The 55,431-nt window shown below is 69.2% G+C and carries 52 protein-coding genes (1 of these 52 cut by a window edge); 28 read left to right on the plus strand and 24 right to left on the minus strand.

The window, feature by feature from the left end:
* Positions 1-89: 89 nt before the first annotated feature.
* The 3 genes from rbfA to EJ105_RS20100 all read left to right on the plus strand — a co-directional run bounded on the left by rbfA (position 90) and on the right by EJ105_RS20100 (position 3,330).
* A complete protein-coding gene (gene rbfA / locus EJ105_RS20090) occupies positions 90-545 on the plus strand; it encodes a 30S ribosome-binding factor RbfA (RefSeq protein ID WP_024281313.1) in 456 nt (151 codons plus the stop codon).
* Positions 542-1,645, plus strand: coding sequence for a tRNA pseudouridine(55) synthase TruB (truB, locus tag EJ105_RS20095; RefSeq protein WP_250167739.1), 1,104 nt, complete (start codon positions 542-544; stop codon positions 1,643-1,645). Before rbfA ends, truB begins: the two co-directional genes overlap by 4 nt.
* Positions 1,646-1,722: 77 nt before the next feature.
* Entirely contained in the window at positions 1,723-3,330 is a 1,608-nt protein-coding gene (locus EJ105_RS20100) for an ABC transporter substrate-binding protein (RefSeq protein WP_250167740.1), read from the plus strand.
* Positions 3,331-3,408: 78 nt separating this feature from the next.
* Here the strand turns inward: EJ105_RS20100 and EJ105_RS20105 are convergent, their stop codons facing one another.
* Entirely contained in the window at positions 3,409-4,011 is a 603-nt protein-coding gene (locus EJ105_RS20105; protein ID WP_250167741.1) for a malonic semialdehyde reductase, read from the minus strand.
* A 274-nt stretch (positions 4,012-4,285) separates the two neighbouring features.
* Between EJ105_RS20105 and EJ105_RS20110 the strand changes: the two genes are divergently transcribed.
* The 3 genes from EJ105_RS20110 (at position 4,286) to EJ105_RS20120 (ending at position 7,101) form a co-directional block, all read left to right on the plus strand.
* Entirely contained in the window at positions 4,286-5,521 is a 1,236-nt protein-coding gene (locus tag EJ105_RS20110) for a pyridoxal phosphate-dependent aminotransferase (RefSeq protein ID WP_250167742.1), read from the plus strand.
* A gap of 17 nt (positions 5,522-5,538) precedes the next feature.
* Complete coding sequence (locus EJ105_RS20115) at positions 5,539-6,591, plus strand: AbrB family transcriptional regulator (protein ID WP_024281308.1); 1,053 nt, start codon at positions 5,539-5,541, stop codon at positions 6,589-6,591.
* Positions 6,592-6,690: 99 nt separating this feature from the next.
* A complete protein-coding gene (locus EJ105_RS20120) occupies positions 6,691-7,101 on the plus strand; it encodes a DoxX family protein (RefSeq protein WP_250167743.1) in 411 nt (136 codons plus the stop codon).
* A gap of 14 nt (positions 7,102-7,115) precedes the next feature.
* On the opposite strand, the gene EJ105_RS20125 is transcribed toward EJ105_RS20120, so the two are convergent.
* Both EJ105_RS20125 and EJ105_RS20130 read right to left on the minus strand, forming a co-directional pair.
* The gene (locus EJ105_RS20125) at positions 7,116-7,886 is read right to left on the minus strand and encodes a M48 family metallopeptidase (protein WP_029556435.1); all 771 of its coding nucleotides are present in this window, start codon (positions 7,884-7,886) and stop codon (positions 7,116-7,118) included.
* 61 nt (positions 7,887-7,947) lie between these two features.
* Positions 7,948-9,372, minus strand: a complete 1,425-nt coding sequence (locus EJ105_RS20130; protein WP_029556436.1) for a polyhydroxyalkanoate depolymerase — start codon at positions 9,370-9,372, stop codon at positions 7,948-7,950.
* A gap of 188 nt (positions 9,373-9,560) precedes the next feature.
* Between EJ105_RS20130 and EJ105_RS20135 the strand changes: the two genes are divergently transcribed.
* Both EJ105_RS20135 and EJ105_RS20140 read left to right on the plus strand, forming a co-directional pair.
* The gene (locus EJ105_RS20135) at positions 9,561-10,901 is read left to right on the plus strand and encodes an ActS/PrrB/RegB family redox-sensitive histidine kinase (protein WP_029556437.1); all 1,341 of its coding nucleotides are present in this window, start codon (positions 9,561-9,563) and stop codon (positions 10,899-10,901) included.
* A gap of 80 nt (positions 10,902-10,981) precedes the next feature.
* Positions 10,982-11,530, plus strand: coding sequence for an ActR/PrrA/RegA family redox response regulator transcription factor (locus tag EJ105_RS20140; protein WP_024281303.1), 549 nt, complete (start codon positions 10,982-10,984; stop codon positions 11,528-11,530).
* Positions 11,531-11,563: 33 nt separating this feature from the next.
* Here EJ105_RS20140 and EJ105_RS20145 read toward each other — a convergent pair whose 3' ends face one another.
* Positions 11,564-12,457 (minus strand): DMT family transporter, encoded by an 894-nt coding sequence (locus EJ105_RS20145; RefSeq protein WP_250167744.1) that lies wholly within the window; start codon positions 12,455-12,457, stop codon positions 11,564-11,566.
* Positions 12,458-12,589: 132 nt separating this feature from the next.
* On the opposite strand from EJ105_RS20145, the gene EJ105_RS20150 reads away from it, so the two are divergent.
* Complete coding sequence (locus EJ105_RS20150; protein ID WP_029556438.1) at positions 12,590-13,300, plus strand: ArsR/SmtB family transcription factor; 711 nt, start codon at positions 12,590-12,592, stop codon at positions 13,298-13,300.
* 25 nt (positions 13,301-13,325) lie between these two features.
* Here the strand turns inward: EJ105_RS20150 and EJ105_RS20155 are convergent, their stop codons facing one another.
* Together EJ105_RS20155 and EJ105_RS20160 are read right to left on the minus strand one after the other, a co-directional pair.
* On the minus strand, positions 13,326-13,802 hold the full coding sequence (locus EJ105_RS20155; RefSeq protein WP_029556439.1) for an MmcB family DNA repair protein: 477 nt from the start codon (positions 13,800-13,802) through the stop codon (positions 13,326-13,328).
* Positions 13,803-13,809: 7 nt separating this feature from the next.
* Complete coding sequence (locus EJ105_RS20160) at positions 13,810-14,682, minus strand: YihY/virulence factor BrkB family protein (protein ID WP_029556440.1); 873 nt, start codon at positions 14,680-14,682, stop codon at positions 13,810-13,812.
* A gap of 157 nt (positions 14,683-14,839) precedes the next feature.
* Between EJ105_RS20160 and EJ105_RS20165 the strand changes: the two genes are divergently transcribed.
* The 3 genes from EJ105_RS20165 to EJ105_RS20175 all read left to right on the plus strand — a co-directional run bounded on the left by EJ105_RS20165 (position 14,840) and on the right by EJ105_RS20175 (position 18,395).
* Positions 14,840-16,042, plus strand: a complete 1,203-nt coding sequence (locus EJ105_RS20165; protein ID WP_250167745.1) for an FUSC family protein — start codon at positions 14,840-14,842, stop codon at positions 16,040-16,042.
* A 204-nt stretch (positions 16,043-16,246) separates the two neighbouring features.
* A complete protein-coding gene (locus tag EJ105_RS20170) occupies positions 16,247-17,938 on the plus strand; it encodes an acyl-CoA dehydrogenase family protein (protein ID WP_250167746.1) in 1,692 nt (563 codons plus the stop codon).
* Between the two features lie 22 nt (positions 17,939-17,960).
* Complete coding sequence (locus EJ105_RS20175; RefSeq protein ID WP_284145563.1) at positions 17,961-18,395, plus strand: GNAT family N-acetyltransferase; 435 nt, start codon at positions 17,961-17,963, stop codon at positions 18,393-18,395.
* A gap of 6 nt (positions 18,396-18,401) precedes the next feature.
* Here the strand turns inward: EJ105_RS20175 and EJ105_RS20180 are convergent, their stop codons facing one another.
* The gene (locus EJ105_RS20180; protein ID WP_250167748.1) at positions 18,402-19,238 is read right to left on the minus strand and encodes an SDR family oxidoreductase; all 837 of its coding nucleotides are present in this window, start codon (positions 19,236-19,238) and stop codon (positions 18,402-18,404) included.
* Positions 19,239-19,468: 230 nt separating this feature from the next.
* Between EJ105_RS20180 and EJ105_RS20185 the strand changes: the two genes are divergently transcribed.
* Positions 19,469-19,801 carry a winged helix-turn-helix transcriptional regulator gene (locus EJ105_RS20185; RefSeq protein WP_250167790.1) on the plus strand — a complete coding sequence of 111 codons (333 nt, stop codon included), beginning with the start codon at positions 19,469-19,471 and terminating at the stop codon, positions 19,799-19,801.
* A gap of 16 nt (positions 19,802-19,817) precedes the next feature.
* Here EJ105_RS20185 and EJ105_RS20190 read toward each other — a convergent pair whose 3' ends face one another.
* Both EJ105_RS20190 and EJ105_RS20195 read right to left on the minus strand, forming a co-directional pair.
* Positions 19,818-20,051 (minus strand): helix-turn-helix domain-containing protein, encoded by a 234-nt coding sequence (locus tag EJ105_RS20190; RefSeq protein WP_250167749.1) that lies wholly within the window; start codon positions 20,049-20,051, stop codon positions 19,818-19,820.
* Positions 20,052-20,073: 22 nt separating this feature from the next.
* Positions 20,074-20,628, minus strand: coding sequence for a DUF2975 domain-containing protein (locus EJ105_RS20195; RefSeq protein ID WP_250167750.1), 555 nt, complete (start codon positions 20,626-20,628; stop codon positions 20,074-20,076).
* Between the two features lie 72 nt (positions 20,629-20,700).
* Between EJ105_RS20195 and EJ105_RS20200 the strand changes: the two genes are divergently transcribed.
* On the plus strand, positions 20,701-21,327 hold the full coding sequence (locus EJ105_RS20200) for a hypothetical protein (protein ID WP_250167751.1): 627 nt from the start codon (positions 20,701-20,703) through the stop codon (positions 21,325-21,327).
* Between the two features lie 42 nt (positions 21,328-21,369).
* Here EJ105_RS20200 and EJ105_RS20205 read toward each other — a convergent pair whose 3' ends face one another.
* From EJ105_RS20205 to EJ105_RS20215, 3 genes are all read right to left on the minus strand, one after another.
* Entirely contained in the window at positions 21,370-21,879 is a 510-nt protein-coding gene (locus EJ105_RS20205) for a prolyl-tRNA synthetase associated domain-containing protein (RefSeq protein WP_250167752.1), read from the minus strand.
* Positions 21,880-22,019: 140 nt separating this feature from the next.
* Positions 22,020-22,292, minus strand: coding sequence for a hypothetical protein (locus tag EJ105_RS20210; protein WP_024281289.1), 273 nt, complete (start codon positions 22,290-22,292; stop codon positions 22,020-22,022).
* A 37-nt stretch (positions 22,293-22,329) separates the two neighbouring features.
* Positions 22,330-22,692 (minus strand): hypothetical protein, encoded by a 363-nt coding sequence (locus EJ105_RS20215; protein WP_250167753.1) that lies wholly within the window; start codon positions 22,690-22,692, stop codon positions 22,330-22,332.
* Between the two features lie 101 nt (positions 22,693-22,793).
* On the opposite strand from EJ105_RS20215, the gene EJ105_RS20220 reads away from it, so the two are divergent.
* The 3 genes from EJ105_RS20220 (at position 22,794) to otnK (ending at position 28,160) form a co-directional block, all read left to right on the plus strand.
* Positions 22,794-23,744, plus strand: coding sequence for a hypothetical protein (locus EJ105_RS20220; RefSeq protein WP_250167754.1), 951 nt, complete (start codon positions 22,794-22,796; stop codon positions 23,742-23,744).
* Positions 23,745-23,848: 104 nt separating this feature from the next.
* Entirely contained in the window at positions 23,849-26,629 is a 2,781-nt protein-coding gene (gene ppc, locus EJ105_RS20225; RefSeq protein WP_250167755.1) for a phosphoenolpyruvate carboxylase, read from the plus strand.
* A gap of 238 nt (positions 26,630-26,867) precedes the next feature.
* Positions 26,868-28,160 carry a 3-oxo-tetronate kinase gene (otnK, locus tag EJ105_RS20230; protein WP_250167756.1) on the plus strand — a complete coding sequence of 431 codons (1,293 nt, stop codon included), beginning with the start codon at positions 26,868-26,870 and terminating at the stop codon, positions 28,158-28,160.
* 60 nt (positions 28,161-28,220) lie between these two features.
* Here otnK and EJ105_RS20235 read toward each other — a convergent pair whose 3' ends face one another.
* The 3 genes from EJ105_RS20235 to EJ105_RS20245 form a co-directional block, all read right to left on the minus strand.
* On the minus strand, positions 28,221-31,430 hold the full coding sequence (locus tag EJ105_RS20235; protein ID WP_250167757.1) for an efflux RND transporter permease subunit: 3,210 nt from the start codon (positions 31,428-31,430) through the stop codon (positions 28,221-28,223).
* A 233-nt stretch (positions 31,431-31,663) separates the two neighbouring features.
* Positions 31,664-32,953 carry an efflux RND transporter periplasmic adaptor subunit gene (locus EJ105_RS20240; protein WP_250167758.1) on the minus strand — a complete coding sequence of 430 codons (1,290 nt, stop codon included), beginning with the start codon at positions 32,951-32,953 and terminating at the stop codon, positions 31,664-31,666.
* 26 nt (positions 32,954-32,979) lie between these two features.
* Entirely contained in the window at positions 32,980-33,822 is an 843-nt protein-coding gene (locus tag EJ105_RS20245; RefSeq protein ID WP_250167759.1) for an alpha/beta hydrolase fold domain-containing protein, read from the minus strand.
* A gap of 151 nt (positions 33,823-33,973) precedes the next feature.
* On the opposite strand from EJ105_RS20245, the gene EJ105_RS20250 reads away from it, so the two are divergent.
* Positions 33,974-34,894 (plus strand): LysR family transcriptional regulator, encoded by a 921-nt coding sequence (locus EJ105_RS20250; RefSeq protein ID WP_250167760.1) that lies wholly within the window; start codon positions 33,974-33,976, stop codon positions 34,892-34,894.
* 184 nt (positions 34,895-35,078) lie between these two features.
* On the opposite strand, the gene EJ105_RS20255 is transcribed toward EJ105_RS20250, so the two are convergent.
* On the minus strand, positions 35,079-35,741 hold the full coding sequence (locus EJ105_RS20255) for a sulfite oxidase-like oxidoreductase (protein WP_250167761.1): 663 nt from the start codon (positions 35,739-35,741) through the stop codon (positions 35,079-35,081).
* Between the two features lie 120 nt (positions 35,742-35,861).
* Here EJ105_RS20255 and murB point away from each other — a divergent pair, with 120 nt between their 5' ends.
* The 8 genes from murB to recN all read left to right on the plus strand — a co-directional run bounded on the left by murB (position 35,862) and on the right by recN (position 46,517).
* Positions 35,862-36,821 carry a UDP-N-acetylmuramate dehydrogenase gene (gene murB, locus EJ105_RS20260; RefSeq protein WP_250167762.1) on the plus strand — a complete coding sequence of 320 codons (960 nt, stop codon included), beginning with the start codon at positions 35,862-35,864 and terminating at the stop codon, positions 36,819-36,821.
* Positions 36,822-36,927: 106 nt separating this feature from the next.
* Positions 36,928-37,848 carry a D-alanine--D-alanine ligase gene (locus EJ105_RS20265; RefSeq protein ID WP_024281278.1) on the plus strand — a complete coding sequence of 307 codons (921 nt, stop codon included), beginning with the start codon at positions 36,928-36,930 and terminating at the stop codon, positions 37,846-37,848.
* Positions 37,849-38,024: 176 nt separating this feature from the next.
* Positions 38,025-38,843, plus strand: coding sequence for a cell division protein FtsQ/DivIB (locus tag EJ105_RS20270; protein ID WP_156026279.1), 819 nt, complete (start codon positions 38,025-38,027; stop codon positions 38,841-38,843).
* Positions 38,840-40,165, plus strand: a complete 1,326-nt coding sequence (gene ftsA / locus EJ105_RS20275; protein ID WP_024281276.1) for a cell division protein FtsA — start codon at positions 38,840-38,842, stop codon at positions 40,163-40,165. The genes EJ105_RS20270 and ftsA overlap by 4 nt, the downstream gene beginning before the upstream one ends.
* Positions 40,166-40,250: 85 nt before the next feature.
* Positions 40,251-42,035: a cell division protein FtsZ gene (ftsZ, locus tag EJ105_RS20280; RefSeq protein ID WP_250167763.1), complete on the plus strand. Its 1,785-nt coding sequence runs from the start codon at positions 40,251-40,253 to the stop codon at positions 42,033-42,035.
* Between the two features lie 491 nt (positions 42,036-42,526).
* Complete coding sequence (lpxC, locus tag EJ105_RS20285) at positions 42,527-43,462, plus strand: UDP-3-O-acyl-N-acetylglucosamine deacetylase (RefSeq protein WP_024281274.1); 936 nt, start codon at positions 42,527-42,529, stop codon at positions 43,460-43,462.
* Positions 43,463-43,943: 481 nt separating this feature from the next.
* Complete coding sequence (locus EJ105_RS20290; protein ID WP_029556465.1) at positions 43,944-44,828, plus strand: outer membrane protein assembly factor BamD; 885 nt, start codon at positions 43,944-43,946, stop codon at positions 44,826-44,828.
* 6 nt (positions 44,829-44,834) lie between these two features.
* The gene (recN, locus tag EJ105_RS20295; RefSeq protein WP_029556466.1) at positions 44,835-46,517 is read left to right on the plus strand and encodes a DNA repair protein RecN; all 1,683 of its coding nucleotides are present in this window, start codon (positions 44,835-44,837) and stop codon (positions 46,515-46,517) included.
* 19 nt (positions 46,518-46,536) lie between these two features.
* Here the strand turns inward: recN and arfB are convergent, their stop codons facing one another.
* Together arfB and olsB are read right to left on the minus strand one after the other, a co-directional pair.
* The gene (gene arfB / locus EJ105_RS20300) at positions 46,537-46,959 is read right to left on the minus strand and encodes an alternative ribosome rescue aminoacyl-tRNA hydrolase ArfB (RefSeq protein ID WP_024281271.1); all 423 of its coding nucleotides are present in this window, start codon (positions 46,957-46,959) and stop codon (positions 46,537-46,539) included.
* Between the two features lie 55 nt (positions 46,960-47,014).
* The gene (gene olsB, locus EJ105_RS20305; RefSeq protein WP_250167764.1) at positions 47,015-48,133 is read right to left on the minus strand and encodes a l-ornithine N(alpha)-acyltransferase; all 1,119 of its coding nucleotides are present in this window, start codon (positions 48,131-48,133) and stop codon (positions 47,015-47,017) included.
* A 327-nt stretch (positions 48,134-48,460) separates the two neighbouring features.
* Here olsB and EJ105_RS20310 point away from each other — a divergent pair, with 327 nt between their 5' ends.
* Entirely contained in the window at positions 48,461-49,069 is a 609-nt protein-coding gene (locus tag EJ105_RS20310) for a hypothetical protein (protein ID WP_250167765.1), read from the plus strand.
* Positions 49,070-49,149: 80 nt separating this feature from the next.
* On the opposite strand, the gene EJ105_RS20315 is transcribed toward EJ105_RS20310, so the two are convergent.
* A complete protein-coding gene (locus EJ105_RS20315) occupies positions 49,150-50,682 on the minus strand; it encodes a YifB family Mg chelatase-like AAA ATPase (protein WP_024281268.1) in 1,533 nt (510 codons plus the stop codon).
* Between the two features lie 144 nt (positions 50,683-50,826).
* Between EJ105_RS20315 and EJ105_RS20320 the strand changes: the two genes are divergently transcribed.
* On the plus strand, positions 50,827-51,609 hold the full coding sequence (locus EJ105_RS20320) for a class I SAM-dependent methyltransferase (protein ID WP_250167766.1): 783 nt from the start codon (positions 50,827-50,829) through the stop codon (positions 51,607-51,609).
* 6 nt (positions 51,610-51,615) lie between these two features.
* Here EJ105_RS20320 and EJ105_RS20325 read toward each other — a convergent pair whose 3' ends face one another.
* The 5 genes from EJ105_RS20325 to hypF form a co-directional block, all read right to left on the minus strand.
* Entirely contained in the window at positions 51,616-51,927 is a 312-nt protein-coding gene (locus tag EJ105_RS20325) for a polyhydroxyalkanoic acid system family protein (RefSeq protein ID WP_024281266.1), read from the minus strand.
* 114 nt (positions 51,928-52,041) lie between these two features.
* The gene (gene gshB / locus EJ105_RS20330) at positions 52,042-52,986 is read right to left on the minus strand and encodes a glutathione synthase (RefSeq protein ID WP_029556470.1); all 945 of its coding nucleotides are present in this window, start codon (positions 52,984-52,986) and stop codon (positions 52,042-52,044) included.
* Positions 52,987-53,064: 78 nt separating this feature from the next.
* On the minus strand, positions 53,065-53,466 hold the full coding sequence (locus tag EJ105_RS20335; RefSeq protein WP_250167767.1) for a YraN family protein: 402 nt from the start codon (positions 53,464-53,466) through the stop codon (positions 53,065-53,067).
* Entirely contained in the window at positions 53,459-54,430 is a 972-nt protein-coding gene (gene rsmI, locus EJ105_RS20340; RefSeq protein ID WP_250167768.1) for a 16S rRNA (cytidine(1402)-2'-O)-methyltransferase, read from the minus strand. The genes EJ105_RS20335 and rsmI overlap by 8 nt, the downstream gene beginning before the upstream one ends.
* A 54-nt stretch (positions 54,431-54,484) precedes the next feature.
* On the minus strand, positions 54,485-55,431 hold the end of the coding sequence (gene hypF / locus EJ105_RS20345) for a carbamoyltransferase HypF (RefSeq protein ID WP_250167769.1). It continues 1,354 nt past the right edge of the window; 947 of the gene's 2,301 nt are visible here — the last part of the coding sequence; its start codon lies beyond the right edge, outside the window — the gene reads right to left on this strand; the stop codon is at positions 54,485-54,487.

The following is a 55,431-nucleotide window of genomic DNA, read 5'->3' on the forward strand; positions in this document are numbered from 1 at the left end:
ACCGGAACGGTACGGTCCAAGCCCGTCCGCTCCACAATCGAGGAGAAGGCGCCACGGCTTTGCCGGCGCCGAACGAAGCAGAAGCAAAAATGAAACCCGATACCCGCACGGGAGGCGGCCCCTCCCAGCGCATGCTGCGCGTGGGCGAGCTTGTCCGCCATGCCCTGGCCGACGTGCTGTCCCGCGGCGACCATATCGATCCGGTGCTTGCCGGGCACATCATCACCGTGCCCGAGGTGCGCATGTCGCCGGACCTCAAGATCGCCACCTGCTACGTCATGCCCCTCGGCGGCAAGGACATCACGCCCGTCATCAAGGCGCTGGCCGACAATGCCCGCCGCCTGCGCACCGAGGTGGCGCGGCGCGTGGAGCTGAAGAGCGTGCCCGAGCTGCGCTTTCGCAAGGATACGTCCTTCGACGAGGGCGCGCGCATGGACGCCCTCCTGCGCTCGCCACAGGTGCAGCGCGACCTCGATGCCCTTGAGAGCCATTCCGAGGACGCGCCCGACCAGACTCCGACCGACAAAGAGACCGACGCCGAATGACCGTCCGAGCCACTGCCGAAGCCGCGGCTGAAGCCGCCGCCGAGCCCATCGTTGAATCCGTTGTCGAGACCACCCTCGCTCCTGAAGCGGCCGAAGCGCCCGCCGGCGATGCCCCCCGCGCCAGCCGCGAGCAGGACAACCGCCCCCGCGCGCCCAAGCGCGACCTCGATGGCTGGGTGCTGCTCGACAAGCCCACCGGCATGACCTCCACCCAGGCGGTGGCGGTGGTGAAGCGCATCTTCGGGGCCAAGAAGGCCGGACATGCGGGCACCCTCGACCCGCTGGCCTCCGGCTGCCTGCCCATCGCCTTCGGCGAGGCCACCAAGACCGTTCCCTATGTGATGGACGGCCGCAAGACCTACCGTTTCACCGTGCGCTTCGGCACCGAGACGGACACGGACGATTCCGAGGGCAAGGCGGTGGAAACCTCCGACCTGCGCCCCTCGGACGACGAGATCATCGCAGCGCTGCCCACCTTCCGCGGCGAGATCATGCAGGTGCCGCCGGCCTATTCGGCGCTCAAGATCGGCGGCGAGCGCGCCTATGACCTCGCCCGTGAAGGTGAGGAGGTGAAGCTGGAGGCGCGCCCCGTCACCATCTTCCGCATCGAGCTGATGGACCGTCCGGACGCCGACCATGCGGTGCTGGAGGCCGAGTGCGGCAAGGGCACCTATGTGCGCGCCATCGCCCGCGACCTCGGCCGCATGCTGGGTTCGCGGGGACATATCTGCCAGCTGCGCCGCGCCTGCGTCGGGCCGTTTCTGGAGGAGCGTCTCGTGCCCCTCGATGAGCTGCGCGACCGCGCCGAGGCCAGCGAAGAGGCGCTGATGGATGCGCTCGATCCGGTGGCCGTGGCGCTGGAGGAAATCCCCCAGCTCAACGTGACGCCGCAGGAGGCCCATCGCCTGCGCTGCGGCCAGAGCATCATCCTGCGCGGCCGCGACGCCCCCATCGTCGAGGGCCATGTGGCAGTGTCCTGCCAGGGTGCGCTCATCGCCATCGGCGACGGCGAGAACGGCGAGGTGTTTCCGCACCGCGTGTTCAACTGGGGCAAGTCCTCGGGCAAGTCCTCGAACCGGCCGCCCCGCCGCAACCGCTGACGTCCGTTTCGCAAAGCGAAGCATACGGCATATCTCTTGCCTTCCTTCCGTGGGGCTTACTCACGGAAGGACGATAGATGCTGCGTTTCCGGACGCTTCGAACCTCTCTTGCCGCCGCGCTTTTCCTCGGTCTTGCCGGGGCGGCGCCGGCGGGCGCGGAGAGCGTGGTCCGCTATGGCATCTCCATGGCGGACATTCCGCAGACCACCGGTCAGCCTGATCGTGGGGCAGGTGCCTATCAATTCACCGGCTACACCCTGTACGACCCGCTGGTCGCCTGGGAGATGAACGTGGCCGACCGGCCCGGCAAGCTGGTGCCCGGCCTTGCCACCGAGTGGAAGGTGGACCCGGCCGACCCCAAGAAGTGGCTGTTTACCCTGCGCAAGGGCGTGAAGTTCCACGACGGCTCGGACTTCAATGCCGATGCCGTGGTGTGGAACCTCGACAAGGTGCTGGACGAGAAGGCACCCCAGTTTGACAAGCGCCAGTCCGCCCAGGTGAAGACCCGCCTGCCGTCCATCGCCTCCTGGCGCAAGGTGGACGACATGACGGTGGAGATCACCACCAAGGACGTGGATTCGTTCTTCCCCTACCAGATGCTCTGGTTCCTGGTGTCGAGCCCGGCCCAGTACGAGAAGCTCGGCAAGGACTGGGACAAGTTCGCCCAGAACCCCTCGGGCACCGGTCCCTTCAAGCAGGACAAGCTGGTGCCGCGCGAGCGGCTGGAGCTGGTCAAGAACCCCGACTACTGGGACAAGTCCCGCCTGCCCAAGACCGACCGGATGATCCTCATCCCCATGCCGGAGGCGCTGACCCGCACCAACGCGCTGCTCGCCGGGCAGGTGGACCTCATCGAGACCCCCGCGCCCGACGCCGTGCCCCAGCTCAAGGCTGCCGGCATGAAGCTCGTGACCAACGTCACCCCGCACGTGTGGAACTACCACCTCTCCATGCTGCCCGGCTCGCCCTGGACCGACATCCGCCTGCGCAAGGCGCTGAACCTCGCGGTGGATCGGGAGGGCGTGGTGGAGCTGATGAACGGCCTCGCCCAGCCCGCCAAGGGGCAGGTGGACAAGACCAGCCCGTGGTTCGGCAAGCCCACCTTCGACCTCAAGTATGATCCCGAGGCCGCCAAGAAGCTGGTGCAGGAGGCGGGCTATTCCAAGGAAAAGCCGCTCAAGACCACCTTCATCATCGCCGCCGGCGGCACCGGACAGATGCTGTCCCTGCCCATGAACGAGTTCCTGCAGGCGAGCTTCAAGGAGATCGGCATCGACGTGGAGTTCAAGGTGGTGGAGCTGGAGGCGCTCTACACCGCCTGGCGCAAGGGGGCGAAGGACCCGATGAACGAGGGCATCACCTCGAACAACATCGCCTATGTCACCTCCGACCCGCTCTATGCCCTCATCCGCTTCTTCGATTCGCGGCAGGTGGCGCCGGTGGGCGTGAACTGGGGCTATTACTCGAACCCCAAGGTGGACGCCCTCATCGACGAGGCGAAGCGCACATTCGACACCAAGAAGCAGGACGAATTGCTCGCCCAGGTGCACCAGCAGGTGGTGGACGACGCCGTTCTGGTCTGGGTGGTGCACGACGTGAACCCGCACGCCCTCTCCCCCAAGGTGAAGAGCTTCGTGCAGGCCCAGCACTGGTTCCAGGACCTCACCACCATCGGCCTTAACTGAGGCCTTCTCAGCTGAGGCCTTGGGCCCAAACGCAAAGGGCGCCCCGCGGGGCGCCCTTTTTTCGTTCTGGAGCTGAGATCAGAGGATCTGCGCGGCGTCCTCGAAGGCGAGGCGCGGCAGGCGGGGCATCACCTTGGAGGCATCGCCATGGCCGATGGCTGCGATGAAATTGGTCTTGGTGGTGCCACCGGGGAAGAACTCCGCATCCACCTTCGCCGCGTCGAAGCCGGAGACGGGGCCGACATCGAGGCCGAGCGCGCGGGCGGCGAGGATGAGATAGGCGCCCTGCAGCGAGGAATTGCGGAAGGCGTGGGGCTCGATCATCCCGGGATTGTTGATGAACAGGTCGCGGAACTGCGGGTAGTGCGGAAACAGCTCGGGGATCTTGTCGTGGAAGTCGAGGGCGTAGCCGATGATGGCCACCACGGGCGCGGCCAGGATCTTGTGGTTGCTCTCCGGCAGGGCAGGGCGCAGGCGCTCCTTGGCTTCCGGGGTGGTGAGGAACACGTAGCGGGCCGGCTGGGTGTTGGCGGAGGTCGGGCCGTACTTCGCCAGATCATAGAGGGCGCGCACTTCCGCCTCGCTGACCGGGGCATCGGTCCAGCCATTCTGGGTGCGGGCGGAAAGGAACAGGCGGTCGATGGCGGCGGCATCGATGGCCGGGGTGACGGTCTGCGACATGGGGGGCATCCTGATTGAACCGGCGAGGGCGCGGAGGTGCGCGGGTGGTGATCAGCACGTAGGACCGCACCCCCGCGCCGGCAACGGCCCCGCTCCGCAAGAGGCCATTGCATCCGTGCAATGCCGTAACGGGAGGCGCGATTCATCACCGGGACTGATCGGATCGCCACTTCATTTGATGGCGCACGGGCGCGCCGAGGCTCTATAAGTCGCGCCGGCGCACCCGCCGATTTCCCTCCGCGCCGCCACCCCGCTTCGTGCCCGCGAGCAAGCCATGATGTCCCCTGCTGCGCCCGTTTCCGCCTTGCCCGTGGAAGATCCCTATCTGGAGCGCGTGCGCGAGCATGTCCGCGCGCTGCCCGAAAGCGGGATCGTCGAGGTGATGAACTACGGCCGCGACCGGCCCGGCATGATCCCGCTGTGGGCCGGCGAGGGCGATGTGCCCACCCCGCCTTTCATCTGTGAGGCGGCGGCGGCCGCCCTCCACGCCGGCGAAACCTTCTACACCTGGCAGCGCGGCCTGCCGGAGCTGCGGGCCGCCATCGCCCGCTACATGAGCGCCCTCTATGGCGTGCCGGAAACGCCGGAGCGCTATTTCGTCACCGGCTCGGGGATGCAGGCGATCCATGTGGCCGTGGCCCTGGTGGCCGGGGCGGGGGACGAGGTGCTCATTCCCTCCCCCACCTGGCCCAACGCCGCGGCTGCGGCGCAGAAGGCGGGCGCGCGCCCCGTCTACGTGCCCTTCAATTACGGGCCGGAGGGCTTCACCCTCGATCACGACCGGCTCGCCGCGGCGGTGACGCCCGCGACCCGCGCCATCTTCCTCAACACGCCGGCCAACCCCACCGGCTTCGTGGCGACGCGGGACGACCTGAAGGCGGTGCTTTCGCTGGCCCGCCGCCACGGCCTGTGGATCATCGCCGACGAGATCTACGGCCGCTTCTATTATGGCGAGGAGGGGCGGGCGCCGTCCTTCCACGACATCATGGATGAGGAGGACCACATCCTCTTCGTCCAGACCTTCTCGAAGAACTGGGCCATGACCGGCTGGCGCATCGGCTGGCTGGAGGCGCACCCGCGCCTCGGCCAGATCATCGAGAACCTCATCCAGTATTCCACCTCCGGCGTTGCCGCCTTCATGCAGCGCGGCGCCATCGCGGCGCTGGAACAGGGCGAGCCGTTCGTCGCCGAGCAGATCGCCCGCGCCCGCCGCGGCCGTGACCTCGTGGGCGATGCGCTGCTCGCCACCGGTCGCGTGGATCTCGTGAAGCCGCCCGGCGCCTTCTATCTGTTCTTCGGCATCGAGGGGCGGCGCGACGTGCGCAGCCTGGGCCTCACTTTGGTGGACGAGGCCAATGTGGGCCTCGCCCCCGGCACCGCCTTCGGCCTTGGCGGCGACGGCTTCATGCGCCTGTGCTTCGCGCGGGGCGACGCGCAGCTCGCCGAGGCGAGCCGGCGCCTTGTGGCGTGGTTGGAGCGGACCCGGCCTGCGGGATCGGACGCCGCGTGAGGGGATTGCCTTTCAGGATGCGCTCGGCCGCCTCGGCGGCGGTGACGCTGGGGGCCGGCGCCCTCGGCGGCGGGATCTTCGCGCTTCTGGGCCTGCCGGCGGCGTGGATCTCGGGCTCGCTGGTCGCCTGCATCGGCCTCGCGCTGGCGGGCGTGCGCATCGACGTCCCGGAATGGCTGCGCTTCCTCGCCTTCGTGGTGCTCGGCACCTCCATGGGCACCATGCTGACGCCGGAGACCTTCGCCCGCGCCGCCACCTGGCCGGTGAGCATGGCCTGCCTCGGCGCCAGCGTGCTCGGCACCATGGCGGGCGGCACCCTCTTCCTCACCCGCGTGGCCGGCTGGAGCCGGGAAAGCGCCTTCTGGGCCTCCGCGCCCGGCGCCTTCGGCACCGTGGTCGCCATGGCAGCGGACACCAGCGCGGACCTGCGGCAGGTCGCCTTCGCCCAGACGCTGCGGCTGTTCCTGCTGGTGGCGGCTTTGCCCAACGTGCTGGCGGCGCTGGGCATGACGGCGGGCGGCGTGCCGCCACCGCCCCATGTCTCGACCCTTGGCGAGATTGTCGTCCTCTTCGTCGTCTGCACCGGCGCGGCCCTGCTCGCGGCGCGGCTGAAGCTGCCGGGCGGCTTGATCCTCGGCGCGCTCGCCGGCAGCGCCGTGCTTCACGCCACCCGCCTGTCCACCGCCGTGCTGCCGGCGGAACTGCTCATCCCGGCCTTCGTGGTGCTGGGGGGCAGCGTGGGCGTGCGCTTCATCGGCACCTCGCTCGCCACCATCCGGGCCTATGTGCTCGCCTCGCTTGGGGCCTTTCTGGTGGCGGTGGCGATCTCCACCCTGTTCGCCTTGCTGGCCGCATGGCTGACGGGCGACGATCTCGGCAAGCTGGTCACGGCCTTCGCGCCGGGGGCGCTCGAGGCCATGACGGCCCTTGGCTTCGCCATGGGCTACGACCCGGCCTTCATGAGCGCGCACCATCTTTTCCGCTTTGCCGGACTGTCGGTTGCGCTCCCCGTGGCGGCCCGGCTGATGTTCGCCGCCGCCGAGGAGGCGGGGCGGGACCACACGCAATAGTGTCCTGAAACCTCCCTGTCCGATGTTGCAGTGCAGCGTCGGCGGTATCACACACTCGCCGAGCTTCCGCATGGGGAAGTGTGTGTTGGAGATGACGCCTTGCGTACCCTTGATGACCTCGCCCTGCTTGTGGGACGGATCTTCCTTGCGGCCCTGTTCCTGCCCTCGGGCATCAGCAAGCTCAGCAATCTCTCCGGCTTCACCGGTTTTCTGGCCGGCAAGGGGGTTCTCCTGCCGCAGGTGCTGGCGCCGATCGCCACCGCGACCGAAGTCGTCGGGCCGCTGCTGCTCATCGTCGGTCTGTTTCCGCGGGCGACCGCCATCTGGATGGCGGGCTTCACGGTTGTCGCGACGATGATTTCACACATGTTCTGGACCTTCCCCGATGCCGCAGCCCAGGCGGCGCAGCAGACCCAGTTCCTCAAGAACGTGGGCATCATCGGCGGATTGCTGATCTATTTCGCCGCCGGCCCCGGCGCGATCAGCCTTGGCCGGAAGAAGGTCGCCTGAGAAGGCCGCGAGGCTCAGCCTTCGCCATAGCGGTGGAGTTCGGAGCCGTGGCGCCTCAGCCACGCCTCCGCCTCCTTGCGGTTGGGGCAGACCTGCTCCACCAGCCGCCAGAAGCGCACCCCGTGGTTCATCTCCAGGCGGTGCGCCACCTCGTGGGCCGCGAGATAATCCAGCACGAAGGCCGGCGCGAAGATCAGCCGCCAGGAGAAGGAGAGGTCGCCCCGCGCCGAGCAGGAGCCCCAGCGGCTCGCCGTGTCGCGCAGCGTGAGCCGGCCGACCTCGACGCCGAGCGCCTGCGTATAATGCTTGACCGCGGCGGCAAGGTCGCGCCGGGCTTCCTTCTTCAGGAAGTCCAGCACGCGGCGCCCCATGTGCGGCGCCTCGCCGGCGACGCAGAGGGTGGGCATGCCGCGCACGGCCGGCTCGATCCACACCGTTCCGCGCGCATCGGGGCGATGGACGATGCGGTGCGGCTCGCCGCGCAGGGGAATGACGGCGCCATCCTCGAACGGCACCGCCTCCGGCAGGCGCACGAGGCGCACGCGCACCCATTCGCGATGCCGTTCCACGAAGGCGCGGGCGAAGGAAAGCGCCACATGGGGCGGGGCTGTGAGGGTCACGTCCCGGGAGGTCGCCCGCACCCTGAGCGTGAGCCGGCGCGCCTGCGGATGGCGGCGAACCGCGACCCGCAGCGTCTCGTCGTCAAGCAACAGCTCGATCGTCTCGACGCCGGGCGTCAGCGACGATTTGCGGTCCTCATTGCGAGTCTGGCGGCGAAACAGCATTGGGCAGCCGGGGCGAAGTTACCTCCGGTATCTTCCCAAGAATTTCGCCGCGCCGCCAGTACTAAGTCGGCGCAATCCGGGGATAAAGCGCGGTCACATTCTTGTTGAGGGCGAACACGTCCGGCTCTTCCTCGCCCGCGGCCTCCGGCGCCGGGCGGTCCGGCATGGGCCGGGCCCGTCCATCTTTGCGGAATTCCTGGGAGAGGATGAAGTCGGAAATGCGCGGCGCGATCTCCGAGCGGAAGCGCGAGCCGTTGAAAACGCCGTAATGGCCGACGCCCGGCTGCTCCCAATGGGCGCGCATGTCCTCGGGGATCAGCGGGCACAGCTTGTGCGCGGCCTTGGTCTGGCCGATGCCGGAGATGTCGTCCTTCTCCCCTTCCACCGTCATCAGCGCGACGCGGCGGATGAGGTCCGGCTTCACCACCTGCGAATGATGCATGATTTCGCCCTTCGGCAGGGCATGGGTGATGAAGACATTCTCCACGGTTTCCAGGTAGAAATCCGCGGTCAAGTCCATGACGGCGAGATACTCGTCGTAGAAATCGCGGTGCTTTTCGGCCGAGTCGCCGTCGCCCTGCACCAGGTGCCGGAACAGGTCCCAATGGGCCTGCAGGTGCCGGTCGAGGTTCATGGACATGAAGCCGTTGAGCTGCAGGAAGCCCGGATAGACCTCGCGCAGCGCGCCGGGATGCGGCCACGGCACGGTGGTGATGACGTTGCGGCGGAACCATTCGATGCCGCGGTCCTGGGCCAGCGTGTTCACCGCGGTGGGGGCCTCGCGGGTGTCGATGGGGCCGCCCATGAGCACCATGGACTTGGGCACGAAGGGATCTTCCTCCGCTTCCATGCGGGCGATGGCCATCATCACCGGCACCGCCGGCTGGCAGACCGCCATGACGTGGCAGTTGCCGCCCATGCGGTGGAAGATGGAGATGAGGTAGTCCACATAGTCGGACAGGCTGAAGCGGCCTTCCGACATGGGCACCAGCTTCGCGTCGATCCAGTCGGTCACGTAGACGTCGTGGGTGGGCAGCATGGCCTCGACCGTGCCGCGCAGCAGCGTGGCGTGATGGCCGGACACCGGGGCCACGATGAGCAGGCGCGGCTGCGGACGGCGCGGCGGATATTCGAACGCGCGCTCGAAATGCAGCAGCCGGCAGAACGGCCGTTCCCACACCGTGTTCACGTGCACCGGCACCGTCTGGCCGGCCGCCGAGGTGTGGGTGATGCCCCAGTCCGGCTTGCCGTAGCGGCGGGTGGTGCGCTCGAACAACTCGCACGCAGCCGCCATGGACTTGCCGATGGTGGTATGCGAGACCGGGTTGATCGGATTTTTCAGGAACAGCCGGCTGGCGTCCGCCATGGCGCGGGATGGGTTGAGCGCAGCATAGCCCATCTCGTACATCCAATAGAGCGGAGTCGAGAGCCCAACGTCGCCTTGACGCGGCAGCCGGGTAGCACTTGCGAACTCGCCGATTGCCATGAGTGGTCCTCACCGTTACTGGCTGCCTAGAAAGGCGGCACGTTGACGCAAGCGTGAGCCGACTTCCAAGGTTGGTCAATGCCGACAAAAGACATAGGCCGCTATTGTTCCGCTGCTATGGCAGTAGGGTCACTATTCCCTTTCGTGAGGCTCGCTTCCACACATCGGGACACCGGAATCGCTACTCCATGACCACCGCCTTTGTAACGCCGCCCCATGGCAGATCGTTCGGCCTGCGCCTCGACACCCTGATTCGCCTGCGCTGGCTGGCGATTTCCGGCCAAATTGCGGCGCTGGTCGTGGTCAATCTCGGCCTCGGCTTCCCCTTGCCGCTGACGTCCTGCCTCGCGGTGGTCGGCCTCTCGGCGCTGGTGAACGTGCTCCTGCGGGTCAAGTATCCCGTCGCCCGCCGGCTTGGCGACGCTGCGGCAGGTCCGCTGCTCGCCTATGACGTGCTCCAGCTTACGGCGTTGCTGTACCTCACCGGCGGGCTGAAGAACCCATTCGTGCTGCTTTATCTCGCTCCGGTGATGATCTCCGCCACCGCGCTCGCCTGGAGCACGACGGTGATGCTCGGCATTCTCGCGGTGGCCTGCGCCGGCTCCGTGGGCCTGTGGACCCGGCCGCTGCCGTGGGCCGGTCCTGATGTGCCGGTGCTGCCGGATCTCTATCTCGCTGGTATCTGGGTGTCCCTGTCGGTGGCAGTGGGGTTCATCGGCATGCATGCGTGGCGGGTGGCGGAGGAGGCGCGGGAGCTGGCCGATGCGTTGGCTGCCACAGAGCTGGTCTTGGCCCGCGAGCAGCACCTCACGGCCATCGATGGTCTGGCCGCCGCGGCTGCCCACGAATTGGGCACGCCACTCTCCACCATCGCCCTGGTGGTGAAGGAGATGCACCGCTCCATCGGCGACAACAGCCCCTACAGCGAGGACGTGGCGCTGCTGCGCGATCAGGTGGCGCGCTGTCGCGACATCCTGCAGACGCTGACCTCGCTCAGGTCGGGCGACGCGCCGTTCGACCGCATGCCGCTGGCTCTGCTGCTGGAGGAAGTGGTGGAGCCGCACCGCAATTTTGGCATCACCATCGCGGTCTCGGTGAAGGATGATCCCGACGCCCCGGTCATCGCCCGCAATCCGGGCCTGCTCTACGGCCTCGGCAATCTCGTGGAGAATGCGGTCGACTTCGCCGCGACACGCGTGGACATCAGCGCCCAATGGACCCCGTCGGGCCTCGACATCGTTGTCGCCGACGACGGGCCGGGCTTCTCGCCGGAGATTTCCGGGCGCATCGGCCAGCCTTACGTCACCTCCCGCGCCCGCGAGCGGCAGGATGCGGACCTCGAGGCGGAAAGCGGTCTGGGTCTCGGCTTCTTCATCGCCAAGACGCTGCTGGAGCGCACCGGGGCCAACCTGACGTTTGAAAACCGCATCCCGCCGGCCACCGGCGCGGTCATCGGCATCCACTGGCCGCGCAAGGCGCTGGCGATCGAGGTGGATGGGGACGCGACAAAGGGACGCGCATTGGATTAATCTACGGGCGTATCGGCGTAAAAGCCCCGGAGCTCGTGCTTGTTTGCCGGCATTGCCGATGAGGGATTGAGGAAGACGCGATGAACGAGATGCCTGAGGTGGGGGACGACCGGTCGGTTCTGATCGTCGACGATGATCGGTCCTTCCTCCAGCGCCTCGCGCGGGCCATGGAGGCCCGCGGCTTCGAGGTGGCCACCGCCGAGACGGTGGCGGACGGCCTCGCCCGCGTCGAAACCTCGGCCCCCGCTTATGCGGTGGTGGACATGCGGCTCGGCGACGGCACCGGTCTCGACGTCATCTCCGCACTCAAGAAGCACCGCCCCGGTGCCCGCGCCATCGTCCTCACCGGCTACGGCAACATCGCCACAGCCGTTACGGCCGTGAAGCTCGGTGCCGTGGACTATCTCGCCAAGCCCGCCGATGCGGACGATGTGGTGGCGGCGCTGCTCGCCAATGCCGATCACAAGCCGACCCCGCCCGAGAACCCCATGTCGGCGGACCGGGTGCGCTGGGAACACATCCAGCGGGTGTATGAATTGTGCGGCCGCAACGTCTCCGAGACCGCCCGCCGCCTCTCCATGCACCGCCGCACCCTGCAGCGAATTCTGGCCAAAAGGGCGCCGCGCTAGCGGAGCCCGCTCGGCAAGAGCGGGTCTTTGCCGTCACGCCGTCTTGCGCGTCGGCCACGTCATGGCGACGACACCCGCAACGACGCAGGCGAGGCCGATCCAGGCGTCCGGTGCCAGCGTCTCGCCAAGGCACAGGACGCCGATCGCCACGCCGATGGGCACCCTGAGATAGGCCTGCGCCGTGGTGCCGATGGAGCCGAGCGTCCGCACCAGCCGGAAATAGATGACGAACGCGAGCGCGGTCGAGAAGACCGACAGCAGCCCCAGCGCGACGAGGGAGCCGGCGCTCGGTGCCAGCGTCCAGGGCCGGTCCACCGCGATGCTGACCGGCAGGAGCACCGCCGCGCCGCAGAGCAGGGAGCCCGCCGCCGGCATCATCGGGTCGAGCCCCTTGAACGCCCTGCCGAAGATGGCGGCGCCGGCATAGCAGACCGTCGCCGCGACGATGGCGAGCTGGGCCCACACTTGCTGGCCAAATCCCTCCAGAGCCCCGAAGCCGACGATGAAGCCCGTCCCCGCAAGACCTGCCGCAACGCCGAGGAGCTTGCGGGCGGTCACGGCTTCATGCCGGGTCACGAGGGCCGTCAGCAGGAAGGCGAAGATGGGGGAGGTGGCGTTGAGGATGGTGGCGACGCCCGCGTCCACGGTCTGCTCGGCCCAGGCGATCAGGGTGAACGGCACGACGCTGTTCAGCCCGGCCTGGAACAGGAAGCGCGCCCAGGTGGCCCGATCCTGCGGCAGCCGCATGCCGCGCAGCCGAAGAATGACCGCGAGGAGGGCTCCGGCGATCAGGGTCCGGGCAGCGATGAAGGTCAGCGGCGGGATGGTTTCCACCCCGACCTTGATGAAGGTGTAGGACGCACCCCAGAGCGTCGAGAGCACCAGAAGCAAAAGCAACTCGATACCGAAGCGTGTCCTGCCGGCCATTGTGATCGCGTCCCTCACTCAACATTCCACGGCCTCTCTAGCGGGGGAAAGCGCGGGCATGCTTCGGCCGGGGCCGAAGCATCCGGCGGTGACGCGGGCGGCGCGGGCGGCTAGCTTTCCGGCATGTCGAACATGGTTTCGGGAAATACCGTTGCCGAGGTCGCCCGCCTGATCGGCGACGTGGCGCGCGCCAACATCCTCTCGGCATTGATGGGCGGGCAGGCGCTGACGGCGGGCGAACTGGCGCATCACGCCGGAGTAACGCCGCAGACCACGAGCGGCCATCTGGCGCGCCTCGCCGAAGCGGAATTGGTCAAGGTGGAGAAGCAGGGGCGCCACCGCTACTACCGCCTCGCCTCGGCGGATGTGGCGCAGGCGCTCCACGCTTTGATGACCGTCGCGGCGGGTGGGCCGAAGCGCCATCGTCCCATCGGTCCCAGAGATGCCGCGCTGCGGCTTGCCCGCACCTGCTACGACCACATGGCCGGCCGCCTTGCCGTGGCCCTCGCCGACGGCCTCCGCGCCAACGGCCACGTGATCCTCACCGACGGTGCCGGACTGGTAACGGATACGGGCCGCCGCCTCCTCTGTGATTTCGGCGTCGCGCTCGACGACGGGGCCAAGGGCCGGCGGCCGCTCTGCCGCACCTGCCTCGACTGGAGCGAGCGCCGGCCCCATCTCGCCGGCCGTCTGGGCGCGGCGCTGCTGGATCGGGCGCTGGATCTTGGATGGGTGCACCGCGCGACGGACAGCCGCGCGCTGCGCCTGTCTCCGGCTGGGGAACGCGGCTTCTCCAGCGCCTTCGGCCTCCCGCCCGGCTGGCGCGACGCACCAGCGGCGTGACCCATCGGTGGCGTGACTGCAATCCCTACATGTCCGCGCGCAGCAGGTCCGGGTCGTAGAGCACAGCGAGCCGCGTCGCGGCGGCGCGGGCGAAACGCAGGGTCAGCGCCTTGCGTGTCGCGGCCGGCAAAGGATGGAGCGGCGCAGGCCTGAGGCATTCGGCGCCGAAGGCGTCGGCGACGAACAGGCCGGTTTCCTCGGGCAGAATCTCGACGGGGAAGTCCATCGGCACCGCGAACATCAGCCGGTCGCAGAAATCCCGGTATTCGTGCCATTTGGCATCGGTGCGGAAGTCGATCACCGACGACTTGATCTCGATGATGGTGATCTCGCCCTTCGGCCCCATGGCGAGGATGTCGGCCCGCCTTCCGCTCACCAGCGAGAATTCCGGCAGCCCGGCCATGCCGGCCAGCGCCAGATGGCGCAGCACCCCGCGCTGGACCGCCCTTGCGGTCTCCGACTGGCGGCCGTCCGGCCGCGGCTCGGGCAGGAGCGCGCGCATGGCGGCCTCAGGACAGCGCCTTCATCGCCTCGGGCTCCTCGATGGAGGAGGGGGGCGAGAAGGCGCGCTTGATGGCGGCGTTGAGTTCGCCGCCGAACACGAAGATGGAAGCGGTGAGGTAGAGGAAGACCAGCGCGATCATCACCGAGGCGAGGCCGGCATAGGTGGTGACATAGTTGGCCGGGAATTCCGCCAGATAGAAGCCGAAGGCGGTGGCGGCGACCAGCCACATGACGAGCGTCACCAGAATGCCGGGGGCGACCTCGGCGAGCTTGCGCCGTCCCGCCGGCAGCCACAGGTGCGCCACCAGCAGGGACACCACCAGAATGATGGAGGTGGCCCCGAAGCGCAGCAGGGTGATGACGCGGGAAAAGGGCGCCAGCGCAGGCACCTGCGCCACCGCCGTCTGCCACAGCAGCGGCCCCAGCACCACGAGGAAGGAGAGGGCCAGCATGGCGGCGGAGGCGATCAGCACGTAGCCGATGGATTCCAGCCGGAGCCAGTACCAGGCGCGCATCTCCTTCATGCCATAGGCGCGGTTGAGGCCGATGCGCAGGCTTTCGATGCCATTGGAGGAGAAATAGAGGGCGAGGACGACGCCATAGGTGAGCACATCGGTGCGCACCTGGTTCACCACGTTGTAGATTTCGCGGGAGATGGGCCCGGCCACCTGCTCCGGCCAGGTCTCCAGGATGAGCTGGATGGTCTCCTGCGCCAGCGGGCGCAGGTCTAGGAAGCCGGCCAGCGCGGTGACGAAGATGAGGAACGGGAACAGGGACATGAGCGCGGACAAGGCGATATGGCTGGCGATCGCCCAGCCGTCGTCGGCGGAGAACGTCCAGAACGCATCCAGAACGATATGGTAGATGCGCCGCAGCATGTGGTCTCCCGTTTCAAGTCAAATCGGGCTTTCCGGCCGGAATGGCAAGCGCCGGCCGTGCCCGTCCACCGTCCGGCTGGTGGCGGCCGGCCCCTTCGGCTAGACAGCGAGGACACGGCGCCATCTGATCCGGCGTCCGGACCCGCCGAGATTTCCCATGCCGCGCCAGCCCAATTCCCCGGCTGAACCGCCACCGGCTGAATCCCCGGCCGCCGGGCGTTCAGAGGTCGCGCCCGAGGATGCAACGCCGGAAGCCGCATCGGGCGTTCCCACGTTGCGGGATCGGCTGGGCAAGGTCATTGCCCTCGCCCACCTCAAGCTCGCGCTTCGGGCCACCATCGCCGGCATCGTCACCTATCTTCTGGCGGAGCAGTTCTCCCTGCCCAACGGCTATTGGGCGGTACTGACCGCGGTGCTGGTGGTGCAGGCGACCTTGGGTGCCAGCCTGTCGGTGGCCATCGACCGGGCGCTGGGAACGCTGGCGGGCGGCGTCGTCGGCGTCGCGGGGGCGATGGTGGCCGGACCCTCCCAGATCCAGACGCTGGTGGTGCTGTCGCTGGCGCTGTTCATCGCTGCGGCCATGGCCGCCCGCTCACCCAGCTTCAAGTTGGCGCCGGTGACGGTCATCATCGTCATGCTGGCCCATCCGGGCGATGTCGCGCCATGGCTTGCGGGGCTGACGCGGGTGGCGGAGATCACGCTCGGCGGGGCGGTGGGCCTCCTGTGCGCCATTCTCATCCTGCCCGAGCGGGCGCTGGGGAAGCTGTTTCCCCACTGCGCCAAGGCGCTGCGGCTGACCGCGCGGCTGCTGGAGCTCGGACGCGGCGGCCTGCTGGGGCAGGGGATCGATCCATCGGTCATCGACCGGCTCAACGCCGGCGCGCGTCTCGCCTTGCGCGCGGCCGACCTGCGCCTCGTGGAGGTGCGGGCGGAGCAGGCCGGCCGCCTGACCACCCAGACCGATCCCGCGCCTGTCGTGCGCGGTGCCCGGCGGCTGTGGCATTCCGCCATCATCCTGCTGCGCAACGCCGACCGGCCCTTGGACGAGCCCGTCGCCGGCCTCGTCTCTGCGGCCCTCACGGCCGCGACGACGACGCTCTCCGCCCAGATGTCAGCCATCGCCGACCGGCTGGACGGCCTGCCCGTTGCCGACCTTGCCACCCGTGCCGATGCGGCCAGCGCGGCCGTGGCGGCGCTGGAGGCGCGGGTGGAGGAGCTGAATACCCAGGGCGCCTTCGGTGCGGTGGGCTCGGAGACGCTGACGGCCCTGTTCTCGGCGGTCTCGGCCTGCGTCCACATGCGGGAGAACCTCGAGGAGCTCGCCGCCCGCCTCGCCGAGGTGCAAAGCGAGACGCCCTGACGACCGGCTCCCGCTCGGTCCCCTCACGGCGAAAGTCGGATCGACCGCGGCGGCGGATGCCGTATCAAGGCGCATGCGCCGCACCATTTGCGGTGCGGTGTCTGATCCGGGCCGATCCCGGCTTTCGTAATCAGGCGTTGCCTTGGCCCGGTTCCGGGGCAAGGATAGGTCAATTGCGCAATGCACAATCAAAGGGGAGAGTTCATGTCCGCCAGCGCCGCCGTTCAGTCCGTGCCCACCGGGGAATTCGACGCCGTGGCGCTCGGGCGTGTCGCGACCGACAGCCTGGAGAAGCTGCTGGCCGAGGCGACCTCCCTGGTGAAGGCCAAGGTGACGGACGGCGGGCGCATCTCTTCCGCCCTGCTGGAGAAGGAGCAGCGCGCCACCCACGGCCTCGCGTGGCTCGCGACCTACGTCTTCTCCGTGCGCGAGCTGGTGCACTATGCCGACCGTCTGACCGAGATGGGCAAGTTCGGCGACACCGAGAAGCTGATCGTGCAGATCGGCCTCGGCGAGTATGTCGCGCAGATCCTCGGCGGCATTCCCATGAGCCAGGGCGAAATCGTCCGGCTCCCCGATCTCTATGTCTCCGGCGCGACCATTGCGGCGCTGGCCGCAGAGCCGGCCATCGCGGCGCTGGTGGAGAACGGCAACACGGCGGCCAGCCGCGCCGCGCTCGCCGACATCATCCGCGACGCGCATCTCGCCGGCACCATCGGCGAGGCGGGCCTCGACGAGACCACGGAGGCGATGCGCACCGAGATGCACCGCTTCGTGGAGGCGGAAGTCGCCCCCCACGCCCACGAGTGGCACCTGAAGAACGAGTACATCCCGCTGGAGATCATCTCCCAGCTCTCCGAGATGGGCGTGTTCGGCCTCACCATTCCGGAAGAGTTCGGCGGCCTCGGCCTGCCGAAGGAGGCCATGTGCGTCGTCACCGAGGAATTGTCGCGCGGCTATATCGGCGTCGGCTCGCTCGGCACCCGCTCGGAGATCGCGGCGGAGCTGATCCTCGCCGGCGGCACGGATGAGCAGAAGGGCCACTTCCTGCCCAAGATCGCCTCGGGCGAGATCCTGCCCACGGCGGTGTTCACCGAGCCCAACACCGGCTCGGACCTTGCCTCCCTGCGCACCCGCGCGGTGAAGGAGGGAGACGTCTACAAGGTCAACGGCAACAAGACCTGGATCACCCATCCGGTCCGCGCCGACATCATGACCCTCTTGGTGCGCACCAATCCGGCCGAGCCCGGCTACAAGGGCCTCTCCATCCTGCTGGCGGAGAAGCCGCGCGGCTCCGACGAGAACCCGTTCCCGGCCGAGGGCATGACCGGCGGCGAGATCGAGGTGCTCGGCTATCGCGGCATGAAGGAATACGAGATCGGCTTCGACGGCTTCACCGTGCCGGCGAAGAACCTGCTCGGCGGCGAGGAGGGGCAGGGCTTCAAGCAGCTCATGACCACTTTCGAGAGCGCCCGCATCCAGACCGCCGCCCGCGCCGTGGGCGTGGCCCAGGCGGCCATGGAGGTGGGCCTGAAATATGCGCAGGAGCGCATCCAGTTCGGCAAGTCGCTCATCAACTTCCCCCGCGTCGCCGACAAGATCGTGATGATGGCGGTGGAGACCATGATCGCCCGCCAGATCACCTACTTCGCCGCTCGCGCCAAGGACGAGGGGCGCCGCACGGATCTCGAGGCCGGCATGTCCAAGCTGCTCGGCGCGCGCGTCGCCTGGGCGGCGGCGGACAACGCTCTGCAGATCCACGGCGGCAATGGCTTCGCGCTGGAATATCCGGTGTCGCGCATCCTGTGCGACGCGCGCATCCTCAACATCTTCGAGGGCGCGGCGGAGATCCAGGCGCAGGTCATCGCCCGCCGCCTCTTGGACGGCGGCAACTGAGCGGCCGGGCACGGATGTGGCCCTGCTGATCGCCGACGCCCAGCCGCAGGACGAGGCCGCATGGCGTCGCCTGTGGGCGGGCTACAACGCCTTTTACGAGACCGAGGTGGGGGCGGACATCACCGCCCGCACCTGGGCGCGCATCCTCGATCCCTCGGTGCCGATCATCGGGCGCATCGCACGGCGCGGCGGCGAGCCGGCCGGCTTCTCCAACAGCGTCCTGCACGAGGGCACCTGGGTCGCCAACCCCGTCTGCTATCTGGAAGACCTGTTCGTGGATCCCGCCTGCCGCGGTGGCGGTATCGGCCGGGCGCTGATCGCGGATCTCGTCCGCATGGGCAAGGAGAGGGGCTGGTCCAGCCTCTACTGGCACACGCGGCAGGATAATCCTGCCCGCCGGCTCTACGACAGCTTCGTCGCGGCGGACGATTTCGTCCGCTACCGCATGGACCTGTGACGCGGCTCAGGCGAGCCGCGCGGCATTGTCCTGCGCATAGGTCGCGAGCGAACGCGGCGCATGGCCGGTCAGGGTCTCCACGTCGCCGGTAATGCGCGCCGTCCAGCCCTCGCGGACGGGGTGGAAGAGCGAGGCGAGGAAGCCCGCATAGGGTTCCGGCACGCCCGCGCCCGTAAGGATGCCGACGAAGGCATCATCGCTCACCGGCGTGTAGGCGATGGGCTTGCCCGTCACCGGCGCGAGGATGGCCGCCGCCTCGCCATAGCTCAGCGCCTCGGGTCCGGTGAGGTTGAAGGCGCGCCCATCGAAGCGATCCGTGGTCAGGGCGGCCGCCGCGCTTTCGGCGATGTCGCGGGCGTCGATGAAGCTCGTCTTGCCCTCGGCCGCGGGAACGGCGATCACGCCGTGGTCGATGCCGGCCTTCCAGAAGGTGTGGAAATTGTCCGCGAACCAGTTCGGCCGCAGGATCACGAACGGCGTGCCCGAGCGCTCCAGAACCAATTCCACCTGCCGGTAGGGGATGGCGTCGTCCGCATCGACGCCGAGGGCCGTCATCAGCACCACCTTCACCTTGCGGGCGGCCGCGGCCTCGATCACGGGCAGGAGGCGCCCGGTGATGTCGAGGGAGCCGGTGGGCGCCAGCAGGAAGAGCCGGTCCACGCCGGCGAAGGCTGTGGCGAAGGTGGAGGGATCGTCCATGTCGAGCGCCACGCCCTGCGCACCGCCCACGGCCTTGCCCGCGCGGGAGGCCGCCTTCACCTGTTCGCCCTTCGCCAGAAGGGCCTGCACCAGCGGTTGGCCCACGTTGCCGTTGGCCGCGAAAAACAGAATCTGACCCGACATGATCGCTCTCCTGCTCGCCGGCGCACGGTGGCGCGGGCGTCCAAGGATAGGTTTCCATTGGAAACTAGCTTCCGATCGGATACATACTCCTGGTCGAGCGAGCCCAAAAGAGAGCACCTTGAACTCACATGGTCACTTCCGGGAAACCGCAGAACGCGCCTGAGCGGGACGCCGAGAGCTGCCGTCTCCCCTGGCCCTTCGATGTCTATGAGGCGCAATGCCCGACGCGCATGGTGCTGGACCGCATCGCCGACAAATGGGCGGTGCTGATCCTCGACCGGCTGCGCGACGGCCCCGTGCGGTTCAATCACCTCAGGCGGGACATCAAGGGCATCTCGCAGAAGGTGCTGTCGCAGACGCTGAAGAAGCTGGAGCGCGACGGGCTCCTCTCGCGGGCGGTCTTCCCCACGGTGCCGGTCACTGTGGAATATGCGCTCACCCCCCTCGGCCGGACGCTGACCGACGCGGTGGCGGCCATCGCCCACTGGGCCGAGCGCAACATGGAGGCGGTGCTGGCGGCGCAGGCCGCCTATGACGCCCGGGCGGGGGGCGAGCCGGGCTGACCGGTGAGGCGGGGCGCTAGTCCGCCGCCTCGTCCGCGTCCTCTTTCCCCGGCACATATTCCAGAATGTCGCCGGGTTGGCAGCCGAGGGTTTCGCAGATGCGGGCGAGCGTGTCGAAGCGCACGCCGCGCACCTTGCCGGACTTGAGCAATGAGACGTTCTGCTCGGTGATGCCGATGCGCTCGGCAAGCTCGCGCGAACGCATCTTGCGGCGCGCCAGCATCACGTCGAGATTGACGATGATGGGCATGGTGCTCCCATAGCCTCCCCGCTCAGACGAAGCTCGCGTTTTCTTCGGCGATGCGCGCCGCCTCGCGCATGACCGCCCCCACCCCGATGACGAGCAGGCCGACGATCACCGCCACCACGTCGTGGCTGGAAATCGAGACGGCGATGGCGCGCGCGCCCGGCGGGTTGTTGAGGGTGAGGGCGATGCTTAGTGCGACCCCGACGAAGGGGGCGATCAGGCCCTGGAGCGCCACCGCCGCGCCGAAGCGCTCCAGCCGCACCGCCAGCAAGGCGGAGATGAGTTCGCCGCGGCCGAAATCGCGGAAGATCTGGCGCACCTGAAGCAGGCCATAGGCGAGGATGCCGAGCGGGATCGCGGAAATCGCGAGGCCTGCGGCGAGGCTCGCGCCATCGAGGGCGATGGGATGCCCGGCGAGGCCGATGCGCGGGACGATCACCCGTTCCACCAGCCCCGGCGACAGCCAGATGCCGAGGCCGGATGCCACCAGCAGCAGGAGGATCACGAGGGTTGCGACCGAAAGGGCGCGCCCGAGGCGCACGACGCGATGGAGTTTGGGGTCGAGGGGCGGAGGGGACATCAGTAGCCTTTCCTTGACGCATTCATTTTTTATCGTAAAACAGTAATTATTCAACCCAAAATGAGAGATCGGATGCGTTTCTTTCTCGCCCATGCCTGGCCCTTGCGGGCGCTCGCCTTGCTGGTGCTTGTTCTGTCGGTTGGCGCCTGCTCCCATGTGCCCATCAGCTCCCTGCCGCAGCTTGCCACCCTCGATCTCGAAACGGCGGACCTGACCGTCCTGCGCGCGGCCGTGCGCGCGCCCAAGGAGATCGTGGCGGTGCCCGGCGGGGCGTTCGTGGTCATGTCCTACTGGCGCCAGGGTGATGAGGCCCGCAAGACGACCGTCCAGGCGTTGCTGGAGGTGGAGACGGACCCGAAGGCCCTCGCGGCGCTCAAGGAGGAGGAGCGCGCGGGCATGCGCATCACCCTGTTCCGCCTCACCGAAGAGGGCCGGCGCAAGCTGGAGGCGGCGCGCAGCGAGGCGCTGGCGCTGAAATCGGACGAGCTGGCGAAGGGGCGGCGCGCCAGCGGATCGCTCGCGGTGTCGGCGGAGGGATGCGTGCGCAGCGCGCTGCCGGCCGGGCCGCTGCTGCTCAGCACCTATCTCAGGCTGAAGCCGGGGGGCAATTTCGTGACGTTGATCCAGGACATCGATCTGCGAACGCTGCTGGCCCAGGCCGGCTCCGACGAGAGCGCCATGAAACCCTGCGCCAATTGAAGCCGTGCGCCAATTGAAGTCCTGCGCCAACTGAGCGGGGCTTTAGGCCTCGCCGGCCGGCGGAATCTCCACTTCCATCGCCTCGTGGCCGGTCAGGCGGAAGAAGGCGCGCAGGGCGTCCGGCGTGAGCACGGTGGTGCGGGCGTTGGTGAGCGGGTGGCAGCCCACGAGGTCGGCGCGCATGAGCGCTGCGTCGATGGCGAAGCGGACCCGGCCTTCGGTATCGTTGGCGAGCGCAAGCACGCTCACCGAGCCGGGCAGGATGCCGAGATGCTCCATGAGCGCCTCGGGCGAGGCGAAGGAGAGCGAGCCCTTGGCCCCCAGCGGGTCGCGCAGGGCCTTGAGGTTCACCGGGGTATCCTCGGCGAGCGTCAGCAGGAAATAGGTCTTCTTCCCGTCGCGCAGGAACAGGTTCTTGGTGTGGGCGCCGGGAATGTCGCCGCGCAGCGCCTGCGATTCGGCCACCGTGTGGACGGGCGGATGCTCGTAGGTGGTGCCGGAAATGTCGTTCTGCGCGAGGAAGGCGAGAAGGGTGTCGGGCGTGTGGGGCATGGGCCGGTCGGTCTTGGCGGGGAGACGCCAGCCTTAGACCCGCGCGGCAGCTTCAGGCAAGCGCTCCGGGAACAACACGCCGCCCGCCTGGAAGGCAGGAAAAGGCCGCCGGCTCGCCTGGAGCCGACGGCCGGTCTGGTTCAGCGCAGCTGGGTGAGGCAGGCGCCGGCGGCCTCGGCGGCGGGGCGGGCGTTGCTCATGGAGAGGGCGCCGGACTGCACCAGGGCCTTGGTCTTCTCGGTCACGAGCGCACGGGGATCGGCAGCGCCGGCAAAGCCGGGCGCGGCGGCGGCATAGACGGCCTTGGCGTCGGGGCCGAGGCCGGCGGCGCACTGGTCGGCCGCGGCCTTGTCGGCGAGCGCGGGGGCGGCGCAGGCGAGGGTCAGGGCAGCGGCGCAGAGCAGGGACTTCATGGGATGTTGCCTCCAGTGAATTTCAGGACGCACGCGATCAGCGCACGCCGACGCGGTTGACCGGGCCGCCGGCATTCACGCCGACTCCGGGCGCAACACCGACACCGGGCGCACCGACGCCGACGCCGGGGGTGACGCCGACGCCGGGGGTGACGCCGACGCCGGGGGCTCCGGCACCCGGCACGCAGCCTGCGGGATAGCCGGGTCGGGTGCAATGAACCGCAGCGCGCGCTGCAGGGGCGGTGGGACGGGCGACGCAGCCCTTCGGAACGCCGACCGCCCTGCAATAGACCACGGCACCGGCGGGGGCGGTCGTCGCGAGGGTGACGACGGCGGCCGGCGGCAGTGCGGCGAGGGTGGCGGCGAGGAAAGCGGAACGTGTCAGCAGGCGCAGTCGCATGGCGGCCTCGGCATCCTTAACAGACACCTGTGCGTGACGCCCGGGTTGACATCGCGCCGAGGTGACTTCGGGTCAGCTAGGCGTCATCCTGTAATACCGCAATGGCGATTCTTGGCCCGACTGGCGGCGAAACGTTGCGGGACGATATGTCGGAGGCGCGGGTGCTGGGGCTGGTGGCGGTGCGGGCAGGGGCGGCCGTGGACTGGCTCGACACGGCAGGCATTGCCAAAGCGCGGGGCGCCATCATCGCCCATCCCGCCTTCCCGCGGGCGGTGGCGCAGCTTGTCGGCGAAATCAGCGCACTCTACAGCGGCAACCGGCTGCTCAACCGCGTGCTCAGTGATCGCGGCCGCAACATGTTCGGCCTCATGGTGCTCTATCTGGATGCCCTGCCGCCGGAAGAGGGGGGCGGGCTCACGGCGGCGCGGATCGTGGCCCTGTGCACCTCCACCGGCCTGTGCAGCCGGGGCCGCGCGAAGGCGATGCTCGCCCTCATGCGCTGGGGCGGCTATCTGGCGTCGGCGGCGCCGGCCGAGGATCGCCGGGTGAAGCCGCTGATGCCGCAGGAGAAGCTTGTCGCGCTCCAGCACCGGCGGTGGCGCCTCGTGTTCGAGGCCGGCAAGGCACTGGATCCGGAACTCGCCCGGCTCGCCTCCCGCCTCGCGGACGCAGCCTTCACGCGGGTTCTCGCTGTGTTGCTGGGCGAGGCCTTCCTCTCCGGCTTCCGGCCCGTTTCCGCCGCCCCGGAACTGACCGATCTGGTGGACCGCGACGGCGGCCTGATGGTGCTCCTCGCCCTCTTCACCGCCGAATCCATCGGCGAGGAGCCGCCGTCCATCGCCAATCTCTCGCGCCGCTTCCACCTGTCGCGGGCCCATGTGCTCGATCTGCTGCGGCTCAGCGAGGAGCGCGGGCTGGTGGAGCGCGGCATGCGTGGCACCGGCTGCCTTTCCCCGCTGGGGCGGGATGCGATCGAGCGCTTCTTCTCCTGCATCTTCGCCGTGATGTCCGGTGCCGCCCGCGCCGCCGAGGCCCGTCTTCACGGCGCGTGAAATCACCTTCGCCCGGAACGGCCTTTCGCTCCTGCACAATTTCCTTAAGACTAAGGTCGAAAGAGACGTGCGCCGCAGCAGCGGACGAGTCCGGGGGAAGTCGGATGACGAATTTGGCACTTTCGAGCGGCATCGCGCCGCGCGCAGAGGACGTGAAGGACCAGCCGCTGCGCGACGACATCCGGCTGCTCGGCCGCATTCTCGGTGACACCGTCCGCGACCAGGAAGGCGACGAGGTGTTCGACCTCGTGGAGCGCATCCGCCAGCTGTCCATCCGCTTCCACCGCGACGACGACCAGGCGGCCCGCGACGAACTGGGCACCCTTCTGGGGGCGCTGCCCGCCGACCGCTCCCTCGATACCATCCGCGCCTTCAGCTACTTTTCCCACCTCGCCAACATCGCCGAGGACCAGCACCACATCCGCCGCAACCGCGCCCATGCCATCGCCGGCTCGGCGCCGCGCGCGGGCAGCCTCGCCTATGCCTTCTCCCGTGCGGAGCAGATGGGGATCGGCCGCGAGGCGCTGGCGGATTTCTTCTCGGGCGCGCGCATGAGCCCGGTGCTCACCGCCCACCCCACCGAAGTGCGGCGCAAGAGCACGCTCAACCGCGAGATGGAGATCGCCGCCGAGCTCGACCGCCGCGAACGCGTCGTGCCCACCCCGCGGGAGCGGGACGAGGGCGAGGAAATCCTGCGCCGCGCGGTGCTGACCCTGTGGCAGACGGCCCTGCTCCGCCGCATCAAGCTGACCGTACTGGACGAGGTGGCGAACGGCCTCTCCTATTACGACTACACCTTCCTCACCGAAGTGCCGCGCCTCTATTGCGCCATCGAGGACCGCCTCGCCGAGGCGGGGGACGAGGTGCAGTTGCCCTCCTTCCTGCGCATCGGCAGCTGGATCGGCGGCGACCGCGACGGCAACCCCTTCGTCACCGCCGAGGTGCTGAAGGAGACCGTGCGCCTGCACCGCGACCGCATCCTCGCCCATTACGAGCAGGAGCTGGTGGCTCTCGGGGCGGAACTGTCCCTCGCCCAGCGCCTCGTAACTGTGTCCGACGCCCTGACGGAGCTCGCCTCCCGTTCTCCGGATCGCTCGCAGGAGCACCGCGAGGAGCCCTATCGCCTCGCCCTCGCCTACGTTCTGGAGCGCCTGCGCCAGACCGCCCGCAAGCTGCGCGGGGAGCCGCTGGCGACGGCCGAGGGCCTCGCGCCCTATGCCACGGCGCAGGCGTTCCGCGCCGACCTCGACGTGATCCACGACTCGCTTGTGGCGAACGGATCGAAGGTGCTGGCGCGGGGGCGGCTGCGGCTGCTGCGGCGCGCGGCGGACTGCTTCGGCTTCCATCTCGCCTGCATCGACCTCAGGCAGAACTCGGACGTGCACGAGCGCGTCGTGGCCGATCTGCTGGAGAAGGCGGCGCCCGGCACCAATTATGCGGGCCTCGACGAGGAGGCGCGCATCGCGCTGCTGCTGAAGGAGCTGGCGACGCCCCGGCCGCTCGCCTCGCCCTTCATTGCCTATTCGGACGAGACCTGTTCCGAACTCGACATCCTGCGCGAGGCGGCCGCCGCGCACCATGCGCTGGGCCGGGAGGTGATCCCCAACGCCATCATCTCCAAGGCCGAAGGCGTCTCCGATCTTCTGGAGGTGGCGCTGCTGCTGAAGGAAGTCGGCCTCGTCTCCAGCGACGGAACGGGCGGGCTCGCCAGCGCGGTGAACATCATCCCGCTGTTCGAGACCATCTCGGACCTGAAAGCCTGCGCCAAGGTGATGGACCGTGCCTTCTCGCTTCCCGCCTATCGCAAGCTGGTGGCAAGCCGCGGCGCCGAGCAGGAGGTGATGCTCGGCTATTCGGATTCCAACAAGGACGGCGGCTTCGTCACCTCCGGCTGGGAATTGTACAAGGCGGAGATCGGCCTGATCGAGGTGTTCGGCGCGCACAATGTGCGCCTGCGCCTGTTTCACGGTCGCGGCGGCTCGGTGGGACGCGGCGGCGGGCCGAGCTACGACGCCATCCTCGCCCAGCCGGGCGGGGCGGTGAACGGGCAGATCCGCATCACCGAGCAGGGCGAGATCATCGCCTCCAAATATTCCAACCCGGACGTGGGCCGGCGCAACCTCGAGATCCTCGTCTCGGCGACGCTGGAAGCCTCCCTGCTCCAGCCGCAATACAAGGCGCCGCGCACCGAATTCCTCACCGCCATGGAGGACATCTCGGACACGGCGTTCGCGGCCTATCGCAACCTCGTCTACGAGACCGAGGGCTTCGAGGACTATTTCTGGTCCTCCACCGTCATCAACGAGATCGCCACGCTGAACATCGGCTCGCGTCCGGCCTCGCGTGCCAGGACGCGCTCCATCGAGAAGCTGCGCGCCATTCCCTGGGTGTTCTCCTGGGCGCAGTGCCGGCTGATGCTGCCGGCCTGGTACGGCTTCGGCACGGCGGTGGAAGCCTTCGTGGCGCGCCGGCCGGACTATGGCCTCTCCTTCCTCAAGGCCATGCAGCACGAATGGCCCTTCTTCCGCACGCTGCTGTCCAACATGGACATGGTGCTGGCGAAAAGCTCGCTCGCCATCGCCTCGCGCTATGCCGAGCTGGTGCCGGACGTGGAGCTGCGCACCGCCATCTTCGGCCGCATCCGTGCGGAATACGAGCTGACGCTGAAGCACCTCCTCGCCATCATGGACCAGCAGAAGCTGTTGGAGGGCAATCCGCTGCTGGACCGCTCCATCCGCAACCGCTTCCCCTATCTCGATCCGCTGAACCACCTGCAGGTCGAGCTTCTGCGCCAGCACCGCGCCAGCCCCGGCGACGACAAGGTGCTGCACGGCATCCAGCTCTCCATCAACGGCATCTCGGCCGGCCTGCGCAACTCGGGCTGAGGACGGCCGCGACCTGTCCCGTTCCGGCACAGGCCGGAGCGGGCGGCGGGGACGCAGCGGGAACGGGGCGTGACCGAATCGGCCGCGGACGTATTTTCTGGGTTCGTTCTCTCTCCGACGACACTTCCCTCGGGGCGGGCTCTTCCCTGTGGCGTCGCTTGGCGCTCTAATCGAAACGATTAGGGCAGGCCCGACGAAAAGGCCCACGCCCCAACAGAAGCAGCCCAAGGGATTTCGTATGCCCCTCACTCTCGGCGTCATTGCCGACGACTACACCGGCGCCTCCGACCTCGCGAACACCCTGTCCAAGGAGGGCGTGCGCACCGTCCAGACCATCGGCGTACCCGACGCGGCGCTGGCGCTGCCCGATGCCGACGCGGTGGTCGTCTCGCTGAAAAGCCGCTCCATCCCGGCGGACGAAGCGGTGGCGCAGTCGCTGGCGGCCTATGCGTGGCTGAAGGGGCGGGGTGCGTCGCACATCCTGTTCAAGGTCTGCTCCACCTTCGATTCCACCGACGAGGGCAATATCGGCCCCGTCACCGATGCCCTGCGCCTCGCCACCGGCGCCGCCATCGTGCCGGTGACGCCAGCGTTCCCGGAGACCGGGCGCACCGTCTACATGGGCCACCTCTTCGTCGGCGACGTGCCGCTGAACGAGAGCCCGCTCAAGGATCACCCCCTCAACCCCATGACGGATTCGGACCTGAAGCGCGTGCTCGCCCGCCAGAGCGCCGGCCGGGTCGGGCTGGTGCCGCTGAAGGATGTGGCGGCGGGAGCCGATGCGGTGTCCGCCCGGCTGGAAAAGCTGGCGCTGGAGGGGCGCACGGCGGCCATCGTGGATGCGGTGTTCGACCGGGATCTGGAGGCGGTGGGCATCGCGGCGGCGGTCCTGCCGCTGTCCACCGGCGCGTCCGGCCTCGGCCTTGGACTGGCGCGGGCGCTGATCGCGGACGGGCGGGTGCTGCGGCGGGAGAGTGATGGCGCGGCGCTGGCGGCGGGCATCGGCGGATATGCAGGCGTGGTCGCGGGCAGTTGCTCGAAGGCGACGCTGGAGCAGATTGCCGTCGCCGAAGGCCAGATGCCGGTGCTGCGGCTCTCCGCCGAACGGCTCGTCACCCACCCCGAGGCGGAGGTCGCCGCCGCGCTGGAGTGGGCGAAGGCGCGCCTCGCATCCGGGCCGGTGCTGATCGCGGCGAGCGGCGCGCCGGAGCAGGTGGCCGAGGTGCAGGCCCGCTTCGGCCGTCACGCGGCGGGCGTCGCCGTCGAGCACGGCACGGCGGCCATTTCCGAGGGGCTGGTGGCGGCCGGCGTGCGCCGCCTCGTGCTGGCCGGCGGGGAGACATCGGGGGCGAGCGTGGACCGGCTGAAGATCCCCGCCTTCCTTGTCGGCCCCGAGATCGCCCCCGGCGTGCCGCTGCTGCGCACCGAAGGCCAGCCGGGCGAACCCATGGTGCTGGCGCTGAAATCCGGCAATTTCGGCGGGCCGGACTTCTTCGCGAAGGCGCTGGGGATGATGGGCGTGGGTCACTGAGCTGCGCCTCCCCTCTCCCGCAAGGGGAGAGGGAGTTTGTTCAAGTGCCTGCGGGAGGGACTACTCCCCCGGCTGAAGCGCGTGGGGCGCGTGAGGGGTGCCTGCGCTCGCGACCGTCCCGTGCCCGTGCTGGGTCAGCGGCCGGTTGCCCGCCAGCCCGCGCAGCATCACGTAGAAGACCGGCGTCAGGAAGATGCCGAACACCGTCACGCCGATCATGCCGGCGAACACCGCCGTGCCCATGGCCTGCCGCATCTCCGCGCCCGCACCGATGGAGGTGACGAGCGGCACCACGCCCATGATGAAGGCGAGGGAGGTCATCAGGATGGGCCGGAGCCTCAGCCGGCTCGCCTCGATGGCCGCCTGCACCGGCGTGCGGCCCTCGAATTCCAGCTCGCGGGCGAATTCCACGATCAGGATCGCGTTCTTCGCCGAGAGCCCCACCAGCACCACGAGGCCGATCTGGGTGAAGACATTGTTGTCCCCGCCCGCGAGCCACACGCCGGTCATGGCGGCGAAAAGGCCGGTCGGCACGATCATGATGATGGCGAGCGGCAGCATCAGGCTTTCGTATTGCGCGGCCAGCACCAGGAAGACGAGGAAGATGGCGAGCGGGAACACGAACACCGCCGAATTGCCGGCCAGGATGTCCTGGTAGGTCAGCTCGGTCCATTCGAAGGAGAAGCCCTTGGGAAGGGTCTCCTTGGCGATGCGCTCCACCGCCTGCTGCGCCTCGCCCGAGGAGAAGCCGGGGGCGGCGCCGCCGTTCACGTCGGCGGAGAGGAAGCCGTTGTAGCGCATGGCCCGCTCCGGCCCCGCCGATGAGCGCACCTTGAGCAGCGCCGAGAGCGGGATCATCTCCCCCGTCGCGGAGCGCACCTTCAGCGTGCCCACGTCTTCTGCCCGGGCGCGGAAGGGCGCGTCGGCCTGGACGCGCACCGTGTAGGTGCGGCCGAACTTGTTGAAGTCGTTCACATAGGACGAGCCGAGATAGATCTGCATGGTCTCGAACACGTCGGTGACGGCGACGTTCAGCTGGCGCGCCTTCACCCGATCGATGTCGGCGAAGAGCTGCGGCACGTTCACCTGAAAGGAGGAGAACAGGCCGGCCAGCTCCGGCGCCTGCCGCGCCGCCGTGAGAAAGGCCTTGGTCGCCTCATCGAGGGCGGCATAGCCGAGGCCGGCGCGATCCTCGATCTGGAACTTGAAGCCGCCGATGGTGCCGAGCCCCTGCACCGGCGGCGGCGGGAACATGGCGATCATCGCATCCGGGATGCCGGCGAACTTGCCGTTCAGCTTCATGGCGATGGCATTGCCGTTCAGCGACGGGTCGCGGCGTGCCTCGAATTCGTCGAGGCCGACGAAGACGATGCCGGAGTTGGACGAGTTGGTGAAGCCGTTGATGGAAAGGCCGGGGAAGGCGATGGCCGACTTCACGCCCGGCTCCTTCAGGGCGATGTCGCTCATCTTGCGGATCACCTCCTCGGTGCGGTCGAGGGTGGCGCCGTCGGGCAGCTGGGCGAAGCCCACCAGATACTGCTTGTCCTGCCCCGGCACGAAGCCCGGAGGCACCGCCTTGAACAGCACGCCGGTGAGCGCCACCAGCACGACGTAGAGGCCGAGCATCAGCACCTTCTGCCCGATCACCCGGCGCACCACGCCGCCATAGGCGCCGGAGCCGCGCACGAACGCCTTGTTGAAGCCGCGGAAGAACCAGCCGAACAGCCGGTCCATGACGCGGGTGAGCCAGTCCTTCGGCGCATCGTGACCCTTCAGCAGCAGCGCCGAGAGGGCCGGCGAGAGGGTCAGCGAGTTGACGGCCGAGATCACCGTCGAGATGGCGATGGTGAGGGCGAACTGCTTGTAGAACTGGCCCGTGAGGCCGGTGATGAAGGCGAGCGGCACGAACACCGCGATCAGCACGAGGGCGATGGCGATGATGGGGCCGGACACCTCCCGCATGGCCTTGTAGGTGGCCTCGCGCGGGGAGAGACCGCCCTCGATGTTGCGCTCCACATTCTCCACCACCACGATGGCGTCATCCACCACGATGCCGATGGCGAGCACCAGACCGAACAGCGTCAACGCATTGATGGAGAAGCCGAACACGTACATCACCGCGAACGTGCCGACGATGGAGACCGGCACCGCCAGCAGCGGGATGATGGAGGCCCGCCAGGTCTGGAGGAACACGATCACCACCAGCACCACAAGGGCGATGGCCTCCAGTAGCGTGTGGATCACCGCCTCGATGGAGGCGCGGACGAACTGGGTGGTGTCGTAGACTATGGAATAGTCCACGCCCTCGGGCATGTTCTGCTTGATCTCCTCCATCACCCGCCGCGTGTCGTCGGCGATGCGGATGGCGTTGGAGCCCGGCGCCTGGAAGATCGGCACCGCCACCGCCTGGGTGTTGTTGAGGAGTGAGCGCAGGGCATATTCCGAGGCACCCAGCTCGATGCGCGCCACGTCCTTCAGCAGCACGATCTCGCCGTTGGTGCCGCTCTTCACCACGATGTTGGCGAACTCCTCCTCATTGGCGAGGCGGCCCTGCGCGTTGATGGAGAGTTGCAGGTCGAGCCCCGGCGCGCCGGGGGAGGCGCCGACCACGCCGGCCGCCGCCTGCACGTTCTGGGCGCGAATCTCGCGCACCACGTCGGCGGCGCTAAGGCCATGCTCGGCCACCTTCTGCGGGTCGAGCCAGATGCGCATGGAATAGTCGCCGGCACCGAACAATTGCACCTGCCCCACGCCGTCGATGCGGGCGAGGCGGTCCTTCACGTTCAGCACCGCGTAGTTGCGCAGATAGGTGGTGTCGTAGCGGTTGTTGGGGGAAATGAGGTGAACCACCATGGTGAGGTCCGGCGAGGACTTCACGGTCGTCACGCCGAGGCGCCGCACCTCTTCCGGCAGGCGCGGCTCGGCCTGGGAGATGCGGTTCTGCACCAGCTGCTGCGCCTTGTCCGGGTCGGTGCCCAGCTTGAAGGTGACGGTCAGCGTCATGATGCCGTCGGTGGTGGCCTGGCTCGACATGTAGAGCATGCCCTCGACGCCGTTGATGGATTCCTCCAGCGGGGTCGAGACGGTTTCGGCGATCACCTTGGGATTGGCACCGGGATAGGTGGCGCGCACCACCACCTGCGGCGGCACCACCTCGGGATATTCCGAGATGGGCATGGCCCGCATGGCGATGAGGCCGGCAAGGAAGATGAGGACAGAGAGCACGCCGGCGAAGATCGGGCGGTCGATGAAGAATCTGGACAGGTTCATGGAACCCTCCCGCCTCGGGGCGGCTGGATGAAAGGAGCGGAACGCGGGACGCAACCGGCCGTCCCCGCAGCGGTCTGCGCGCGGGATCGGTCCGGCAATGGGGGTGAGGGGCTGCACCGGACGAGGGGGCGTTTACGCCCGGCGCAGCCCTCTCCCGACCCCCTCCGTGCGGGGAGGGGGCGAGGCGAATTCGCTGGAGGCCTCCCCGGTTAGGACCGGGAAGGCGGCTCGTGTCAGTTCGTGCGGGTCGTCGCCGCCTCGCTCACCCGCATGGGGACGGGCTCGGGCGTCACCGCCGCGCCGGGGCGCACGCGATGCAGGCCGTTGACGACCACGCGCTCGCCCGCCGACAGGCCGTTGGTGACGACGCGCAGGCCGTCCACCGGGGCGCCGAGCGTCACCTCGCGCCACACCGCCTTGTTGGAGGCATCGACCACGAAGACGAACTTCTTGTCCTGGTCCGTGCCCACGGCCCGCTCGCTCACGAGCACGGCGGGCGCGGCCTTGGGCTGGCCCATTTCCAGCCGCACGAACTGGCCGGGCAGGAGCCGCCCGTCCGGATTGGCGAAGCGGGCGCGGACGCGGACCGTGCCGGTGCGCGGATCAACCTGGTTGTCCACCAGCTGCATCACGCCTTCCACCGGCGGCGTGCCGGCGGCGACGGTCATCAGCACCGGGATCTGGTCGAGCCGGTCGGCCACGTCACCGCCGCCGCCGAGGCCGGCAAGGGCACGGGCGACGGTTGCCTCATCGGCGCTGAAGCTGGCGTAGATGGGATCCACCGAGACGAGGGTGGTGAGCACCGGCGCGCCGGGGCCGGCGGCCACGAGATTGCCCACCGTGATCTCCGACTTGCCGACGCGGCCCGCCACCGGGGCGCGGACCTTGGTGTAGGAGAGATTGAGCTTCGCCGCGGCGAGCTTCGCCTGCGCGGCCCTGAGCCCGGCCTCGGCGGCGCGCTGGCCGTTGAGGCGCTCGTCCAGGGTGCTCTGGGAGAGCGTCTTGGTGGTGAACAGCTTCTCGCCGCGTTCCAGCTCGTTGCGGGCGAGTTCGAGCCGCGACTGGACGGAGGCGACCTGCGCCTCGGCCTCGGCCACGTCGGCCTCATAGGGCTCGGAATCGATGGAGACGAGCAGTTCGCCCTCCCGCACCAGAGCGCCCTCGCGGAAATGCACCGCCTTGATGGCGCCGGCGACGCGGGAGCGCACTTCAACCCGCTCCACCGCCTCCAGACGGCCGGAGAAGGTGTCGAACAGGCGGGTGTCGCGCTGCTCGACGGTGGCCACCGAGACCGGCACGGCCGGCGGAGCCGCCGCCGCAGCAGCGGCGGGCTTGTCGGCGTGGGCGCCGCCCTCCTTGGGCAGGCCGTAGAGCACGCCGAACACCGCGAAGAGCGCGGCGGTGCCGAGCAGCAGGGCTTCCCGGAGACGGGACTTCTTCGCGGCGGGCCTGGTGGAGGCGGACTCAGGGGTGGGGGGCGTGTCGTTCGGGGCGGAAGTCTGGGCGGAAGTCTTGGCGGTCATGGGGGCAGTCCTTGGCGGTCGGTCTGTCAAAGGACGGCCGGATCGGCCTTGAGCCGACCGGACCGTGAAGCGGGACGCGTGGAAACGAAGAAATCGCGGAACAGGTCGCGCATGGCGCCTGTCCAGGCGGCCGGTTTCGGCGCTGGACACGAGATGCTGTCGGGCCATTCGGTCGGCCCCTTCAGGATGTGCACGCAGGTCGGCACGCCGGCCGAGGCGAGCGCGTCGGCGTAACGCCGGCTCTCGTCGCACATGGGACAGTCCTCCGCGCTCACCACCAGAGCCGGCGGCAGAGCGCCGAGGCGGGAGGAGGCGAGGGGCGCGGCATAGGGATGGGCGGCCTTCTCGGGCGAGCCGAGATAGGTCTGCCAGCCGTCCGCCCACTTGCAGCCGCAGCTGCCGGCATCGGCGCGGCGGATGGAGGCGGTGGCGAGGCTGGGGTCGAGCATGGGCGAGACGAGGATCTGCCCGGCGATGGGAGGGGAACGCTGGTCACGCGCCATCATGGCGAGGCCGGCGGCGAGGTTGCCACCCGATTCCTCCCCGGCGAGATAGAGCGGCGCGCCGCGCCCCGCGAGGGCGGCCCGGCGGCGGTAGACGTCAGTGACGGCGGCAAACAGCGCGGTGAGGGCGAAGGGGAAGGGGTGCTCGCAGGCGAGCGGATAATCCGCCGAGACCACCACCGCCCCGGCCGCCGCGAGGACGCCGGAGATATAGGCCCCGCACTCCAGCGTGCCGCCAGTGAAGGCGCCGCCGTGCAGGTGGAAGACGAGCGGTGCCGACCCCTTCTCCGGCCGCGACCCATAGAGCCGCGCCGGCAGCGCGCCGGTCCCGGTCTCGAGGGTGATGGTCTGGCTGGTCGGGGTCATCTGTCTCGTCCTTTTGGGCGGTAAACCATTCCCCGGCTCTCACGCCCTTGTGCGATGCGGAAACCATATTGGCGATCTAGAAGGGGATAAATCGCCAGTTCGTGAGTTCATTGTTCATGATTGGGAACAATGACGCATTCAAGGGCTTCGCATGGACCAGCTTGCTGCAATGCGCGCATTCACCCGGGTTGTGGAAACGGGCAGTTTCACCCGCTCCGCCGATCTCCTGAGGATGCCGAAGGCGACGCTCACCAAGCATATCCAGACGCTTGAGGGGCACCTGCAGACCCGCCTCCTCAACCGCACCACGCGCCGGGTGACGGTAACGCCGGACGGGGCGGCCTATTACGAGCGGGCGCTCGCCATTCTCCATGACATCGACGAACTGGACGGCTCCCTCTCCTCCGCGCAGGCGGTGCCGCGCGGCAAGCTGCGCATCGACATCTCGCCTTCGCTGGCGACGCGACTGCTGATGCCCGCCTTGCCGGACTTCCTGGAGCGCTATCCCGACATTGCGCTGGACGTGGGGTGCACCGACCGTCCGGTGGACCTCCTGGGCGAAAACGTGGACTGCGTGATCCGCGTCGGCGAGATCCAGGATCCGAACCTCGTGGCGCGGCGCATCGGTGTGCTGCGCTTCGTCACGGCGGCGTCGCCCGGCTATCTCGCGCGCTACGGCACGCCCCGGCATCCCCTCGATTTCGAGGAGACGCACAAGCTCATCCGCTACTTCAGCCAGCAGAGCGGGCGCTACCACCCCTTCGACTTCACGCGCGGCGACGAGGTGGTGGAGCTGACCGGGCGCTACAGCGTCGCCACCAATGACGGCAACGCCTATATCGCCGCCGCGTTGGCCGGGCTCGGCGCGGTCATGTCACCGGTGTTCCAGGTGGAGGAGCACCTCGCCTCGGGGGCGCTGGTGCCCATCCTCACCGAGTGGGCGGCCGGGGAGATGCCCATCCACGTGGTCTATCCGCCGAGCCGCCACCTCACCAGCCGGCTGCGGGTGTTCGTGGACTGGGTGGCCGAACTCTTCGCCCGCTCCGAGGTCACGCGTCGCCGGGCGGCGTGAGGGTGGCGCGGTCGGTGTCTTCTTTCGAGCTTCCTTTCACGCCGTCATCGCCCGCCTTGTGCGGGCGATCCACGGTGGGGCGAGGCGGGTGCTGGACGCCCATCATCGGACGACTGGCGGGGTGGATGGCCCGGACGAGCCGGGCCATGACAGTCCTGCGGGGATCGTTCGGGATGGTAATTCCTCAATCGTCCGAATAGCGCTGCTCGGACCACGGGTCGCCGCGCATGTGGTAGCCGCGCTCTTCCCAGAAGCCGGCCTTGTCACGGGCGATGAACTCGATGGCCTTGATCCACTTGGCGCTTTTCCAGAAATAGAGGTGCGGCACCACGAGGCGCGCGGGGGCGCCGTGTTCCTGCGTCAGCGGGCGGCCTTCCCAGCTGTGGGCGATGAGGGCGTCCTCGGAGGCGAAATCGGCCAGCAGCAGATTGGTGGTGTAGCCGTCATAGCTGTGCAGCATCACCGCCGTGGCGTGCGGGGCGGGGCGCACGGCTTCCAGCAGGTCGCGGGTGAGCACCCCTTCCCATGTATTGTCGTAGCGCGACCAGGTGGTCACACAGTGGATGTCGCTGAGGCTGCGGCTCTGGGGCAGGGCCGAGAAGGCGGCCCAGTCCAGCGAGAGGGCGGTCTCCACCGCGCCGGTGACATCGAGGCGGAAGGATTCCCGCGTCACCACCGGCTGGAGCCCGAGGTCGAGCACCGGCCAGTCGCGCACCAGATGCTGGCCGGGCGGCAGGCGCTCGGCATCCGGGCGGGCGATGCGGCCGGTGAGGAAGCGGCCTTCCTCGGCCCAGCGTTGCTTGGTGGTGGTGAGCTTGGTGTCGGGGGGAAGCGCGTCTTCGCTCATGGTGGGCAGCTCCAGGCGAACGGAGCCGCATGATGCCACGTCGACGGCTATCGGGAAATCGCCCGGCTTGCCCTGTCGCCGCATGTGTGGGAGAGGCACGCCCGAAGGACCGGTGACACCATGAGCATGGCCGAGACCGGCGGGGCGGCCCCCGCCGCATTCCCTGATCTTCTGCCCGCCTTGCGGCCGCTCCTGCCGGACCTGCGCGGCACGCTGAACGCCAATGCGCCGCTTGCCGATTTCACCTGGTTCCGCGTCGGTGGCCCCGCCCAGCTCCTGTTCCTGCCGGCCGATGCCGACGACCTCGCCTGTTTTCTGTCCCACATCCCGGCTGATCTTCCGGTGACGGTGATCGGCCTCGGCTCCAATCTCATCGTGCGCGATGGCGGTGTGCCCGGCATCGTGATCCGTCTCGGCCGTGGCTTCACCGACGTGAGCGTCGATGGCACGCGCATCGTCGCCGGCACCGGCGTGCCGGATGTGAAGGTGGCGCGCGCGGCGGCGGATGCGGGGCTTGCCGGCTTCTCCTTCCTGCGCGGCATTCCCGGCGCCATCGGCGGTGCCCTGCGCATGAACGGCGGCGCCTATGGCGGCGAGACCAAGGACGTGCTGGTGGAGGCGGAAGGCGTCACCCGCGCCGGCGCGAAGGTGCGGTTCACCAATGCGGAGATGGGATTCACCTACCGCCATTGCGGCGTGCCGGATGACGTGATCTTCACCCGCGCCACCTTCGAGGGCCGCCCCGGGGATCCCGCGGAGATCGCCGCCGAGATGGCCAAGATCACCGAGAGCCGGGAGGCGACCCAGCCCATCAAGAGCCGCACCGGCGGCTCCACCTTCAAGAACCCGCCGGGGACCAGCGCCTGGAAGCTGGTGGACGCCGCCGGCTGCCGGGGGCTCACCATCGGCCGTGCGCAGGTGTCGGAGCTGCACACCAATTTCCTCATCAACCTCGGTGGCGCCACGGCGGCGGAGATCGAGGGGCTGGGCGAAGAGGTGCGCCGGCGGGTGAAGGACAATTCCGGCGTGACGCTGGAGTGGGAGATCAAGCGCATCGGGCTTCCGCTCTCCCCCGTCTGAGCCATTAGCAAAACCTAAAACCGGACCGCGCCATGGTGCTGGCGCAAAGCTGCTCTCTTCAGAGCAGGCGCCGGCGCGCGCCGGTAACGGAACGGGAATGACGTCGATGGCCAAACACGTGGCGGTGCTGATGGGCGGATGGTCCTCCGAGCGGGAGGTATCGCTCAATTCGGGCGCCGCCTGCGCCGCCGCCCTGGAAGGCGCCGGCTACCGCGTGACGCCCGTCGATGTGGGCCGCGATGTCGCCGAGGTGCTGGCGCGCCTCAAGCCGGACGTGGTGTTCAACGTGCTGCACGGCGCGCCGGGCGAGGACGGCACCATCCAGGGCATCCTCGAAATCCTGCGCATTCCCTACAGCCATTCCGGCGTACTGGCCTCGGCGCTGGCCATGGACAAGGCACAGGCGCGCATCATGCTGGCCGCGGCCGGCGTGCCGGTGGCCAAGGGCGGGCTGGTCAGCCGTGCCGCGGCCGCCAAGGCCCATGCCATGGAACGGCCCTACGTGCTGAAGCCCAATACCGGCGGCTCCAGCGTCGGCGTCTTCATCGTGCGCGAGGACCAGGAGCACCCGCCGCAGGAATTGACGCGCGAGGACTGGACCCTCGGTGAAAATCTTCTTGTGGAGGAATTTATTGCCGGGCTCGAGCTGACCTGCGCCGTGATGGGCGACAAAGTCTTCGATGTCATTGAAATCGAATCGACCCAGGCGTTTTACGATTACGAAAGCAAGTATGCACCGGGCGGCTCTCGTCACATCCTTCCCGCGCGCATTTTACCCGAAATTTACCAACGGGTGCAGATGTTAAGCCTCACGGCGCATCGAGCTCTCGGGTGCCGGGGGGTGTCGCGGAGCGATTTTCGCTTCGACCCGTCGAAGGGCGATGCCTCTGGCCTCGTCTGTCTCGAGGTCAACACCCAGCCCGGCATGACGCGGACGTCTCTGGTGCCAGAACTGGCCGCTCACGCGGGCATCTCATTCGGCGAGCTTGTGACATGGATGGTGGAGGACGCGTCGCTGGATCGCTAGGACCCCGCCCCGGCGCGGGCAGGCGACCCCCGCAGCGCCCCGGTGCAGGCTATGGGGCAAGGCCCGATGCCGCGCCCCGCGCCCCTGCGCCGCCCCCCGGGCGGCACAAGCGCCTCGCCATCGATCCCCGGCCCGCCAGCCGCCTCGCGCTTTTCCTGCGCCGCCTGTCGGTGCGCATGTCCACCTCGCGCCTCGGCCGGCGCAGCGCCAGTCTCCTCGCCATCGCGGTGATCGGAGGCTTCTCCGCCTACGGCACCGTGCTCGGCGGCCATGTGGAGGAGGCGAAGGGCATCGCCATCGACGTGGCGGACGCCGCCGGCAACCTCGCCGGCTTCAAGGTGAAGGAAGTCAACATCTCCGGGCACAATCACGTCACGCCCGCGCAGATCCTGGAGACGGCGGGCATCAAGTCCTCCACCTCCATCCTGTTCCTGAACGCGGACGAGATGCGCGCCCGGCTCGAATCGCTGCCGTGGATCGCCAGCGCCAGCGTGCGCAAGTTCTATCCCGACCGGATCGAGATCGCGGTCTCCGAGCGTCAGGCCTATGCGCTCTGGCAGATCAACGGCGAACTCAAGGTGATCGCCCGCGACGGCACGCCCATCGCACCCTATTCGGACGATCCGCGCTACGTGCAGCTGCCCATCGTGGTGGGTGAAGGCGCGCAGAATCATGTGGGCGAGATCGTCGATGTCCTCGCCCGCCTGCCCGCCCTCAAGGAGCAGGTGCGCGCCGCCATCTTCGTCGCGGAGCGACGCTGGACGCTGAAGACGCGCAACGGCATCGACGTGCGCCTGCCGGAAGAGAATCTGGAGGGGGCTCTCGTCGCCCTCATGGACCTCGACCGCGAGAAGAAACTGCTCAGCCGCGACATCACCATCGTCGACCTCCGCCTGCCGGATCGCGTGGTGGTGCGCCAGTCCGACGCTGCTGCCGCCGCCCGTGCCGAAATGCTCAAGGCCCGCGCCAAGTCAAAGAAGGGAGGCCCCGCATGAGGGGACGGCTCGCCCAGGGCTTCGCACCCAAGATGCGCCCGCTGCCGCCGAAGAAGGGCGGCATCGTCGGGGTGCTGGACATCGGCACCAGCAAGGTGGTCTGCGCCATCGCCCGCCTGAAGCCGCGCGGCGCATCGGACGTGCTGACGCGCCGTACCCACGCCATCGACGTGCTCGGCATCGGCCACACCCGCGCCCACGGCATCAAGGGTGGTGCGGTGGTGGACATGGCCAAGGCGGAACTCGCCATCCGCCAGGCGGTGGACATGGCCGAGCGCGCCTCGGGCGTGCAGATCGCCTCGGTGGTGGTCGGCGTTTCCGGCGGCCGGCTTGCCTCCCAGCATTACGAGGCCGCGGTGCGCCTCTCCGCCCCGGCGGTGGAGGAATTCGACATCCGCCGCGTGCTGGAAGCCGCCTCCACCTACGCGGTGGGCGACGGCCGCGCCGTGATGCACGCGCTGCCGGTGGGCTATTCGCTGGACGGCCGGCGCGGCATCGGTGAGCCGTGCGGCATGCTTGGGCGCGAACTCGGCGCCGACATGCATGTCATCACCGCCGACCTCACCGCGCTGAAGAATCTCGTGCTGTGCGTCGAGCGCTGCCATCTCTCCATCGAGGCCATGGTAGCGGCGCCCTATGCGGCGGCGCTCTCCTCGCTCACCGACGACGAGATGGAACTGGGCGTCACCCTCATCGACATGGGGGCTGGCACCACCACCTTCTCCATCGTCGCCGGCGGCCATTGTCTCTACGTGGACGGCGTGGCGCTGGGCGGCCAGCACATCACCAACGATGTCGCCCGCGGGATGCCCGCGCGGCTCGCCGATGCCGAGCGCCTGAAGGCGCTGCACGGGGCCGTGGTGGCGGTCTCCTCCGACGACCACGACATGCTGACTGTGCCGCCCCTGTCGGGTGATTCGCGCGACCAGCCGCACATGGTTCCCAAGTCCCGGCTCGTCACCATCGTGAAGCCGCGGGCGGAGGAAATCGTCGAACTGTTGCGCGATCGCCTCAGGGCCTCCGGCCATGCCGGGGATGCCGGCCGGCGCATCGTGCTCACCGGCGGCGCGGCGCAGCTTCAGGGGCTTGCCGATCTCGTGGCGCGGGTCATCGGCCCGCAGGTCAGAATCGGCCGCCCGCTTGGCGTTTCCCGTCTTCCCGAGGCGGCGCGTGGCGCGGCCTTCGCGGTGACGGCAGGTCTTCTCGTCTATCCGCAGGTGGCAGGGCTCGAACACTTCGAGCCGCGCCGGCGGCAGGCGGCAGTGGGCGAGGGACCGGGCTATTTCGGTCGCGTTGGCCGCTGGCTGAAGGACAGCTTTTAGACATGGTTAACGAAAGCTGCCGTAACAAAGAGGTCATCAAGGATTCGCGAGCGGCGGACAGGGCCGATCGGGACGGAGCAATAGCATGACGATCAACCTTCAGATGCCCGACATTCGTGAGCTTCGTCCCCGGATCACGGTGTTCGGTGTGGGCGGCGCCGGCGGCAACGCCGTTAACAACATGATCACCTCCGGGCTCCACGGCGTGGAGTTCGTGGTGGCGAACACCGATGCCCAGGCCCTCGCCCTCACCAAGGCCGAGCGCGTGGTGCAGATGGGCGTGGCGGTGACCGAGGGTCTCGGCGCCGGCTCCCAGCCCGAGGTCGGCCGCGCCGCCGCCGAGGAAGTCATCGACGAGATCCGCGATCACCTGTCCGGCTCGCACATGGTGTTCATCACCGCCGGCATGGGCGGTGGCACCGGCACCGGCGCTGCCCCCGTGGTGGCTCGCGCGGCCCGCGAGCTCGGCATCCTGACCGTCGGCGTGGTGACCAAGCCCTTCCACTTCGAAGGCCAGCGCCGCATGCGCGTCGCCGAGCACGGCATCAGCGAGCTGCAGAAGAGCGTCGACACCCTCATCGTCATCCCGAACCAGAACCTGTTCCGGGTGGCGAACGAGAAGACCACCTTCGCCGACGCCTTCGCCATGGCCGACCAGGTGCTCTATTCGGGCGTCGCCTGCATCACCGACCTGATGGTGAAGGAAGGCCTCATCAACCTCGACTTCGCCGACGTGCGCGCCGTGATGCGCGACATGGGCAAGGCCATGATGGGCACGGGCGAAGCCTCCGGCGACAAGCGCGCCATCCAGGCCGCCGAGGCCGCCATCGCCAACCCGCTGCTGGACGAGACCTCCATGCGCGGCGCCGGCGGGCTGCTGATCTCCATCACCGGCGGCAAGGACATGACCCTGTTCGAGGTCGACGAGGCGGCGACCCGCATCCGCGAGGAAGTGGACCCCGACGCCAACATCATCCTCGGCGCGACCTTCGACGAGATGCTCGACGGCATCATCCGCGTCTCGGTGGTGGCCACCGGCATCGACCCGGCGGTGATCCCCGAGCAGCTGCAGCCGGTCGCCGACCGCTTCCCCGATCTGGGTGGTCGCAAGATCTCCAACGCCGGCCGGGCTGCCGTCGAGGCCACCCGCGAGGCGCAGATCCGCAGCGCCGTGGCCGCGATCCAGGCCGAAGACCTGATCGCCATGGAAGACGCCGCCCAGAAGGGACAGGCGCCGCAGGCCTATGCGCCCCAGGCCTATGCCCCGCCGGCTCAGTCCCAGCAGGCCCCGGCCGACCGCGCCGTCGCCATCGACGACGTGACCATCCGCACCGCGCCGCCCAAGCCCACCTATTTCGCCGAGCCGGAGCCCGCGCCCCAGCCCGCGCCGATGGTGGAGGACGAGTTCGCCCCCTACATCCCGCCGGCCGGCCAGCGTCCGCGTTCCCCGCGCATGCCCCGCGTCGACGAGCTGCCGCTGCCCGCGCAGAACCAGATCCGCGCCCAGCGGGGCGAGCCGCCGGTGGAGCAGGCCCAGCCGGACAAGAAGCGCATGACGCTGCTGCAGCGCCTCGCCCACGTCGGTCGCCGCGAGGAGCCGGAACCCGAGCCCGCGCGCCGCGAGCAGCCCAGCATGCGCGCTCCCGAGCGCCGTCCCGAGCAGCAGCGTCCCGATCCCCGCGCCGAAGGCCGTGGCGAGCCGCGCGATGCCCGCCCGACCATGCCCCCGCGCGGCGGTGAGCCGCCGGTGTCCGAGTTCGCCAAGCGTCCGCCCATGCGTCCGGCCGCCGAGGTGCCCTCGCGTCCCGGCCCGCACCATGACGACGACCAGCTGGAAATCCCGGCCTTCCTGCGCCGTCAGGCGAACTGAGGTCCGGCGAACGGACGTTCGATGAAAGTTCGGCCGGCGCCGGTCTCCCCGGTGCCGGCTGCCGGCCCCCCTGCCGCCCTTTTCGCGGCCAATCCGCGGCAACCGATTTGCTCGCCCACGGGCGGCTTCGAGACGCCCGGACCCTGTGGCTTTCGCGCCACATCTCTCCCGATTCGATTGCCCGGGACCCTCCGAACGGCTGTAACAGAGGCCTGTCCGGCGCCCTGAAACTTGCCACTAACTATTTGATAGTTAATCAGAAATTGAGAAAGGGCGTTCGTAACAGAGGGTAAGCAAGCGTGATTTGGCGTCACCCCCCGTGACGACTAGGGTGCACCCATCCTGAGGGACCGACTCGCCGACCGTGTTGACAATTTCTTTGTACAACCGGGGCGAAAGTTGGGACCCAAGGTGAAGGTTTGAGGGAAGGAGTGCGGCAGGCGGGACACACCCGTTAGCCGGAAACTTCCCCGAAACGGGACGCACCAAAGATGCAGACCACTCTGGCTCGCGAAATCGCACTCAAGGGTGTCGGCGTTCACGCCGGGGTCGAAGCGACCATCACCCTGAAGCCCGCGTCCGCGAACACTGGTGTCGTCTTCATCCGCTCCTTCGCCGATCAGGCGCCCCGCAAGGCCACCGTCAGCCGCCGTTCCGTTCAGGCCACCGACCTCGCCACCGTTCTCGGTGATCGCTCCGGCGCCCTTGTCTCCACCGTCGAGCACGTCCTCGCGGCCCTGAGCGGCCTCGGCGTGGACAATGCCACGGTCGAGATCGACGGCCCCGAAGTTCCGATCCTCGACGGCAGCGCGGGCGATTTTGTGGCCGCCATCGATGCCGCCGGCGTCACCGAAGTGCGCGGCCGCCGCAAGTTCCTCAAGGTGCTCAAGCCCGTCCGCGTCGAGAACGGCGCGTCCTTCGGCGAGCTTCTGCCCTACGAAGCCGGTTTCCGCCTCGAGGTGGAGATCGAGTTCGGCCACGATCTGATCGGCCGCCAGCGCTTCGCCGCCACCATGTCTCCGGCCGTGTTCCGCCGCGAACTGGCGCCCGCCCGCACCTTCGGCTTCCTGAGGGATGTGGAGCGTCTGCGCTCTGCCGGCTACGCCCGCGGCGCCGCCCTTGAGAACACCGTCTGCCTCGACGAGAGCGGCGTGCTGAACCCCGAGGGTCTGCGCTTCTCCGACGAGTTCGTCCGCCACAAGGCGCTCGACGCGGTGGGCGATCTCGCCCTCGCCGGCATGCCCCTGCTGGCGCGCTACCGCTCCTTCCGCGGCGGCCACAAGCTGAACTTCCAGGTGGTGGACGCCCTGCTCGCCGACCGCGCCAACTATGCCCTCGTCGAGGCTCCGGTCCGGCCCGTCCGCGACACCGTGGGCGCCGAAATGGGCGTCTCCAGCCCGGTCCCGGTGTTCGCCCCGGAAATCTGATCTTCCAATCGGGTCTTCCTCATCCTGAAGCTGCGGCGCCCCCTCGGGCGCCGCTTCTGTTTTGGCCTGGGCCGGTCGCCTCGGCCCGGAGGGCGAGGCCGGCCGCGCGCTTGCGAAGTCTTAACCCCGTTCCGATTTAGATGCCGCTCGCCCTCGCGCTGCGTGAGCCGGCGTGGCGGGGCGGCCACACTCTCGCCGCCGAAGGCACGCGCGAGCGCCCGCCGCCACATTGCCGACTGAAAGCACCGATAGCGCGGAGGGGCTGTTTTCCTGCCGTGGCCATGGGCGCGGGGGTCGAGGTATTCCGGACGCGCGCAGGCAGTGCCTGCCGTGGCCCGAAATGGGGGGAAACGAGCAGGGAGCGTGTCGAGGAGTGGGGCGGATATGCCCGGCTGGCGGATTGCCGGCCGTGCGGTTTTCCCCGGCGCGATCCTTCGGTTACAAGCGGCGCCTTGAGGCGCGGGACGGAAGCTGAACCGTGATGCGATTCTTGAACGATGTCCTGCCCATGCGCGCCCTCCTGCGTGGTGCCGCGCTGACGGCTGCGCTCGTGCGCGGCGGGATGCTGGTGCTTGCCGTGGCCATGGGTCTCCTCGTCTCCGGCTGCGCCAGCGACAAGGACGACACCATTCCCCCCGACGAGCCGGCCGAGAAGATCTACAACGAGGGCCTGACCCTGCTGCGCCGGCAGGAGCCGGAAAAGGCGGCCAAGCGCTTCGAGGATGTGGACAGGACCCACCCCTATTCGGAATGGGCGCGCAAGGCGCTGCTCATGACCACCTATTCCTATTTCGAGGCGGGCAAGTACGACGAGGCGATCGGCGTCGGAAAGCGCTACATTGCGCTCTACCCGGGCTCGGCCGACGCCGCCTACGCCCAGTATCTCGTCGCTTCGGCGCTCTACGAGAACATTCCCGACATCACCCGCGACCAGCGCAAGACGCGCCAGGCCCTCGACGCGCTCGAGAACGTGGTGCGCAAGTATCCCAACACCGAGTACGCCGCCACCGCCAAGCGGAAGATCGAGGTCGCCCGCGACCAGCTCGCCGGCAAGGAGATGGCCATCGGCCGCTACTATCTGGAGCAGCGCAACTACACGGGCGCCATCAACCGCTTCAAGGTGGTCGTGACCCAGTACCAGACGACCCGGCAGGTGGAGGAAGCCCTCTATCGCCTCACCGAGTGCTACATGGCCATGGGCATCGTCGGCGAGGCGCAGACGGCCGCGGCCGTGCTTGGCTATAACTTCCCCGACAGCTCGTGGTATAAGGACGCCTACAAGCTGGTTCAGTCCGGAGGGGCCGAGCCGCAGGAGAACAAGGCGTCCTGGATCAGCCAGGCGTTCAAGAAGATGGGGCTTGGCTGATATTCCATGCTGGCGACGCTCTCGATCCGGGACATCGTCCTTATCGAGAAGCTCGATCTCACCCTGTCGGAGGGCCTCACGGTCCTGACCGGTGAGACGGGTGCCGGCAAATCGATACTGCTCGATGCCGTGTCCCTCGCCCTTGGCGGGCGGGGCGACGGCGCCCTGGTGCGCCACGGCCAGCCCAAGGGGCAGGTGACGCTCACCTTCGATCTCTCCGCCGACCATCCAGCCCACGCCATCCTCGCCGCAGCCGAGCTGCCCGACGAGGGGCCACTGGTGATTCGCCGCATCCAGATGGCCGACGGGCGCACCCGCGCCAGCGTCAACGAGGAGGCGGTGAGCGTGCAGACGCTGCGCCTCATCGGATCGAGCCTCATCGAGCTGCACGGCCAGCATGACGACCGCGCCATGGTGGACGCCGCGAGCCACCGGCTCCTGCTCGATGCCTTCGGCACCCTCACCGGCAAGGTCACGGCCGTGGGCGACCTGTGGCGCGCGTGGCGCGCTGCGCTCGCCGAAGCGAAGGACGAACGGGAGCGGCTGGAAATCGCCGCCCGCGAGGCCGACTTCATTCGCCACGCGGTGGAAGAGCTCTCCGCGTTGGGCCCGGAGCCGGGCGAGGAACTCGCGCTTTCCGAGCGGCGCACCGCCATGATGCGCTCGGAGAAGATCGCCGGCGATCTCGACGAGGCGCTGGATGCGGTCTCCGGCGGCAGCTCGCCCGTGCCGTCGCTGGCCGCCGCCGTGCGCCGGCTGGAGCGCCGGGCCGGCGACGCCCAGGCATTGGTGCGTCCGGCCGTCGAGGCCATCGACCAGGCGCTTGATGCGCTGGAGACGGCGCGCCAGCATCTGGAAGCCGCCCGCGCCGATGCCGATTTCGATCCGCGCGAGCTGGAGCGCATCGAGGAGCGGCTGTTCGCGCTCCGGGCGGCCGCCCGCAAATATCATGTCAGCGCCGACGATCTGCCGGCCCTCGCCGCCCGCTATCAGTCCGATCTGGAGCGCCTCGACCGCAGCGCCGCGACGCTGGCGCGGCTGGAAGCGAGCGTGACCGAGGCTGAGGCCGCCTATCGGACCGCCGCCGAGGACCTTTCCCGCGCGCGCCACAGCGCCGCCGCCGTGCTCGACAAGGCGGTTGCGGCGGAGCTGCCGCCGCTCAAGCTGGAACGGGCGAGCTTCATCACCCGCGTCACCACCGACCCCGCCGCGGCGGGACCGGGCGGACAGGACCAGGTGGAGTTCTGGGTGCGCACCAATCCCGGCACGCGACCCGGCGCGCTGATGAAGGTGGCCTCCGGCGGCGAGCTGGCGCGCTTTCTCCTGGCGCTGAAGGTGGTGCTGGCGGATCGCGGCTCGGCCCCGACGCTGATCTTCGACGAGATCGACACCGGCGTGGGCGGCGCGGTGGCGGACGCCATCGGCCAGCGCCTCGGCCGTCTCGCCGAGCGGGTGCAGGTGCTGTGCGTGACCCACGCGCCGCAGGTGGCCGCCCGCGCGCGCAACCACCTCCTCATCGCCAAGGCGAGCGCCCTGGACGTGGTGGACCCGGATGCGCCGGTGACCACCCGCGTCAACGCCCTCACCGCCAGCACGCGGCGCGAGGAGATCGCCCGCATGCTCGCCGGCGCGACCGTGACGCAGGAGGCCCGGGCCGCAGCCGACCGCCTGCTGAAGGCGGCGCGCTAATCTCTTTTCCGAGCGTCCTTTAGTCCGAATCCGGCTTCGATTGCCGCATGGATTTCACCTGACCCCGCCGGTCCTTGGCGGCAAGGCGCCGCTCCTTGGAGGCGAGGGTGGGACGCGTGGGCCGTCGCACCGGCATGACCACGGTGGCGGCGCGGATCAGCTCCACCAGCCGCTCGATGGCATCTTCCCGGTTGCGTTCCTGGGTGCGGAAGCGCTGGGCCTGGATGACGATGACGCCATCCTGCGTCATGCGCCGGCCGGCGAGGCGGGCGAGGCGCATCTTCACGCCCTCCGGCAGGTTGGGCGAGCGCGCCGCATCGAAGCGCAGCTGGACCGCGCTCGATACCTTGTTGACGTTCTGCCCGCCCGGCCCGGACGCGCGCACGAAGGCGAGTTCGATCTCGTCCTCGGCGATGGCGATGCGGGGCGTGATCTCGATCATGGCGCCCTCTCCTGAGGGCGCAGCTTATGCACGGCCCGGCGCGGCCTGCCAACGCTCAGATGGCGTGGCGATTCGCGGTGGGGCCGAAATGCTCCACATAGCGCGGGCTGATGACCGAGACCGGAAGGATGATGAGCACATCCGTGGTGCCGAACTGGTGGTCCACCACCGCGCCGTCGCCGACGAAGCCGCCGAGCCGCAGATAGCCCTTGATGAGGGGCGGCAGCGCCTGCAGCGCCTTCTTCATGTCGATGTCGGCCTTGGCGATCCGGTTCATGGAGACGTGCCGTCCCTCGACGGCCCGCGCGCGCCACTCTTCCGGGGCCATGGCGTTGTGGTGCAGGAAGGACAGCGGCAGGTCGAGTTCCGCCGGGTCGGTGCCCTCAAGGCTGGCGCAGCCGAACATGGCGTCGATCTTGTTGCGCAGGATGTAGGTCCACACCCCGTGCCACAGCAGTTCGACGGTCCGCTTGTTGCGGTAGGGCTTGAGCACGCAGGAGCGGCCGAGTTCCAGGAAACGCAGGGTCGGATGGGCGGCGATGACCCCGCCCACATCGAACTCACCCTGGGTGTAGAAACCGCCGTGGCGGTTCGCCACCTCCTGCCGCAGCAGGCGATAGGTGCCCACCACCTTGGGCTTGCGCCGACCGAGCACGATCTTCCCGGCGTCGTGGTCCAGCACGAGGATGTGGTCGCAGATGGTGTCGAAGCTGTCCATGTCGCGCCGGGCGAGGCGCGTGGTGGCGTCGGGGGTGGCCGACATCTCCTCGTAGAACACCTTGTAGCGCAGGCGCTGGGCGCGACGCACGTCGCGCGCGGTGCGGGCGAGCCGCACCTCCAGCGCGCCGAGCCGGCCGAGGACGATGCTCTCCGGCGCGGTCGGCACGGCGTCGCGGTGGCGCAGGCCGGAATAAGCGCGGAAATCCGTCACCAGCTTCTGCGGCGCCGGCATGGCAGGGCGCGCGCCGGGTGCAGCGTGCTGCGGCCGCAGGAAAGGGAAGGCACCGGGCTCGGTGCCGAACATGGGCGCGGCGCCCTCGCGACCGAAATCCTTCTTCAGGTCCTTGGCGAAATCGCGGGCGAAATCCCGCGCCGCGTCGCGGGCGACGTCGAAGCCGCGGCCGAACAGGGCTGGCAGGTTGAAGCCGGGATCCGGCTGTCCCATTCTTTTCATCGCAACGAGCCCCACTCCGGGCCGCCGCCGACGGCGGGCGTGCCTCACCCAACGCTTGGTATCGCTCCTCCGCCCGTGCGCCGTCCAGAGCGTAACTGCCCGGCCGACGCGCCGCACTGGCTGCGAGGAGCGACCTGGAAGTTGCCCCGCTTCAGGCGGGTGCCCAGGACTTGAACGCCAGCATCACCATAGTTTTCCGACGCGATTGTGACAATGGGTGGCCCCGCCGCGCCAGCGCCTCGCGATCCCGCCTTGCCGCTACGGCGCCTCAGGTGATAGCGGCAGGCTCCCGGCGCGTCCGCGCCTGTGATTCGTTGGGGGGACGACATGATTTCCACGCGCATGCACCTTTCGGCCGCGCTCCTTGCCGGCCTCGCTCTTGTGGCGCCGGTGGGCGCTCAGGCGCAGCAGCGTCCGATGCCGGTCGAGGTGACCCAGGTGATCGTGCAGGGCATCGGGCAGGTGAACGTGCTCGCCTACAAGGCCAAGTTCGTGTCGGCTGATCCCGTTACCCGTCGTGTGGTGCTGGAAGATCCCGCGGGCCGCCGCTGGGCGGTGATCGCGCCCCCGCTGCTGGGCGACCTCTCGCTCTACCGGGTGGGCGAGAACCTGCTCATCCGCGTGGCGCCGGGTGTCGTCACCGCGCTCGGCAAGGCGCACCAGGGCAAGCCGGGCGAAGTGATGGCGGAGGTCGTCATCACTGACGGCCTGCCGGGCTGGCCGGAGGGCTTCGGCATCCGCGAGGTCACGCTGACCTCTATCTTCGTGGGCCTCGACCCGGCCGCCGGTACCGTGACCTTCGAGGGGCCGGACGGCAACGTCCGCGTGGTGCGCGCCGCCAACGACAAGGTGCTGGCGGACGTGCAGAAGGTGCAGCCGGGCGACCTCGCCCAGATCACCTATATCGAGGGCCTCGCCGTCAACGCCATGCGCTGAGCCGGCAATCTGTCCGCTCCCGTCCGGCACCGTTGTGGTGCCGGACAATTTCTGCGCGGCAGCCGGTCTACGCCGCCACTCTAGGCCGCCGCCCTTGGCCGTTCCGCCGCGGCGCGATAGGCGAGGGCTTCCGCCAGATGGCGGCGGCCGACCCCGTCCGCGCCATCGAGATCGGCGAGGGTGCGCGCCACCTTTAGAACCCGGTGATAGCCGCGGGCGCTGAGCCGCATGGCGTCGGCGGCATCGCGAAGCAGGATCGCTCCGGCCGAATCGGGCGTCGCAACCGCCTCCAGCAAGGGTCCGGAAGCCTCGGCATTGGTGCGCACGTCCGGTCGGCCGAGGGCGGCATAGCGCTCCAGCTGGATCTCCCGCGCCATGGCGACGCGGGCCGCAATCTCCCGCGAGCCTTCGGCCGGGGCCGGCAGCACGAGGTCCGAGGCCGAGACCGACGGCACCTCGAGGTGGAGATCGATGCGGTCGAGGAAGGGTCCGGAGAGCCGCGCCTGATATTCGTCGGCACAGCGTGGCCCGCGCTTGCAGGTGAAGCCGGGCTCCCCGGCGCGGCCGCAGCGGCAGGGATTCATGGCGGCGATGAGCTGGAAGCGCGCGGGATAGGTGACGCGATGGTTGGCGCGGGCGATCAGGACCTCGCCCGATTCCAGCGGCTGGCGCAGGGAATCGAGCACCTGCGGCGTGAATTCCGGCAGTTCGTCGAGGAACAGAACGCCATTGTGGGCGAGCGAGACCTCGCCCGGCTTCGCCTTGGCGCCGCCGCCGACCATGGCCGCCATGCTGGCCGAATGGTGCGGCGCGCGGAACGGGCGGCGGTCCATCAGCGCGCCGTCCTCGATGGTGCCGGCCACCGAGGCGATCATGGAGACGTCCAGCATCTCGGCCGGCGACAACGGCGGCAGGATGGAGGGCAGGCGCTGCGCCAGCATGGACTTGCCGGCGCCCGGCGGTCCGACGAACAGGAGATTGTGGCCGCCGGCCGCGGCCACCTCCAGCGCCCGCTTGGCGGTCTCCTGGCCCTTCACGTCGCGGAGGTCGAGCATGGTGTCTCCCGGCGGCTTCATCCGTGGCTCGGGCCGGCCCATCACCTGGCGTCCGGTCATGTGGTTGGCGAGCTGGATGAGGGACTGCGGGGCGAGGATGTCCATGTCGGGGCTGGCCCAGGCGGCCTCTGCGCCGCACGGGGCGGGGCAGATGAGGCCGTGCCCGCGCGCATTGGCGCCGATGGCCGCCGGCAGCACGCCGGCTACGGCCGCGATGGCGCCGTCCAGGGCCAATTCGCCCACGACCGTGAAGCCGGCGAGGGCATCGCCGGGGATGGCGCCGATGGCGGCCATCAGCCCCAGCGCGATGGGCAGATCGTAATGGGAGCCTTCCTTGGGCAGGTCGGCAGGGGCGAGGTTCACGGTGATGCGCCGCGCCGGAAGGGCAAGCCCTGACGCGATGAGCGCTGCGCGCACCCGCTCCTTCGCCTCGGTCACGGCCTTGTCGGGCAGGCCGACGATGGTGAAGGCCGGCAGGCCGGCCGCCACATGCACCTGAACATCCACCGGGCGCGCCTCGACGCCCTCGAACGCGACTGTCGCCACCCGCTGGATCACAGCCGCCCCCTGCCTGCTGCCTGTCTGCATCTCAAGGTAGCGGAGGGCGGGCCCGCTCGCAAGAACGAAAGAGGAACAATCGTGCTTGCGTCAAACGCAGCCCCGGTTATGCTGGAGGTAGCAAGAGGATCGGGGAGATCAGCCATGGCCGCCGAAGGTGCAGGCGCGCGCAGTCACGAGGCCCATGTGGTCGAGATGTTCGGCCCGCAGGCCGCCGCCTATGTGGCGAGCGCTGTGCATGCGCGGGGTGCTGATCTCGATGCGCTCAAGGCCCTCGTGGAAGAGGCGCGGCCCGCCCGGTTGCTCGATCTCGGTTGCGGCGGTGGGCATGTGAGCTTCACCGCCGCGCCGTTCGCGGGCGAGGTGGTGGCCTACGATCTGTCCGAGGACATGCTGGGCGCCGTCGCTGCCGAGGCGAAGGCACGCGGGCTTGCGAACATCGCCACGCGGCAGGGCGTCGCTGAGCGCCTGCCCTTCGCCGACGGCAACTTCGACATGGTCGCCTCGCGTTACAGCGCGCACCACTGGCGGAATGTGCCGCAGGCCCTTGCCGAGGTGCGGCGAGTGGTGAAGGCGGGCGGCCAAGTGGTCATGATGGACGTGATCACCCCCGAATGGCCGGTGGCGGACACCTTCCTGCAGACGGTGGAATTGCTGCGCGATCCCTCCCACGGACGGGACTACAGCGCCTCCGAATGGAGCCGCATCGCCGAGGAGGCGGGGTACCGGGTGGTGCGCACGGCGCACCGGCGCCTCAGGCTGGAGTTCGCCTCCTGGGTGGCGCGCATCCGCACGCCGGAGCTGCATGTCGCCGCCATCCGCTCGCTGATGGCGGGCGCCAGCGCGGACGTGGCATCCCACTTCGAGTTCGAGCCGGACGGCTCCTTCTCCATCGACACGCTGACGCTGGAGCTGGAGACGGCCTGAACGGGCCTACTTTTTCTCCAGCATCAGGCGGCCCTGCTTCTGGATGAGGTCCTTCGCCTTGCGGGCGACCAGATCCAGCATGAAGGGCAGCTCCACGGAGAGGTGCACCGCGTCGTCCGCCACCTGAAGCTTGCCGCTCGCCGTCTGTCCCAGCGCGGCGATGCGGAAGTCCAGCTGCTCTCCGGTCCAGGTTTCCTCCAGGATGGAGATGTGGCGCGAGAAGCGGTCGCGCACGCCGGTCAGCCCCGCCTGGAGGCGCCGCGTCGCCTCGGCCTTGCCGAGGCGGTGGGGGATGGAGGCGGTGAAGGGCTGTCCCATGGTCGGTCCTGTGATGTCCGGGGGTGCGTCCTGACGGATAACGCCCGCAGCCGCACGGCGGTTCGCGCGGCGGGCCGAGGGCGCCGCCGCGTTGGTCTCGATTAGACGGTGGCCTCAGGCGGCGCGGCGGGCCTCGATGCGGTCCCAGATCTGCGCCGCGATGTCCGGCCCGCCCAGGCGCTTGATGGCGCGCAGGCCCGTGGGGGAGGTCACGTTGATCTCGGTGAGGTTGCCGTCGATCACGTCGATGCCGACGAAGATGAGCCCCTTCTCGCGCAGCGAGGGGCCGATGCGGGCGCAGATTTCCAGCTCGCGGTCGGTGAGGTCGGTGGGCCGCGCCGCGCCGCCACGCACCATGTTGGAGCGCAAGTCGCCCTCGCTCGGCACCCGGTTCACCGCGCCGGCCGCCTCGCCATCCACCAGGATGATGCGCTTGTCGCCGTGCTTCACCGCCGGCAGGAAGCGCTGGATCACCCACGGCTCGCGGAAGGTGGCGGAGAAGAGGTCGTAGAGCGAGCCGAAATTGAGGTCGTCGGCGGTGAGGCGGAACACCGCCGCGCCGCCGTTGCCGTAGAGCGGCTTCATCACCACGTCGCCGAACTCGGCACGGAAGGCCTTGATCTCGGCGAGGTCGCGGGAGATCAGGGTCGGCGGCATCAGGTCCGGAAATTCGGTGACGAAGATCTTTTCCGGCGCGTTGCGGACGTGGCCGGGGTCGTTCACCACCAAAGTCTTCGGGTGAATGCGCTCCAGAAGGTGGGTCGCCGTCACATAGGCCATGTCGAAGGGCGGGTCCTGGCGCATCAGCACCACGTCCATCTCGGTGAGGGGAATGCGCTCGCGCGCGCCGAGGGTGAAGTGGGCGCCGGCCTCGTCCTTCACGGTCAGCGGCTCCACGGCCGCGAACACTTGGCCGTCGCGCATGGCCATGCGGTCGGGCGTGTAGTGGAACAGTGCATGTCCCCGCCGCTGGGCCTCCAGAAGGAGGGCGAAGGTGGAATCCCCTTGAACATTGATGCTGGCAATGTGGTCCATCTGGACCGCGACCTTCAGGGTCATGGCAATCTCCCGCTGGCCCGATTGGGCCTCGCTGTCTCGGCTTTATCTATAGCCGGGCGGCGCGCGCCGCCACTCGGCTCAGAACTCCATTTCAAAAGCACCGGGCAGGTGCTCGGCCTCGCCCGTGCGGGCGAGGAGCACCGCGTCGAAGCGCATGTTCAGCATTGAAAGCTCCGGGTGCTCGGCGAGGTAGGCCTCGGCGGCCGCCGCAATGCGCCGGCGCTGGCGCGGCTGGAGGGAGAAGGCGGCATCGTCGAGCCGCGCCCGCAGCTTCACCTCGCAGAAGACGAGGAGGTCGCCCTGCCGGGCGATGAGGTCGATCTCGCCCGCCTTGGTGCGCACCCGCCGGCCGAGCACGTGGAAACCGTGGGCGCCGAGCAGGGTCGCGGCGCGTTCCTCCCCCGCGAGCCCGCGAGCGTGGGCGGCGCGGCGGCGCAGCTTGCCCGCGTCGGGTGGAGGGCCGGCCGGCGTCTCAGGCATCCGCGTCGGCGTCCCCGGGCTTTTCGTCTCCACGCGCCTGCGCGAGCGCGAGGGCGCGGGCATAGACCTCGCGCTTCGGCCGGCCGGTGGCGCCGGCGACGACCGCGACGGCATCCTTCAGAGACGTATCCTTGAGGGCGCGCAGGAGCGCCGCGTCCACGTCCGCATCGCCGGCCACCTCTTCCAGGGGCGGGCCGATGACGAGGACGATCTCGCCCTTGGGGTCGTCGGCGTCCGCATAGTGGGCGGCGAGGGTGGGCAGATCGGCGCGCCGCACCTCCTCGAACGCCTTGGTCAACTCGCGGCACACGGCGGCACGGCGCGGGCCGAGCACGTCGGCAAGGTCGGCGAGGCTCTCGGCGAGGCGGGGGCCGGTCTCATAGAAAACGAGGGTGCCCGGCACGGCGGCGAGGGCGGAGATGCGATTGCGGCGCTGGCCGGCCTTGGGCGGCAGGAAGCCGTCGAACAGGAAGCAGTCGGTGGGCAGGCCCGCCGCCACAAGGGCCGCGAGCAAAGCCGAGGCGCCGGGCACGGGATGCACGGGGAAGCCCAGCTCCGCCGCCTCCACCACCAGCTTGAAGCCGGGGTCCGACACCAGCGGCGTTCCCGCGTCCGAGATCAGCGCCACACGCTCGCCGGCGGCGAGGCGGGCCAGCAGCTTCGGCCGGGCGCTGGCGCCGTTGTGGTCGTGATAGGCCATGAGGTGGGTCTGGATGCCGTAGCGGTCCAGCAGCCGGCGGGAGATGCGGGTGTCCTCGCAGGCGATCACGTCGGCCGCCGCCAGGGTTTCCAGCGCGCGCACCGTCACGTCGGCGAGGTTGCCGATGGGCGTCGCGACCACGTGCAGGCCCGGCGCAAGGCCGGGGGCGGGCAGGGTGGAGCCGGCGAGGAGGAAGGTTTTCACGACACCTGCGGCGCGGCCTTCGGGGCGGCTGTGCGGGTGCGGACGATGGGGCGTGGTCATGACCCCACCATAGTCCCGCCCGCGCCGGACGGGAACGGCTCCGCCCGCATGGCATCACGCCATATGTCGCGCCGCAGCGACCACCGCCTGCCCCAAGGCGAGGCCGCCGTCATTGGCCGGCACCTCGGCGGGGATGAGAGGGGTGAGGCCGCGCGCGCGCAGCCGGGCGGCGGTCTCCTCCAGCAGCCGGGCATTCTGGAACACGCCGCCGGAGAGGGCGACGGCATGGGTACCGGCCTCGTCTGCCGCCTGCGCCGCGACGGAGACGAAGGCCTCGGCAAGCCCGGCATGGAAGGCGGCGGCCATATCCGGGAGCGGCCGGGCGGCGGCAAGGTCGGCGCGGAGGGCGCGCCAGAGCGGGGCGGGATCGATCTCGATGAGGTCATCCTGCGCGGAGATGGCGAACGGGTAGGGCGCGGCCTCCCCCGCCGCGACGGCCTCCAGCGCCATGGCCGCCTCGCCCTCGTGGGAGAGCCGGTCGGGCGCGAGGCCGAGGAGGGCGGCCACGGCATCGAATAGCCGGCCGGCGGAGGAGGCGAGGGGGGCATTGAGCCCCTTGTCCATCATCGCCCGCAGGGTCGGCACCGGCTTTCCGGCAAACAGCGCGGCGAGGCTGGCGTCGCCATCAACGACGGCGCGGCCGAGCGCCCGGTCGAGGTGCGCGAGCAGCACCCGCCACGGCTCGCGGCTCGCGGCATCGCCTCCGGCGAGTTGGATGGGGGAGAGGCGGGCGATGCGCCGGCTCTCGCGATAGTCGCAGACCAGCACCTCGGCGCCCCACACGGTGCCGTCGTCGCCCAGCCCCAGCCCGTCGAGGGCGATGCCCACCACCTTGCCGTCCGTGCGCCGCCAGCCGGTCTCGGCCATGGCGGCGGCGATGTGGGCATGGTGATGCTGCACGCTCTCCAGCTTGAGCCCGAGCGCCTCGGCGAGGGCGGCGGCGAGGCGGCTGGCGCGATAGTCCGGGTGGAGGTCCGCCGCGATCACCTGCGGCACATGGG

It is taken from the genome of Xanthobacter aminoxidans (assembly GCF_023571765.1).
In the GTDB taxonomy this organism is placed as follows: Bacteria; Pseudomonadota; Alphaproteobacteria; order Rhizobiales; family Xanthobacteraceae; genus Xanthobacter; species Xanthobacter aminoxidans.

Bases quoted from the DNA above. Each gene is read 5' to 3' on its own strand.
- EJ105_RS20240 (WP_250167758.1), bottom strand. From the start codon at position 32,953: ATGACCGCCAAGACTTCCGCCCAGACTTCCGCCCCGAACGACACGCCC.
- EJ105_RS20310 (WP_250167765.1), top strand. From the start codon at position 48,461: ATGATTTCCACGCGCATGCACCTTTCGGCCGCGCTCCTTGCCGGCCTC.
- ppc (WP_250167755.1), top strand. From the start codon at position 23,849: ATGACGAATTTGGCACTTTCGAGCGGCATCGCGCCGCGCGCAGAGGAC.
- ftsA (WP_024281276.1), top strand. From the start codon at position 38,840: ATGAGGGGACGGCTCGCCCAGGGCTTCGCACCCAAGATGCGCCCGCTG.
- EJ105_RS20125 (WP_029556435.1), bottom strand. From the start codon at position 7,886: ATGCTGTTTCGCCGCCAGACTCGCAATGAGGACCGCAAATCGTCGCTG.
- EJ105_RS20255 (WP_250167761.1), bottom strand. From the start codon at position 35,741: ATGAGCGAAGACGCGCTTCCCCCCGACACCAAGCTCACCACCACCAAG.
- EJ105_RS20290 (WP_029556465.1), top strand. From the start codon at position 43,944: ATGCGATTCTTGAACGATGTCCTGCCCATGCGCGCCCTCCTGCGTGGT.
- EJ105_RS20320 (WP_250167766.1), top strand. From the start codon at position 50,827: ATGGCCGCCGAAGGTGCAGGCGCGCGCAGTCACGAGGCCCATGTGGTC.
- EJ105_RS20235 (WP_250167757.1), bottom strand. From the start codon at position 31,430: ATGAACCTGTCCAGATTCTTCATCGACCGCCCGATCTTCGCCGGCGTG.
- recN (WP_029556466.1), top strand. From the start codon at position 44,835: ATGCTGGCGACGCTCTCGATCCGGGACATCGTCCTTATCGAGAAGCTC.
- ftsZ (WP_250167763.1), top strand. From the start codon at position 40,251: ATGACGATCAACCTTCAGATGCCCGACATTCGTGAGCTTCGTCCCCGG.
- rsmI (WP_250167768.1), bottom strand. From the start codon at position 54,430: ATGACCACGCCCCATCGTCCGCACCCGCACAGCCGCCCCGAAGGCCGC.
- EJ105_RS20250 (WP_250167760.1), top strand. From the start codon at position 33,974: ATGGACCAGCTTGCTGCAATGCGCGCATTCACCCGGGTTGTGGAAACG.
- EJ105_RS20265 (WP_024281278.1), top strand. From the start codon at position 36,928: ATGGCCAAACACGTGGCGGTGCTGATGGGCGGATGGTCCTCCGAGCGG.
- EJ105_RS20110 (WP_250167742.1), top strand. From the start codon at position 4,286: ATGATGTCCCCTGCTGCGCCCGTTTCCGCCTTGCCCGTGGAAGATCCC.
- EJ105_RS20245 (WP_250167759.1), bottom strand. From the start codon at position 33,822: ATGACCCCGACCAGCCAGACCATCACCCTCGAGACCGGGACCGGCGCG.
- EJ105_RS20335 (WP_250167767.1), bottom strand. From the start codon at position 53,466: ATGCCTGAGACGCCGGCCGGCCCTCCACCCGACGCGGGCAAGCTGCGC.
- lpxC (WP_024281274.1), top strand. From the start codon at position 42,527: ATGCAGACCACTCTGGCTCGCGAAATCGCACTCAAGGGTGTCGGCGTT.
- murB (WP_250167762.1), top strand. From the start codon at position 35,862: ATGAGCATGGCCGAGACCGGCGGGGCGGCCCCCGCCGCATTCCCTGAT.
- EJ105_RS20105 (WP_250167741.1), bottom strand. From the start codon at position 4,011: ATGTCGCAGACCGTCACCCCGGCCATCGATGCCGCCGCCATCGACCGC.
- EJ105_RS20160 (WP_029556440.1), bottom strand. From the start codon at position 14,682: ATGCTGCGGCGCATCTACCATATCGTTCTGGATGCGTTCTGGACGTTC.
- arfB (WP_024281271.1), bottom strand. From the start codon at position 46,959: ATGATCGAGATCACGCCCCGCATCGCCATCGCCGAGGACGAGATCGAA.
- EJ105_RS20215 (WP_250167753.1), bottom strand. From the start codon at position 22,692: ATGCGACTGCGCCTGCTGACACGTTCCGCTTTCCTCGCCGCCACCCTC.
- EJ105_RS20140 (WP_024281303.1), top strand. From the start codon at position 10,982: ATGAACGAGATGCCTGAGGTGGGGGACGACCGGTCGGTTCTGATCGTC.
- EJ105_RS20325 (WP_024281266.1), bottom strand. From the start codon at position 51,927: ATGGGACAGCCCTTCACCGCCTCCATCCCCCACCGCCTCGGCAAGGCC.
- EJ105_RS20190 (WP_250167749.1), bottom strand. From the start codon at position 20,051: ATGCCCATCATCGTCAATCTCGACGTGATGCTGGCGCGCCGCAAGATG.
- EJ105_RS20195 (WP_250167750.1), bottom strand. From the start codon at position 20,628: ATGTCCCCTCCGCCCCTCGACCCCAAACTCCATCGCGTCGTGCGCCTC.
- EJ105_RS20210 (WP_024281289.1), bottom strand. From the start codon at position 22,292: ATGAAGTCCCTGCTCTGCGCCGCTGCCCTGACCCTCGCCTGCGCCGCC.
- otnK (WP_250167756.1), top strand. From the start codon at position 26,868: ATGCCCCTCACTCTCGGCGTCATTGCCGACGACTACACCGGCGCCTCC.
- EJ105_RS20115 (WP_024281308.1), top strand. From the start codon at position 5,539: ATGCGCTCGGCCGCCTCGGCGGCGGTGACGCTGGGGGCCGGCGCCCTC.
- EJ105_RS20145 (WP_250167744.1), bottom strand. From the start codon at position 12,457: ATGGCCGGCAGGACACGCTTCGGTATCGAGTTGCTTTTGCTTCTGGTG.
- EJ105_RS20150 (WP_029556438.1), top strand. From the start codon at position 12,590: ATGGTTTCGGGAAATACCGTTGCCGAGGTCGCCCGCCTGATCGGCGAC.
- EJ105_RS20100 (WP_250167740.1), top strand. From the start codon at position 1,723: ATGCTGCGTTTCCGGACGCTTCGAACCTCTCTTGCCGCCGCGCTTTTC.
- EJ105_RS20180 (WP_250167748.1), bottom strand. From the start codon at position 19,238: ATGTCGGGTCAGATTCTGTTTTTCGCGGCCAACGGCAACGTGGGCCAA.
- EJ105_RS20155 (WP_029556439.1), bottom strand. From the start codon at position 13,802: ATGCGCGCGCTCCTGCCCGAGCCGCGGCCGGACGGCCGCCAGTCGGAG.
- rbfA (WP_024281313.1), top strand. From the start codon at position 90: ATGAAACCCGATACCCGCACGGGAGGCGGCCCCTCCCAGCGCATGCTG.
- EJ105_RS20205 (WP_250167752.1), bottom strand. From the start codon at position 21,879: ATGCCCCACACGCCCGACACCCTTCTCGCCTTCCTCGCGCAGAACGAC.
- EJ105_RS20185 (WP_250167790.1), top strand. From the start codon at position 19,469: ATGGTGCTGGACCGCATCGCCGACAAATGGGCGGTGCTGATCCTCGAC.
- EJ105_RS20220 (WP_250167754.1), top strand. From the start codon at position 22,794: ATGGCGATTCTTGGCCCGACTGGCGGCGAAACGTTGCGGGACGATATG.
- EJ105_RS20130 (WP_029556436.1), bottom strand. From the start codon at position 9,372: ATGGCAATCGGCGAGTTCGCAAGTGCTACCCGGCTGCCGCGTCAAGGC.
- EJ105_RS20200 (WP_250167751.1), top strand. From the start codon at position 20,701: ATGCGTTTCTTTCTCGCCCATGCCTGGCCCTTGCGGGCGCTCGCCTTG.
- truB (WP_250167739.1), top strand. From the start codon at position 542: ATGACCGTCCGAGCCACTGCCGAAGCCGCGGCTGAAGCCGCCGCCGAG.
- olsB (WP_250167764.1), bottom strand. From the start codon at position 48,133: ATGAAAAGAATGGGACAGCCGGATCCCGGCTTCAACCTGCCAGCCCTG.
- EJ105_RS20135 (WP_029556437.1), top strand. From the start codon at position 9,561: ATGACCACCGCCTTTGTAACGCCGCCCCATGGCAGATCGTTCGGCCTG.
- gshB (WP_029556470.1), bottom strand. From the start codon at position 52,986: ATGACCCTGAAGGTCGCGGTCCAGATGGACCACATTGCCAGCATCAAT.
- EJ105_RS20165 (WP_250167745.1), top strand. From the start codon at position 14,840: ATGCCGCGCCAGCCCAATTCCCCGGCTGAACCGCCACCGGCTGAATCC.
- EJ105_RS20170 (WP_250167746.1), top strand. From the start codon at position 16,247: ATGTCCGCCAGCGCCGCCGTTCAGTCCGTGCCCACCGGGGAATTCGAC.
- EJ105_RS20270 (WP_156026279.1), top strand. From the start codon at position 38,025: ATGTCCACCTCGCGCCTCGGCCGGCGCAGCGCCAGTCTCCTCGCCATC.